We start from the raw sequence: 57,671 nt of genomic DNA on the forward strand, positions 1-57,671 counted from the left end.
CAATTTCTATCCCTGGGGGGACAAAAGGAATTGAACCGGGAGCGAGGATAATATCCTTGGCGGTAATCGTTTTTTCGCCTTTATCGGTTTCGATGGTGATTTTTTGAGAACCGGCGATTTTTCCCCAGCCTTGGATGATATCGACATTCAAACGTTTGAGGCTGTTGGTCAAGTCGCCACGCAGTTTGCTGACAATGGTGTTAGCATGATTGGCGATCGCCCCTCGATCGAAATCCACACTCCCCAACTGAATACCCAAAGTCTTCAAATGGTGAGCATTGCGCAAATCCCGCACCCGCCCCGCAGCCGCCAACAGCGCCTTAGAGGGAATACAGCCGCGGTTCACACAAGTTCCGCCCATGTCGCCCGCTTCGATAATTGCCACTTTCAGCCCGCAGCTAACGGCGTGGATGGCCGCGCCGTGTCCGCCGACGCCGGCGCCGATAATTGCTAAATCGTAATCAAATCCCTGAGTCACCTGATTCTCCTAGTGTTATTTCTATCTGAGGACTTAAGCAAAAATACAGTATTTTCGTGATTTAAAGCTGGTACATGGCGATCGCAATCCTGTAATAGCAGCGATCTTTGCATCAGTCCCGATCCTTATTTTCGACTAGACTAGGGTTAATTAGACAAATTTCTCCAGTAACTGAGATTTTTAGTCCTGGACGCCTAAATACCAAAGCACCCTCGCGTGGTGGAAGTGTTCACCAGTCTTAAAGGCTAAAATGCAGTATTTGCGTAAAAAACCCCGGTTTCTGCATCTTGGACTAATTTTTCACAGTTGATTGTTTTAAGTTGGGTATGTATTAATTGTCAAGTAAGCGGGGCTGAAGCTAAATAGGGTTGGAGAGTCGCATTGTCTGGTAGGACTTCTGGATTCGGTGATTGCCTTTTTTGGCTTCCCTTGTTGATTTTAATCTCGTTTTTGGGTCTAATTTTTGTAAGGCTTGGCATCTCGCAGAGTTTGTTTGCAATTTTACGGTCAAATGGAGTGGTTTATGATGGAAGACTATGACCAGAAAGATTCACGCCGGACCTCGGCTCAATCATTTTTTGAGTCTCTTGATGAATTGTTCGATTATATAGAAGCCAGCAGCAGTCCAGCCGTAGAACCTCAGTCTCCGGCTGTCGCTCCCAAGTCTTCTAGTCCGCCCAAGCAGCCTAAACCTGCGAAAATTAATTTGTCGGATTTTGAAGATGCGATCGCCGATTTAGAACAGTTTATCCAGAACAAGCGGCGATCGCGGCCGGAATCTAAGGAATAGCAGAATTTCCTAACCGCCGCGAAGAAGGCTATACTATTTAGTGGCTTTCTTTTTGAGCTTTGACTGCTGCTGGGGTAATCGACTCGATCGCACTTCTATGGCTCTATGGTCGATCGCACCGAAAGGCATTTCCACTTCCTCAATATCGTGGCGGATCTTCACCGCAATGTCAGCACCATTAATAATCGCCCCCAACAACCGCGGGGATTTACTCGACTCCTCGTCATCAGATTCGAGCAACTGATCTGCTGCTTCCGACAACATACTCGATAGAGTGTAACCAGGCCTCGCCACCAAAATCATACCGTCAGTGTAAGGTTCTAGGGTGAGGGCGTCATTGCACTCGCTCAAAGCCGGAGAGTCCACCACCACAAAATCGAAGCGATTGCGAACATCCTGGAACAATATCCGCATTTCGCTGGATTCGAGTACCCCCGCAGCCTGATGCAAAAACCCCGGACTCGGTATGACGTATAGGTTTTCCACATTTGGTACTAAACGGACACACTCGCTGATATTGCCGTAATAGTGTAAAGGTTCTACCGCCGCCAGAGGATCGATCGCGATTTTCAGACATTCAATGTGAGAAGCCTCGCGCAAATCTGCTTCAATTAACAAAGTCCGTTTGCCCGATCGAGCTGAGGCAATAGCCAAATTGTAAGCGCTAAAGGTTTTTCCCTCCTCGGCCGAGGCGGAAGTTAGCAACACCACCTTGACTGGTTTGTTACCAATCCGGCGTAAATTACTGCGCAACCGCTCGTAAAATTCTAAATAGGGCGAATTGGCATCCAGAGCGATCGGCATCTCCAAGCCGTAGGAATCAAGGATAGACACTTCCGGTAACACACCCAGTATTGCCACTTCCTTTTCCGCCAAAGCAGCCCGTACCTCTTCCCAACTATAAAACTTGCCGTTGAGCATCCCCAGCAAAAATATCAACCCGCCGCCCAACAGCAATCCCACAAAGCCTCCCACCGCCAGCATCACCGGCAAACCTCTCTTGGTGGACTCAACGTCATCAGTTTTTGGCAATTGAGCAATTGTCAAACTACCTGTAGTCTCGGCTACCGCCGCTTCAGCATCTACCAAAGCCGACTGCATTTTATCGTAGAGAGCTTTTTTGAACCCGACTTGCTGGGCTAAACGCGCTTGTTCTAATTGCTTATTAGGAATTGTGGCGTGTTGTCGGCGCAATTCTTGTTCTGTTTTCTCCACTCCCTTGATTTGCTGTTGCACAACTTCTTTTTGTGTTTGCAAAGCAATCAAATTTTGAGCTAACTGTTGTCTGGCGGGATCTAAGGCAGAATCTACTCGAATTCGATCGGCACTTTGGAGTGGAGCACTGACACCGTTACCGCCTAGCACCTCCGATTGTCGCTGCTGCAACTGTTGGTCAAAAGCTTGTTTTTGTTTGACCAATTCTACAATTTTTGGGTGTTCTTCCTGCAAGTCGCTCCGCAGAATTTTGAGCTGAGATTCGAGGGAAAAAATTTGCACTCGCAGTTGGCCAATAATCGGATCGGCAGAGAGTGCTTGAGAGACGTAAGCTTGATCCACATTTAATCCCAAGCGATTTTGCAAGCTGTTGATTTGAGCTTCAATTGCTCCCAACTGCACTCGCAGTTGTCGCTGCTGCTGTTCGCTATTAGTGATCGCTTGGGGCAAAGTACCGCTCTGAGCTGCTAAAATAGAGGTTTGTTCTCGTTTTTCATAGGCTTCGAGTTTTTCCTCTGTCTCTCTGAGTTCTTGAGTGACTTTTGGCAAACGCTTGTTAATTTGGACTATGGTTTCTCGCAGTCGGGAAGTATTAATGGTTTGGCTGCGATCTACCATTTCTTTCATCAATGTCTCTGCTACTATTTCGGCTTTTTTGCGATCGGCATTTTTGTATAAAACTTGAATCAAAGCGCTGGGGTCATTATTCTTAGTCGGCATCTTTACCTGCACGTTTTTTGCCAGCCTTTTAGTCACATCTTCTAGTTCTTTTGCCGCTTCTTCCTTATTTATTTTTGCTGCTGATTGTTTATTAGATTTTTTTTCGGCTGCTTGGATGAGTTTTTCGGCTGCTCCTTCAAGCACTTTTTTATCCAGCAACATATCTTTAGTTATTTCTTGTCCTTCCTGTTGAATTTTAGTAGTAGTCGCTGAAAAAATCACTGTTGGGCGGCGGTAGGCGAGCATACCTGATGCTATGTAAATTGGCCGCGGAGTTGGCTGCACGGCCACTACTCCCGACACGCCCACAGTCACAGCTAAAGTAGCCAATCCCACCCATTTGTATTGGTCGAAAGCAATTAAATAACGTTTAACAACTGATAAAGTCATAAGGATTGTTGACAGTTGACAGTTGACAGTTGACAGTTGACAGTTGATTTTTGACTGTTGACTGTTAGTTATGGTTTTTAATAACCAATAACTCATAACTCATAACTCATAACCAATGCCCAATTCCCTAGGCCCAATGCCCAATTCCCTAGGTCCAATTCCCTAGGCCCAATGCCCAATTCCCTAGGCCCAATTCCCAATAACTACTTACGAGAATCATTAGGTACGAACAAATTTGTCACCCCATTTCTTAACTGTTCAAAAAACAAAATAAAACCCAAAATATCGCGAAATGGTCGAGTAAAACTATTGATGGCAAAACCAACTCGCTCTACCAGATTCCTACCAATCACAATCACATCATTATCTTGCAACATTGGATTCTGAGAAAGATTTCCCTCCAAAGCAGCTTTAGCATCTATCTTGCGGTTGACAGCTCGACCTTGCTTTTGGTCAAACCGAATCAAGGCAATGTTCCGCATATCCGCAAGATTTACAGGCAAGTTGTTGAGAGCATCCAAAAAGGTACTACCATTTTCTATGTAGAAAGAGGTCAAACCACCACTAGCGTAACTCAAAACTCGAACATAGATCCGGGGTTTGATTAAGGTAGAGCGCGAAACCAAAGTCTTGTCGTAGTCCAGATTTTTCTGAGTAGCATCCAGTTCGGGAATAATAATCGCATCTCCAGAAGCTAGGGGGAAATCAAACAAGTCCCTAGCCCTTGCTAGGGGAGTGTAGAGGTCGATGGGTTCTTCCACAGATGTGCCGTTCACCAGTGTCCGTCGCACTCGTACCGCCCGCAAATCAGCTTTTGTGGTTGCTCCCCCCGCAGCGACTAAAGCGGCAGAAATTCGCCCACCACCGGCCGGAAGCGTGTAAAAACCTGGTTTGCTGACTTCTCCGGTGACAGTGACTTGGACAGGGGTACTGGCTGCTGCCAAGCTGTACCTGGATGCTAAATCTTGATCGGATTTGCGATCGGGCGTAGTCTGTTGATAAGGTATGACGATCGCATCTCCATCCTCTAAACGCAAATCTGGGGGAGAAACACCAGTTTGCAACGGTGTCAAAATGTCAACTATTTGCTCGGCAATAGCGCCCGAGGGCAGTGTCCGCCGCACCCGCACCGCCCGCAGTTGGGCCGTCGGAGTCGTACCGCTGGCTGCCGCTAGGGCTGCGGGAATTTGGGGGGTTTGCAGGGGATAAAAACCGGGTCTGGCAACTTCTCCTGTGACTGTCACGACTACAGGGCGCTGAACTAGCAGGGATGCGAAGACTTGGGGATTTTTCAGAAATTGGGCTAAACGTTCGCGCAGGCGCTGTTGTGTTTCTTCCACCGTCAGGCCGCGCACATTTACAGTGCCTATCAGTGGCATGATAATTATGCCTTCGGGGCTGATAGCACCTGTAAAATTGAGCTCTGGGAAGCGCTGAACTTGAATTGCAATCTGGTCTCCTGGGCCTAGTCGGTAGGGGCGATTGCGGAATGCTGGGTTGATGTCCGCGTTAGGTCTTGCTGGTGGCGGTGTGGGTACTGGTAGTGGCGGGCGATCGAGCAATTCGGAACTAGGAATCACAGGTTGTGCTAAAGTCTGTTGAGGAAAAACTTTGGCATTGAAACCCCAAAATATAGTTGTAAAAAATAGAGTCCAAGTAGTTGAATAAAGAGCTGTCAGGGAAAAAGCAACATAATTTTTATTCATTTTAAAATGTCTATAATTCATGGTCAATTAAATTATTTTTGATAAATTGTATTTTCCCCTGAACCATTCCCTTCTCCATCCCAAATCCCCCCTTGGGGGGGCAGGGGGGGTCGAGGTTGCCCGATTTTTTCAAAAAGTTTCTGCCATTAATTTAGCCTGCACAATTTCACCCAGAGATTTGAGGATGGGTTCAGCTATTTTAATGTCACTATCCGGTTCAATGGGAACAATGATGCACACAGCTACCCAGGAGGCACGACGATTTGACAGTCTAGCAATGCTGTCTTCCCAAAACCAGCTACTTGTTGCGGGAGAACCCCCGTTTTGCCAAGCGTACCATTGTAAGACCGCAAAGGTGTGTTGGGCAGTCCGGCTGCGGAAAAATCTGGCTTTGATGGTTGTAGTCTTGGCGTTTGGTACTGGGTTTAAATTAACTATAAACGGCAAAGTGCGATCGGCATCTGTTTGCCACCGATGAAACCCCTTGATATCCAGCCATTCCACCTGGGGCTGGTCTTTGGGACCATTTTGAGGCAACATTAATAAAATTGCCATTGTTTGAGGATTTTTAATTTCTTGAACTAACCACTTGTGACCGCCAATTAGTACGTTATTCTGCACCCGGATTACCTCCCAGCCGGGAAGTGTCAACCCATTTTGACGTAAAGTTTTTAATTGCTTGAGGTTGGTCACTTCGGGCGGGTTTGTCCAGGGCCACCTTCCCGTACCATAGCCCGGAATTGCTACTGCCCCAACCAGTACCAGTAAAAACATAATTACGATAATTTTAAATAACTGGTATCGCTTTAGTAGTTTGCGTGCTGAAATCATTTTTTTAATGGCCAGACTGGCTTGGGAAATATTTTTCCATACCGTCGATCAGAAGTACCAATAAACCTAGTATACAAGCCGAATATAAATCTCCACCCCATCCTGCGTGTAGCCAAGTAAACAGTCCTACTTTCTCGGTGCCGTGAAAGTAAGTGAGTAAAGTATTGCGGAGGATATTTGAACTGATACTAATGATAGATGTACTCGCTAGAAATAAAATGCTTTTTTTGCATGAAGTCCCAACTCCTGTCCAGTCCAGCAGCATTAAGCTAACATACAGACTGGTAAACAGCATTTTTAGACCCGCACAGTGGGGTGCAACCTCTACAATGCGATCGTTTACATACAGATAAACTTCTTCTACTCTGACATTAAGACCAGCTTTGATTAAAATTAAGCCCGATATTTCCGCAATTAAGTGCTGCAAAGGCAAGGCGTAGGGTTCGATTAAGTAAGGAATGTGATTTGGCGAACCGAGCAATATAAAAAAAAGTGGTATTCCCTGCAATTTCAAGCCTGGTATTCCTTTTAAACACAAGCAAATACTCCCTAGCATTAGGGACAGAGATAAATTTACCAAATCGCTTAATCTACTCACATAAAAAAGGGTCGCTAGTAGCAGTAACACTAATCCTAAAGGATGGGGGGAGTTGGGTAATTTACGCCAGCTATTTAGATTGGTCCAAGCTATGTAAGCTGCGTAGGGTAAACCAATAATTCCGTGGCTGAAGTATTCGTGTTCTATGCTGATGTTTTTGTTGAACCATCCGTCATACCAGTGTAATACCAGGGGAGCATACAGCAGCACTAGGAGTACCGTAATACCTTCTTCTAGGAGGTATCGCTTCAGGATGCGAATTGGGCGCTGGATTTGCATTATTTTAATTTTTTTGAGTTGTGATTCTTGAGTTCAACATTTTTTAATTTGACACTCAAAGGATTTGACAACGGAATTTATACTGATTGATACATCATCACTTTAACTTATGTTAACAATTAGCTATTAAAGGATGATGCGATCGCCTCAACAACCTGCTCAATCTGAGTATTACTCAATCCGGGATACATTGGCAATGACAATATCTGTTGACACAGGGTTTCTGTATGGGGAAAGTCCCCTGGATTGCCTAAGTTTTGGTAGGCTGGTTGCAAGTGACAAGGTACGGGATAGTGAATGCCTGTTTGAATGCCATTTTCGCCGAGTTTTGCTTGCAGGGTATTGCGGTTAATGGAGCTTTTCTCAGTAACTTGAATCACATAGAGGTGATAAATGTGACCGCTGCTACTGTGGTTGGCGATCGGTACAATGCCTTTGTGTTTGAGCGGTTCTAATAGGGTATTGTAGTATTGGGCGGCTAAAGTGCGTCCGCGATTCCATGTTTCTAAATAGGGTAATTTAACGTTGAGTACGGCCGCTTGCAAATTGTCGAGGCGGCTATTAGTGCCGATTTCTGTGTGTAAATATTTGCTTGGTGCGCCGTAATTACGTAAGGTTCGCATTTTTTGTGCTACCTCTGCATCGTTGGTAATTAACATTCCGCCATCCCCAAAAGAGCCAAGGTTTTTGCTAGGATAAAAGCTGAATGCTGCTGCTTTGCCACAGGAACCTGCACGGTATCCTTCTCTGGAAGCTAGATGGGCTTGGGCCGCATCTTCAAAGATGATTAAATTGTAGCTTTTGGCAAAGTCTAGCAGTTGTGTAGGCGACACCATTTGACCGTATAAATGCACCGGAATAATTGCTTTGGTTTTTGAGGTAATCGCTGTGGCGGCTGCTGTGAGGTCAATCAGGGCGGTTTCTGGGTCACAATCTACGATAATAGGTGTAGCCTTGGCTTGAATCACGCCAATTATGGTGGCGATAAAGGTGTTGGCGGGGATAATAATCTCGTCCCCTGGATGGATGCCACAAGCTTGCAATCCGAGGGCGATCGCATCTGTTCCACAAGCTACTCCTATACCATATTTTACACCACAAGCTGCGGCAAAGGCTGTTTCAAATTCTGCCAGTGCTTGACCTAAGATAAAGTCGCCTTGAGCGATGATTTCGGCAATTATTTGTTGTATTTGGGATTGAATTGGTTCGTGTTGCAGGGAGAGGTTGACTAGGGGAATTTTGGGCGGGCGACTACTCATACATCTGAGGGATACGAATTATTTATATTAACATTGAAGTGCGGATATCTGGGGAAATATTTTAACCGCAGAGAGCGCAGAGAGCGCAGAGGAAAAGAGGAATAGAGGAGAATAGCGATCGCGTTTTTCGTGAATTGTCAACGAGGTCATAATCTTCCGCTAAAATAGAATCAGATAATTTTTACGAAATCAAACTCATGGAATACAAGCAACTCGGCGACAGCGATTTATTAGTGTCTGAAATCTGTTTGGGTACGATGACTTATGGTCAGCAGAATACTGTGGAGGAAGCGGCGCAACAACTCGATTTTGCCAGAGATAGAGGTGTCAATTTTATTGATACAGCAGAAATGTATCCTGTGCCAGCTAAGCCAGAAACTCAGGGGAAAACTGAGGAATATATCGGTGAATGGTTGGTGAAGCAGCAGCGGGATAAAGTCATTTTAGCTACTAAAATAGCTGGGCGCAGTTCTCGATTAAAGTGGATTCGGGAAGGGAAAAATCAGATCGATCGCCAAAATGTCGAAACAGCACTGAATGACAGCCTGAAACGCTTGCAAACTGACTACATCGACCTCTATCAGATCCACTGGCCCGATCGCTATGTGCCACTATTTGGCGCGCCGGATTACGACATCGCCCAAGAACACGAAACTATACCTATTCTGGAACAGTTAGAGGTATTTGCTGATTTAATTAAAGCTGGGAAAATCCGCTATTTGGGTTTGAGCAATGAGACTCCTTGGGGAGTTTGCGAGTTTTGCAAGTTGGCTGAGAAACACGGTTTGCCGAAGGTTGTTTCTATTCAGAATGCTTTCAGTTTGAGCAATCGGACTTTTCACATGAATTTAGCGGAAACTTGCCGTTTTAAGCAGGTGGGATTGATGGCTTACAGTCCTTTGGGTTTTGGGCTATTGACTGGTAAATATTTGCAGGGAATTCCTGAAAATTCGCGACTGGCTTTGTTCGCTGGTTTCGGTCAGCGTTATGATAAAACTAATCTGAATGATGCGGTGCAAGCGTATGTTGAGATTGCTGCTAAATACAATTTAAGTCCTGCACAAATGGCTTTGGCTTATGTGCGATCGCGCTGGTTTGTTACGAGCACGATTATTGGTGCAACTAACCTCGAACAGTTGGAGGAAAATCTCAGTAGTTTGGAGGTGGAATTGGATAAAGAGATCGTAGCAGAAATCAATGCGGTGCACGCTAAGTATCCGAATCCGACACCGTAGGTTGGTTCGTTGTTCAATCGGCGGTTTAAACCGCTTCTACACAAACAATGTCCGCCTGCGCGGACTAAGAGTTTGAGGGAGGATTTAAGCAACCGCAAACGATAGGAGGGCGTGAGCCAGAGTGACCATCTGGCATGGGCTTTAGTCTACAGTTAAGGGGAAAAGTCAAGATTAGTTCAAATTACCCTGAGATGATCTTGACTTATCTCAGAGCCTTATGTTATAAAATGTTAAATAGAGCTCATTCAACACTTTAGACCAGATTCATCAAGTGCTTCGCTGCTTTGAGGACTTGAAAAGTTAAGTGGCTGTATTAGCATAGCCTGCATTTGGAAACCATGCTAATTTTCCGATAAAAGTTAGCTAAATTACTGTTGCAAGTTGTACGATAGCTGTTATTTCTCAAGATAACTCAAATAAATTTTGAATGCAATTAATTTTATCCAATAATCCAATAGGTTAACTCAAAATGACTAAATGGCAATCACTAACTGCTGCGGTGACATTGGGCGCGATCGCGATCGGCGCTGTCACCACATTCAATCAACCCAGTTATGCTCAAAGCGCCACCTTCTTTTGTGGCGTAAGCGACGGTATACCAACAACCTTTGCCAATACCAGCCGAGGAACGGTTCAAGTGGTGAAGTGGACTTCTGAATTTTTTACCGATTCAGGATACACCCCAGAGCGTCGTTGCCAAGAAGTATCCAGTCGCTTCCAAAGGCACCGTGAGAGAGGTCAACTGAACTTCCTCACGGCTGGATATCTTAACGGCCAGCCAGCTATTTGTGCAGGAAATAGCAGCCCTCCATGCACTTCGGAAAAATTGCTTTTCACCCTCAAACCAGGGTCTGATGCAGCCGCTCGCATCCAGCAAATATTTAATATTAGTGTTGGTGCATCTAACGCTCCCCTTCTAGAAAGTGCCGATCGCAATTCATCTGCTACCGTCGATATGAACCGATTTCTCGAACAAGCGCCTGTCGTTCAAACCGCTGGTTCGGCTCCTAATCCTGCTCTCAATTCTCCACCCGCCGCTGTTCCCACTCGCCCTCAGCCGAACGTTGAGCCGAGTAACGGTGGTGGGTGGTAGCCCGCCTTGGTACAAATAACTGAGGAATGAAGCATGAATTGGTCGAGCTTGCGGTTGAGACTCCGTTTGAGCTATTTTTTGATCGCCTGTATGGGCTGTTGGTATACTCAACAGCCAGTACAGTCCTTACCTGTCAGCAGATCGCGATTGATTGAGGTAAATGGCAGGCGAGAAAACGCTCAACAACTGACAGTAGCCCAAATCAAAAATGAGGCACGGGCGATCGCAGTTAAAGTGCTATCTGGATACGGTGCAGGTTCAGGAATATTGATTAAAAAGCAAGGCCAGACCTACACAATTCTGACCAACAATCATGTTTTAGCTATTGGTGAAAGCCACCGCATTCAAACTCCAGATGGGAAAATATATCAGGGTGAATTGCTCAAAAATCGCTCTTTTGACGGCAACGATCTCGCTTTATTACAGTTCAGAAGTACGAGGGAATATTCAGTAGCGCGGCTAGCTTCTTCGTCGATCGCAGTAGGAGATGAAGTCTTTGCTACCGGGTTTCCTGGTCAAGAAGGTTCGGAAAAAAGAGGGTTTGAATTTTTGTTAGGGACTGTTTCCTTTCTGTCTCCAAAAGCATTAGTTGGAGGTTATCAGATTGGCTATAGCAATCCAGTTGAAAAAGGAATGAGCGGCGGGCCGTTGCTCAATAGCAGGGCGGAAGTTGTGGGAATCAATGGAATGCACGCCTATCCTTTGTGGGGCGATCCTTATGTATTTAAAGATGGTTCTAAGCCGAATTTGCCAAAGGATTTAATGATCGAATCTAGTTGGGCAATTCCGATTGAGACATTTGTACAACTAGGCAATAAATCGGCAGGCGACACACCCAGAAGATCCCCTTATTCTCTCCCACATCCAGTAATTTCTTATCCTCAACCGCAAGGTGAGTATAGAGATAGCGCCCCGGAAAATGGACGGTTGTGGTGAAAGCTAATTATTGCTCAATTAGCAATTCATCTGTTGTATCTTAAATTGGCTAGAAAATTGGCAGCCTCTCTCGGCTTGGACTTTGATTTTGTAGTTTGACCTCTGGTTTGAATGAGTGGGTTCGCACATTCGACTCAGAGGTCAGATAGATATTTTTAAGCTATCGTTCAGTGAGTTGTAATCGACATAATATCAGTCGCCAAGACGCTTTGGTCATTGAGCGTAGTCGAAATGCACTCACAAAGCGGACATTTCGACCCTTCGGCTACGCTCAGGACGACGCTTCGCTCAATGACCGGAAGTATCCTAACCACCTTGGCGGTTGCTATAATATCAGTTGATTTTCTGTCGCAACTTTTGCCGCTCCTCGATCGCCGCTTGAAAGTCAGGCTTCAGCCGAATTGCTTCGTCATAGGATTTTAGTGCTTCGTCATTCCGTTTTAACTTCTCTAGAACAGCAGCTCGGTTCGCCCAAAGAAAGGGGTTATTCGGCTCGATTTCTTTGGCTTGTTCAAAAGCCGCTAACGCTTCCTCATTTCGGTTCAGCGCACTCAGCGAAATTCCCTTACCTACTAGCGCTTGAGCGTCTTTTGGTGCATAGCCGATCGCTTTGTCAAAAGATTCGATTGCTTCTTTTTGTTGGTTATTTTGACTGAAAGCTATGCCGCGATCGACCCAAGCTGGAGAAAAACTTGACCGAATTTCTAAGGCTTTATCAAAGGATTTAATCGCTTGTACAAAATCTCCTTTTTCTGCTAGTAACGTTCCTCGGTTGTGCAGCGTCAAATAATCTTCCGGGCGGATTTCCAGGGCTTTATTATAAGCTTGCAGCGCTTCATCTGCTTTCCCTGTCAGCCGCAGCGCATTGCCTTTGAGTAGCAGTGCCGGATAGAAATCCGGGTCAACTTTCAGTGCTTTTTCCGCAGAGTCAAGTGCATCGTTGAAACGCCCCAACTTGCTCAGCACAGAACCCCGTTCAACCCACCCTTTCAAATTATTCGGGTTCGCTTTAAGTTGTTCGTCATAAGTTCCCACGGCCTCCTCATAAATCTTGAGCGCTTCTGGTCGTCGATTCAAATATTCTAAGGCGATACCTTTGCTATACCAAACTGAGGGGGACTGGGGCTTGATTTCCCGCGCTTTGTCAAAGGCAGTAAGAGCATCTTCGTAGCGCTTCAAGCCAATGAAAGCTCTGCCTTTGCCATACCAGGCTTCGGGGTCGTTATCAGCAGCTTTGAGCGCTTGCTCGTGAGTGTCTAGCGCTTCTTGGTAGCGCTGCAATTCATAAAGCGTTTCGCCTTTTTTGTTTAATGTTTTGGCATCGTTCGGCTGGAGTTGCAGCGCTTTGTCATAGGCACTAATCGATCTTTCATACCGGGCTAGAGCTAGCAGCGCATCTCCCCTGCCCTTCCAAGCTTGGGCTTCATTGGGTTTGCTGTCAATGAGTTTCTGAAATGTATCTAAGGCTTTTTCTGGTTGGTACTTATCTAGCTGTTGTTTGGCTTGTTGCAAGTAGAAATTGGGTTCGTAGAGCTTCCATCCGCCAAATAATGCAGCAGTAACGATACCTGCGATCGCCACTAAGTGCCAGGGTTTAAAAGCAAACCGCTCTGTTGGGGCGATCGGTGCAGACGCTGGAGTCGGAGCGGGGCGGAGCGCTGTTTCCCGCACCTGGGTTTCCCGCACCTGGGTTTCGCGCGCCTCGGTTTCGCGCGCCTCGGTTTCCCGCACTTGCGTGGGCTGGTTGAATTCCGCTACCATCGCATCTAAGTCCCCCAGCACATCCTCAACCCTCTGGTAGCGCTGCTGAAAGTCCAAGCGCACCATTTTATCCAAAATCGCTGCCAGCTCGTCGCTCACCTGCACTTGCTCCCGCCAGTTGTGCAAATTAATCTGCAAATCCCTTATGTCTTTTCCCGTCAAAGCTTTAATCGCTGTGACACCCAAGGCGTAGATATCGCTGTTTAGGCGGGGATTGCCGTTTTGTTGTTCGGGAGGCGTATAGCCCAAGGTACTGACGGCAACAGTTTTAGCGTTTGTATCCAGCGCTGGCCGCTTGGAACTGTTAATTAGTTTGACAACACCAAAGTCAATCAGGGCTAGCTTCCCATCTCCCTTGCGCCGGATGATGTTCGAGGGTTTAATGTCTCGGTGGATGACGTTGTGGCTGTGGACGTACTGAAGGACTGACAGGATATCTTGCAACAGGGCGATCGCCTGCGGTTCCCTGAAGCGCTTCAAACGCTGGAGTTCTTCGCCTAACGTCTCCCCTTCATAAAACTCCTCTACTAGATAAAATTCTTCATTTTCTTCAAAGTGGGCAAACAGGCGCGGTATCTGGTCGTGGCCTTGTCCTAACTCGTGCAGAGTAGTCGCTTCTCGGTCAAATAGGCGTCGCGCTGTGGCTAAATCGGCAGTTTGAGGCTTGAGCTGCTTGACGACGCATTGGGGGGTTCCCGGTAACTGCGTGTCAACAGCCAGATAAGCCTGACCGAAGCCCCCGCCTCCCAACCGCCTGATAATTTTGTAGCGTCCACCTAGTATTTTCCCTTGCATGGTGTTTGACCTAAGCGAGTTTCTATTTGAGATTGAGCATTTAGTCCAAAGCGCCAGAGGTGTACTTTGGCAGCAAGGATCACTTTTGGCGATCGCCTTGCCATCTATTAACTAATAAAGGTATTCTATGAGATATAATGTGCCAAAAAACTAGAGTTGCCACTAATGGCAGAAATTAAAGCAATACAGTCAGGCAAGGCTTTATCAAAGTTTAATGTATTAAACGGAGAATATATTTATGAATAGGCTAAAGCGTACAGGCCAGCTTAAAAGGTTAGCAGTCATTGTCGGACTCGCAGGGGCGATCGCACTCGATAGTTTCTCGACCGCATTTGCCCAGCGGTTTTACCCTAATTATCGCTTTTACAACCGGGGCGCTCGCTACGAATCAGATGATACTCCCAGTTTAGTTGAGGGGCTAAGCAAAAACCGCAATCTAAAAACTTTTAGTGCCGTCTTGCAGAAAGCGAACTTAATCCCCCTGCTGTCAGGAAATAATCCGCTTACCATTCTCGCACCGACAGAGGAAGCGTTTGCTGCCTTGCCGCCAGGGATGTTGGAAAAATTATTGCGGCCAGAAAACCGAGAACTGCTGGAAAAAATAGTCAGGTATCACGTCATTCCTGGCGAAATCAGCGAGAGCGACCTCCTAAGTGGAGAACTGAAAACCCTAGACGGCAGGACAGTCAAAGTTAGTCCTAGCTCTAGCGCCACTCAACTAATTCTCAACGACGCTACTGCTAGAGAATTGCCACTGCTAGCAAAAAATGGGGTGATTGTCAGGATTGACAGGGTACTCCTGCCGCCGGGTCTGATTCCCCTGGGCGCTACTTCCAGCAGCCCGCCGATCGACCCAGAACAAACTCTTGCCGCGCAGCCCGCCCCAGTACAACGGACAAGCTTTATTTGCGCTTCTGGCGCTAACGGTTTGCCCACAACTTATGCTGTCACGAATCGAGGTCGAGTTCCAGTGATCCGCTGGTTCTCTGACTATTTCAGCTCAGGAGGATTCACCCCGGAAAGACGTTGCCAGGAGGTTTCTTCCCGCTTCCAGAATTTCTACAACTCCGGGCAACTCAACTTCATCACCAGCGGTTACGTGAACGGGCAAGCGGTGGTGTGCGCGGCACAGGCTAGCGGGCGTCCCTGTAGTGGCGCTAATGTACTATTTACCCTCAAACCGGGGTCGAATGCTGGGGAAACGGTACAGCGCTTGTTCAACATCCGCGCTGGCGCGAGCGGCCCCCTCTATGAAAGCCAAGACGAACCCAGCGCTGTTTACATTGACTTCAAGCAATTCCTGAATAACACGGTGGTTGAAGGTGCAGTGGCTTCCCCGGCCAATCCCTCGCCGGCTGGCGGTTTGGTTTGGTAGCAGGCAAGGGATTGGCCCAGAAGCTTAGAGGTAAGGGAGAGAGCAGAAGGTTCACGTTTCCTTCTGCTACCTTGCTCAAGGACACGGTTCTCCTAGCAAAATAGTGCCACACCCGCCTCCGGGGTCGTCTTTTATGCGGCTTCCCAGTCCAGAAAAGGAGGAATATTCCTTGTAAATGTCGGGGATAACATCGCTGGGATCGTCAAATGCGCCTGAAGTGCGATCGGCGGCAATGTCAAATTCGAGGCGGCCGCTGCTGCCAGAAGTCGCTTGAACCGATTGACCGGCCAACCCTCTCCTAATCAAGTCAGCAGAAGGCATCTGCAAGTTGAAGGGTAAACGCAGTCGGCTCTGCTGGATCAAGTCGATCGCCTGATTGACTTGCTGCGAAGCGCTAAACCTTTCGCTCAAGTTGTTGGTATTCGCCGCCTGTCCGGGCGCATCCGGGCGATCGCTCGATTGCAAGAAGCTGTTAGGGCTGCCCTCCTTACCACAGGATTGCTTGTTGGGGGTGCCCCGGCCATGATTGCCGACAAGACGGCCATCTTTGTCAAAGACAGGGCCACCACTCATCCCAGGGCTCGTGCAGTCGGTGTAAAAGATGCTGTAGCCTTGGTTGCTGGCATCAGGCGAGAGTTTCGCCCCCACAGAACCCCACGCTAAACGCCTCTGCCTGCGGGAAACCGGGCGGACGCTTTGGCCAGCTTGAGCTTGAGCTTGTTCGGGATCTGGCCAGCCGGAAATGTAAACCCGATCGCCGATTTTGACTGTGCTGGAATCTCCTATAGAAGCAACGGCGTAATCTTTGGAGCTGGTAAAACTGATGATGGCTAAGTCGATGCCTTTGACGGCATCTCCGTCGCTATTGCGATCGACGGTTTCTGTACCTGGGATGAAGCGATCGCGGCAACCGAATCGGATTAGCGATCGCGCCTCAGCAATGCCCCTAAGCGGGCAACCCCTGCCGTCATTGACACCTTCGATTTTGTGCACTTCCCCGTCCCAAGTGCGGATGCCGTAGAAAGGAGTCCCACCAGAGCTTTGCCAAAACCCTGGAGTATCTAAGTACCTCTGGTAAAAGTTATGAGCCACTGTTAAAACGTAGTATTTATTGCCTTCACGAGCTACTATTGCCCCTGAACCTGGGTTCCAGACTTGTCTATTTTCTAACGGGTTATTGCGGTTTTCCTCCAAGTCCCGACGCAACTCCGGGGTGAGACCGGGCGCGATCAGTACCGTTGTCTGTCGAGCGATGGAATTGATTTCCGGTGGGGAAAGTTCCGCCATAGCAGGCATTGCTTGGACTCCTATGGCGATGCCAGCAAAAAGTTGTCCTACCATCAGTTTGAACGAAAACATATTCACATTTCCTGATTAAGTTAGCTAATTTAAAACTTACGCAACTGGCACATAAAGCAGGGTGCGTCAGAACCATCCATCCTCGATAGTCGTTGTATAACCTCGTCTGACGCACCCTACAAACTACAAACTAAATGTTTTTTAACTTACTAGCCTGGAATCATGCCGATGCCACTGCAAAGGCATTTTCCCGGCTCTATTTTCTCGCTCCGCTTAGCGGTCAATGGGGCGGCCGATTGACAGGTTAGCAGGGCCCCTTACAGTATTTCGATCGCCTGAATTTCGACTCGCTGGCACTTGGATAAAAATCGCTTGCGACGGGTTATTTGGATCGACCAACTGCACGGTGGCGCTAACAAAACCATTATTTTCGTTACCGCTGGCGCTGTATTCCCTCACACCGATGACAGGATTTGGCACGCCATTAATCAAGATCGTACCATTTACGTTCAAAGTTCCTCTTTGGGGACTAGAACCAGAAATGACATTAGAAAATTGCAGGTTAGTGCCGTCAGTCGCACTAAAATTGCCTTGCAAGAAATCAGAGCGATTATCATTAATACCCACTGTCAGGGTGCCGTTAATGCCGGTTGTGAAAACTCCAGACAGAGGCTCCAGGGTAATGGGAGAATTCTGCACTGAATCGCCAGAGAAAGCATTGTCTGCCCCATCCAAGGCAGAGTTCAGGAAGTCGCCAAATCCAAACCTCGGCCTCCTCTCTTCTTCAAAAAAAGCAGTTCTTGGTCGAGGGCGAGGTGCCGCAGGTTGAGTTTCGGTTGCTTGTGCAATTAAAGTATTTTGCTGTGCAGTTTCGACCGCATTTGTTGGTGCTACCCAACTTAAACTGAGAAAGCTAAAAGCAGCAGGCAACACCCAGAGGCGGCTACCAGCTAAAATGCGCGTAATTTTTTGTCGAGTTGCCATCAAATTTTCCTCTTTTGTGAGTTAGCAGCTAACTACTACTACAGTAACAGTTAGAAGCGGAAAGTCGTGCGGATTGTGCCGATATAGATCGTGTTGTTGCTGGCAAAATTACCAGGGTTTGTCACTAAGAAGAAACCGGGCGTGACCGAAACAGAATCACTGAGGTTGAAGCGGTAGAAAGCTTCAACGTGTAGTGAAAAATCTTTGCCTCCCGGCAACCCAGTGGATGCCGAAAAATCCTCGTACTGCACCAAACTGGGCGGCTGGCCGACTATGACTCCCAGTAAGTCTCCCTGCTGGATCAGGTCAGGAAATCCTAAAGCAGTGGCAAAAGTCGTGCTGACAGCGCCGGATTGAGTTTTGGAGGCATAAGCGCCCATAACACCGCCCCAAGTGGCGAAGGTGAAGCGAGGGGTAACGCGCCATTGAAAACTGCCGCCGACAGCGCCGATATTTGAGCGCTGGTTGATGAATCCAGAAGCGTCAGCCGCGCCACTACCTGTAAAGGTGTTTAATCTGCCGTCGGGAGATGAGCCGTAAAGGACAGTCAAACCAGTTTGAGCGCTATTGCCTAATAGGAATAAAAATTGTCCGCCGGCAACCCAGTTGTCTTTACCTACAGCAAATCCCTGACCGGGATCGCTGCCATTTCTCGCGCCGTAAGCTAACTGCAAGCGGAAGCGGCGGCCGATCAGCCAGTCCATCCCTACGCCTGTATCTAAGTCGCCGATTTTTAAGATGGGGTTGGCTTCTCCGAAGCGGGAAATGGCTCCTCGACCATTGTCATAGAAGGGCGAGTTAGCGGTGAGTACGCTGCTGAGGTTAAAACCTGCGGGGCGGAGGGTGACAACAATGCGATCGTTTAAGACTGGGAAGCGGTACTCTACCGCTGAAAGCTGGATTTTGTTGTCGGTATCTGACTGAAAGGATAGCAGCGAAGTAAAGGTGTTGAGGGCGCTAGGTTCGGCAAAGCCTCGGCCTTTAAAATTCCCTGATTGCAGTTCGATTCGCAGCCTGTCTTTTCCTGTAAAGGTAGTGACAGTTTGCAGTCGCACTGAGTTTGTGAAGGCGAGGTTGGATTTGCCTTCGCCCGGAGGGTTCCCACCCCACGCTTGAGACAGCGCGAAGATCGCTTCTCCGCCAAAAATTGTCGTGCTGCGGGTAAAACGATTGGCTTCTAATTCTGTTGTCCGCGCTTCTAGCAAGTCAACTCGACCCCGCAGGGTTGCTAGTTCCGCTGCAAATTCTTCTTGCAGCCGTTGCACGATGCTTAAGTCTTCTTTGGTAATTTTATCGGCACTCTTGGCTCCAATTTGGCTTCTAATTTGGTCTAAGCAAGCATTCAAGCCAGCAGCAAATTCGTAGCGAGTTAGTGCTCGATTGCCTCGGAAAGTACCGTCGGGGTAGCCAGCAATGCAGCCGTAACGCTCAACCAGTGATTGCAGGGCGCCAAAAGCCCAGTCTGTTGGCTTGACGTCTGAGAGTTGGGAAACAGATGTGACTTGCGTCATTAAGTTGGATGCTGAGTTGTTTTCTGTTTCTTGAACTACCTGATTGACCGGTGTCGGCGTGCCGAGGGTCGGGGTCGTATTTAAGGATTGAGCGATGGCTCTTGCTGGTGCATTTTTTTGAAATTTTGGTTGTTTATTTGTTCGGGTTTCAGAAGGTGTTGCTGTGGGCGTATTGGATGAATTGTTTGGTATTGTTGGAGCCAATTCTGATTGGTTATTGTCGGTAATAGCGATCGGATTGGATGAATTGTTTGGTATTATTGGAGACAATTCTGATTGGCTCTTGCCAGTAACAGCGATTTTGGGCTCTGATGTTACTGATTCTAGGTCTGGATTTCTTTCGGTTGGTTCGATCGGCTGATCGCCAACGGCGGGTTCTGGGTCGATCGGCAAACCCGATCGCGCCAAGACGACACCCCCACCGGCGAATTTATAGGAACCGATCGATTTTTGCTTCCTGACTGCCCGATCGCCCCTAAGCAGCTCTAAACTGCTTGGAGCAGCGCCCGCAAGCTGCTCTTGGCTGGCATTAATAATCTGTGGCGCTGGTTCGGCAACGTTTCCTTGCGACTCTACCGAAGGTAGATCCTCAGAAGTTTCGGCAATTGCCGCAGGCGATGCCAACAGGATTCCCCAGATGCTGTACAGTAATAAATATTTTGCTTTCATGCTCGCTCCTCACACTGACAAGTTATAGCTACCGTAGCTAAGCTGTATGTTACATTTTTTACCACTTTTTAGATTAAAAATATTAATTTTTCTTAAACAACGCCCGATAGTTAAGAAGATAAACATCTTTGACAAAAGTCAGTGGCAGTGTGAGATAAAAGACATAAGATTAATGGAAATAGCTCTCTATGCCTGTATCGCCAGCAATTTTAAAAATTCACAAGGGTAGCGAGCCTGTCTGGGAATACTCAGTTAATACTGAAGTCGTAACTATCGGGCGCGCTACCAACAGTGATTTAGTCATTAATGACCCCCTTGTGTCGCGTCAACACGCTCAAATCAGTAGAAAAGGCGATCGCTATCAAATTACAGACTTCGGCAGCACTGACGGCACTCGCGTCAACAACATCCGGCTCAAACCGAACATTCCTCACTTCCTAGCAAACGGGGACACGATCGGCATTGGCAATAGCGAATTGGGCTTGATCGTTCAGGGAGACGATCGAGATCCCACTGTTATTGAAGTTCAAAAACCTGTAGATGAACACGTAACAGTTGCAGCTTTGGTTGGGGATGAAACAGTCTTCGTCAGCCAGATAGATATGCGCGGCCGCGATCGCCTGACAATTGGGCGGGATTCACAAAACGACACGGCGATCGAACACCCATCCGTTTCTCGCTTCCACGCTCGCTTGGAACGGCAAAGCGGCTCCGTCATTATCAAAGATTTGGACTCGACGAACGGTACCTATGTCAACGGCATAGCCGTTAAAGAACAAAGGGTACTGAAAGTCAATGACAGCATCCGTATCGGCCCGTGCCGTTTTGTCTTAAATGTCGATGAAACCTTTGCCACTTATAACGAACAAGGCAACTTACGGCTTGATGCTATCGGCCTGACTAAGGTTGTGGGGAAAGGCACGAAACTGCTGAATGATATTTCCTTGAGCATTAAGGCGCGGGAATTTGTGGCGATCGCCGGTGTCAGTGGCGGCGGCAAGTCCACCCTTCTTGATGCCCTCAACGGCTTCCGGCCCGCTACCAGCGGTTCCGTTCTCGTCAACGGAGTTGACCTATACAAGAACTTCAACGCCTACCGCAACGAACTCGGCTACGTTCCCCAGAAAGATATCATCCACCTGGAATTGACTGTCGAGCAAGCCCTCGACTACGCCGCCCAACTGCGGATGCCTGCGGACACCCGGAAGGTGGAACGCAAACAGCGCGTCAAAGAAGTGTTGCAAGATTTGGGGCTGACTCACCGCAAAGACGTGCAAGTCAAGGCGCTCAGCGGAGGCCAGCTTAAGCGGGTATCGATTGGCGTGGAACTGCTCACCAAACCCAGCTTGTTTTTCCTTGATGAAGCCACGTCTGGACTAGACCCCGGCACTGAGGTGGAAATCATGCAGCTCTTGCGAGAACTAGCAGACCAAGGCCGTACCATATTGTTGATCACCCATGCCACCGAAAATGTCACCCTCTGCGACTTGGTAATCTTCATGGCAGCAGGTGGCAGAGTAGCTTACTGCGGGCCGCCACAAGAAGCTCCGGCTTACTTTGGGGTGCAGAAATTCAATGAAATTTACCGCAAGGTAGAGCGGGAAGAGTCGCCGGACTACTGGCAACAGCGCTACCTCCTGTCTTCTCAGTATCAAAAATATGTGGTAGAGCGACAGCTATCACGACCACCAGCCGTGGGTGGTGAATTGCAACAACCCCGTGCTAAAAAACGGTTAGCTCATCGAGCTAAGCGAGTTTCGGCGTTCAGAGAGTTTGCCATTTTGTCCCAAAGAAATCTAGCAATCTTAATACAGGACAAAGCCAGTTTATTTTTAATGCTTGCCGTTGCTCCAACTCTAGGGCTGCTGGATTTTGTTACTTGGAAGCGCAACTTATTTAGCCTCGAAACAGGAGATGCAGGTCAGGCAATTACTATGCTCTTCGTCACAGCTTTGATTGCTGTGATGGTCGGCAGCCTCGCCACTATGCGGGAAATTGTCAAAGAAAACGATATCTATCGGCGGGAACGGGCGATCGGGCTGCAAATCATCCCTTACATTTTGTCGAAAGTTTGGGTAGGTATTCTCTTGGCTTTGTATCAAGCTGCTGTCTTTTTGCTGTTTAAAAAGTTGGCGATCGACTTGCCAGGGGGTACGGAAGCGTTAACAGGGATGTACGTCACCCTATTCCTAGCCTCGATCGCAGGCATGATGATGGGGCTATTTGTATCAGCTCTTTCACCGAACCAAAATATCGCACCGCTGCTGACCATCATCTTTCTCGTCCCGCAAATTACCTTTGGTGGCGGGATGCTACCCATCGACGCTCTTGGGGTAACAGGTCGCCTCGTCAACCAAATTACCATTACTAAATGGTCCTTTGAGTCGCTGTTGACCCAGAGTAATCTGGGGAGTAACATTGTTGACGATCCCTGCTGGCAGTTAAGTAAGGACGATCGCAACAATTTGTCGCCAACCGACAAGACAAACCGCTGTGAGTGTCTGGGAGAAAAACTATTCAAGACTTGCCAGTTTCCCGGAATCAAGGGTAAATACGATCCTGTAATCGACCAAACGGAACCCGCGAAGCCGCAAGATCCTGGCAAAGCGCCGGACAATCCCGCTGAGTTTGGTACTTACCAGAAAAAAGTTGATAGTTACAAAGCGGAGATTGATACTTGGCAAAAAGACTACAGCGAGTGGAAAGGGAAATATGAGGGAACGATTAAAGGCGGAGAAGCTCTGTTAGAGAACTTTTATGACAAATACGGTTCAATGTTCAAGGTGAATGTTAGGCAATATTGGGGTATCCTTTGTTTGCAAATTTTGGTTTTGTTGGGTCTCACTTTAGTGGTTCAGAAGCGTAAGGATATCGTCTAATTCTGTGTAGTTAATTATCCCCTTTATGAAGGAGGCGGTTGAAACCGCTTTTACACAAACAAATTCCTAGCAGAGGGGACTAAGAAATCGGAAAAGTGTTTCAGCCGGATTTGTCATTAGTAGGTTGGGTTGAGGTAACGAAACCCAACTTACAAGTTTTAATATTATGTATCTTGTAAGCTGCTACGCATTTAAATTGAATCCATTAAAAAGAAATCCTGATGGCACACTTAAGTATGGTTATCCTGTAGTAAATATTTCAAATTTTTCATAATTAAATAGGAGGAGCGAGTATGAATAACAGTCAAAACTTTCATTTTAAATTAGGAGAACGTTTTTTAGAAAATTACGCCGCTCCTCCTGAAGATCCATTGGGAGAACTTAGTCATTTTGAAATGGCTATCCGGCGTTTTTGTTTTGAATACGACCATAAAGTATCAATAGAAATAGGTGATGAGAAAATACAGGTATTTTTAGACCCTGATATTTGTATGATTTTGGACGATACTCTGCCTGAACAAATTAGAAAACTGTCACAAGGTAAGCCAATAGAAATAGATTTTGCTGAAAGTTGTACGCTAAGTATCAAGTTAGTACCCACGGACGATCGCATTAGCTGTACTTTGAGCAAGTTTGGAGTTTCTGGCTGGGAAAAGGTTTTTGAGTTCGATCGCACTCACGTATTAGATGTGCTGAGAGGTTTTCTTCAGGAAGTGATGCAGCTAGCTGTAGATAAGGGTTACATCACGTTGGAAGAGAAGGAGGAGTTTATTCGTCCGGCTTTTGCTAGCAGTACCGATGCTGCGGTATTGAGTAAGTAGTTGGTTTGGGTGGTGTTTTGGGCGATCAGCCTTTTTTAATATAATGACGGACAAGTTTCAATCCCTAATAAATATTTAGGTTAATTGCATTTTTAAAAGTTCCGTCCCACATCTTGCTAAATGTATCGGTTTCAATCCCTAATAGAGATTTAGGTTAATTGCCACTCAAAAACGCAACCAGTTGCGCTTTTGACAGAGAATAAAGCTGTTTCAATCCCTAATCGGGATTTAGGTTAATTGTGGCTATGCAGGATTTAACGCTAAATACCGCTTTGCAGTTTCAATTCTTAATTAAGTTAATTAATACCTCACATTCAATTACTATCTCATTTCCTATCCTGTTTCGTTTTTCTATATCCCGTTTTGCTGTACTGGTAACACAGGATAAAGAAAAAAGAAAGGGTAATTTATCCACAAATTTTTGATTGACTACTAGCCAGCTAATGTGCTAATAATAAATAAAGAACGTCCTTACTACTTGGAGGTGTTAGGGACGCTCTATTCAAACCACGAATTCTAGAACGGTAGCATTGAACTGCATTAAGCCGTTCTCAGGATTCTGGATGTTATTTAATTTATGCAAAACAATGATACCACAAAATCACGCGCGATCGCTACTCGAAAAGCTGCTCGCTCATCCTCATGGTTTCGAGATAGCCCGTATGGTTTATGGGTCGCACCAAAACAGTCAAGAGCATACATCATCGGACATTCAGCGCGATCTGCAAAAACTCAAAGACAGAGTGACTACCTTAGAACGCTTACACTCTGAGGATGAGGATCGGAAAGATAAAAACCGTGGATGGGAGTATGAGTCAGATTCCTGGGATAACAATGGTTTATCAAAAGCCGACTCCTTGGAACGGGAATATTCACCCGAAAGACTAGGAATCTCATAGAAAGTACGATCGCCCTTTCCATCCATCCCTAAAAATAGGATAATGGAAAAAGGCGATCGCACTTTAGCCTAAAAATTTTTACTCAGAAAAACTATGAGTACAATTCGTTTGCAACTAGCTGAATACCTTAAGAGTCGAGGTTTCACCCCTGACAGCTTGGTAGAAGTAATCCCCGAAACAGTCAATCCTGAAACCATCTACCAACTGATCCAAAAAGCCGAAAATCTGCACCAGATAGACTTATCCCTTCTAGCTACCGTAATCGATGGCTTGAGCAAACTCAATGGTTTTCCTGTCGGTATTGGAGAAGTGCTCATACTTTTCCCTTATATTTCTGACGAAGAGTTGGAAAACTCAACTTGGCGCGAACTTTACCTAGAAGGTGAAATTCCACCCTATGATTGGGGAGATGTAGACCCCATGACACTTGGTAAAGCCGTGCGCTATCTACCTGGGGTAGGCTGCGTTATTGTTGAAGAAGAAGGGGTCGAAAAATCCAGTGTCTAATATAACCCTCCGGGATATTGTACTGGTTGATTTCGCCCCTCAAATACCTCCATTTCACGAACAGCAAGGAAAACGTCCTGCTTTAGTAGTCGGGATACCCAGTCAAACAGGTGCGATACGTTTTCCGCTGGTAATTGTTGTGCCGATAACCAGACAATCAGGAAATTGGGCTGCACAAAATCCCATCTTATACCCAAGTCTTCCGGCAGGAGTGGGAAATCTCATTTCCGACTCGACAGTATTGCTGGATCAAATACGTGCTGTAGATATGCGACGAGTATCGCGCTATCTTGGCACTTTAACCCATGAAGAGTATCAGCCGATCGCAGATGGACTGAAAGCTCTATTCAATTTTTCAATTATTCCTTAATGACCTAACAGTTTATCGCGCAGATGCTTAATGCGATCGCACAATCTCCGCCCAATCTTCAACCCGCGCAGGCGGGTTTTGTTAGTGTAGACGCGGTTTCAACCGCCGGGTTTAATGTCCCAATAACTTATCCCGCAAATGCTTAATTCGATCGCGCAATTTACCAGCCTCCTCAAACTCCAACTTCTTCGCCGCCTCCTTCATCTGCCCTTCCAACCGCCCAATCAACTGAGGAATCTCATCCAAAGATAAGTCATTCACCTGTTCGTAAACCTCCTCCAACTGCTGAGAATTCAGCTTCCGCGACACATCCAAAAACGCCAAAATCGCATTACTCGATCGCTTTTTGGCGATCGGCTGCGGCGTAATCCCGTGCATCTTATTATACGCCAACTGGATGCCCCGACGGCGATCGGTTTCATCGATCGCCCTAACCATACTATCCGTCAAATTATCCGCATACAAAATCGCCTGTCCCTGAATATGGCGCGCCGCCCGCCCAATAGTTTGAATCAAAGAACGTCCCGATCGCAAAAACCCCTCCTTATCCGCATCCAAAATCACCACCAGAGACACCTCCGGCAAATCCAAACCTTCCCGCAACAAGTTCACCCCAATCAATACATCAAACTTTCCATCCTGCAAATCTTGGATAATTTCAATGCGTTGAATCGACTGGATTTCTGAGTGTAAATACCGGACTCGAATCGCCCTCTCCTGCAAATATTCCGTTAAATCTTCCGCCATCCGCTTCGTCAGAGTCGTCACCAAAACTCGCTCATTCAGACGAACTCTCTCATTGATTTCACCCAACAAATCATCAATTTGTCCAGCAGTCGGACGCACAAATATCGTCGGATCGACCACTGCCGTCGGTCTGATTACCTGTTCAGCAACTCTGCCGCCAGAAATCTCGATTTCCCAATCCCCAGGCGTTGCAGATACAAAAATGCACTGATTGGCTTTTTCCCAGAATTCCTCTGCTTTCAAAGGGCGATTGTCCGCAGCACTCGGCAAACGAAAACCATGTTCGATTAATGTTTTTTTGCGCGCTTGATCGCCGTTGTACATTCCCCGAATTTGCGGTACTGTAACGTGGGATTCATCGATAACTAACATCCAATCTTTAGGGAAATAATTAATCAAACATTCTGGCGGTTCCCCGGCATTTCTGCCTGCTAAATGGCGAGAATAATTCTCGACTCCGTTACAGTATCCTACCTCGCGTAGCATTTCCAAATCATAGCGAGTGCGCTGTTCTTGTCGCTGTGCTTCTAATAGTTTACCATTTTTTTCTAATTCTTCCAGCCGCGCTTCTAGTTCTTGTTCAATTGCGGTACAAGCTGATTCTAATCTCTCTTTTGGGGTAACAAAGTGGCGCGCTGGATAAATATTTAAAGCTTCGACATTTTGAATTATTTTACCTGTCACCGGGTCAACGTAGCGAATGGCATCGATTTCGTCGCCGAATAATTCAACGCGAATAATTCGATCTTCGTAGGCGGGGCCAATTTCCAAAACATCGCCTTTGACGCGAAATTTGCCTCTACCTAAGTCGATGTCATTTCGGCTGTATTGGACATTAACCAAATCTCGCAAGATTTGCCGCTGATCGACTTCCATTCCTACTCGCAAGGGGATGGCTGCTTTCAGGTATTCGGCGGGCATTCCCAAACCGTAGATGCAGCTAATGGAGGCTACAACTATGACATCGCGGCGTTCAAAGAGCGATCGCGTGGCAGAGTGTCGCAGCATATCAATTTCTTCATTAATTGCCGCCGTTTTCTCAATGTAAGTATCGCTGACGGCGATGTATGCTTCCGGTTGATAATAGTCGTAATAACTAACAAAATATTCGACTGCATTGTTGGGGAAAAAATTACGCAGTTCGTTGCACAGTTGGGCTGCAAGGGTTTTGTTGTGGGCGAGCACTAATGTGGGTCTGCCGATCTTTTCAATAACCGCCGCAATTGAAAAGGTTTTGCCCGTACCTGTGGCGCCGAGTAAGGTTTGAAATCGATCGCCTGCTTGGATGCTTTTGACCAGTTGGGCGATCGCTACCGGTTGGTCGCCTGTAGGCTCAAAGGGCGCTTGTAATTCAAAAGATGCTGCCGCAGTTACCATAGGAAAATGTAGCTATTACTAATAAATATTAACAAAAATGCAATTAATTTGCAATTTAGTTGAGAAACTTGTTAGAGTTTATAATACTATTTTAACATTGACCAAAATAGAAAGCAGAAAGCCTAGAAAAGCAGTTGTCCCAGTCCGACGCTTTCCGAACCCAGCAATCAAAAGCCCAATAATTCAACAGGAAAAAATTATGACTCTCAGCCCCAAAGGTAAAGGTAATGCGATCGCCCGTCGTGGTAAAGCAGCTTCCAAAAGCGAAGCGACAGTAGCCAGCGATGCCAACGCAACAGGAATTCAACTCTATCTCCCTGCTGGCTTGCCCAATCGCCCGATCGGTCCAAATGATTTTACGGTAAGCGAGATCGTCTCGATATCGGGACATCGCCCGATCGGCACTAGCACCCTACACATCAGCGAAACCTACGGCATAGTCGGCAACCGCCCGGTAGAAGCCAGTGACTTGGAAGTAGTCGCTACCTTGGGGAGACGCCCGATCGGCTCTAGCACGATGCAAGTCAGTGAAATGTTCAGTATGTCCGGTGCGCGGCCTGTGGGTGTCAGCACTCTTCACATTGATGAAGTTTACTCCACCATGGGTGGAAATCGCCCCATTGCCTCCAATGACATTGACGATAGCTCTACTTTAATGGGATTTTTAGATTAAGTTATTAGTTGACAGTTGACTGTTGTCCGTTGACTGTTGACAGTGCTTATGAGTTATATCAAATCCGGTATCATCGGAATTATTAATATTACTCACAGCCAGGAGACGGCAGTGCCGTTTCCCTACAGTTGATCTGGGTAGGGACACTCCAAAAGCCGTCTCCTCTATATTATTTCGGTGTAACCGGATTTAATATAACAATTGCCAACAGTCAACAGTCAACAGTCAACTAACTTGCTGGTTGCTGATATTTATTCAACAAAGCTGCAAAACGTTTGTAATCAAAAGGCTTCCTCAAATACTCCGCAGCCCCCAACTTAAAACCCTGATTTTTGTCGTCCAAAAAAGTCATCATAATCACCGGAATATCAGCCAAATCAGGGTCTGCTTTCAAAGCAGAAAGTACCGTCCAGCCATCCATGCTTGGCATCATTACGTCCAGAGTAATCGCATCGGGCCGCAACTCCTTAGCTAACAGCAGCCCCCCTTCACCGCTAGCGGAGGAATGCACTTGAAAACCCTGTTTGGACAAGCAGCGAGTCATTAAATCCCGTGTGTCTGGATCGTCGTCAATTACCAGCACTGTAGAATTTGGTTCTAGGGAAATAGCCGCTCTCACTTCTTCCGTGTTTTCGTCTTCTACTACATCTATTTCCGAATATAAATCAGACTCATTTTCTAATTCTCGATCGCCCCCAGCTTCTGTTTCGATTTTAACTACCACCGGCAACCGGATAGTAAAAGTAGAACCGCTTTGAAACTCGCTCTCAACAGTAATATCACCGCCCATCATCTGGCAAAACTTCTTGCTAATGATTAGCCCCAAACCAGTACCGCCGTACTTGCGAGTAGTAGAGTCATCCGCTTGGGAAAAAGCCCCGAACAGATTCATCATCTGATCCTCAGTCATACCAATGCCTGTATCCCTGACTTGAAACACGATCGACTGCGGGTGAAACCTAGACTCAACATTGAGTTTTTCCTCGGAATTTTGACAAGGAAAAACCGCCATTTCTTCCTTCCAAACACTAATCGTAATTTGACCACGATTAGTAAACTTAGCAGCATTACTAGCCAAATTCAGCAGCGCTTGCCGCACTTTGGCAGAATCAGCCCGCATCGTACCCAGATTGGGCGGGCAATCCACCACCAGAGTATTACTATTTTTCAGCGCCAGGGGTTTAACAGTAGTTACCACTTCTTCCACCACATTTGACACCAAGAAAGTCTCCAAAAACAGAGTCATCTTTCCCGCCTCAATTTTAGAAATATCCAGGATGTCGCTAATAATACCTAGCAACTGCTTGCCTGCTATATTAATGCTGGCTAAATCCATCACAAAATCTTCTTCGCCTAGTTCCTGAGCCTCTTCTTGCAGCAACTCACTATAGCCGAGAATCGCATTTAAAGGTGTTCGCAATTCGTGGGTCATATTTGCCAAAAATGTACTTTTAGCCCGGTTGGCGGCTTCGGCAGCGTCCTTAGCGATTTCTAATTCCCGGCTACGTTCCTCTAGCTGTTGGCTACGGACTTCCAAGCCGTTGAGCAAACTGCTAATTTGCTGTGCCATTGTATTGAGAGTAGAAGATAGCACGCCGATCGCGTCATTAGAAATAATCGGCGATCGAGCCGTCAAATCACCGCTGGCAATCATGGACGCAGTTTTTCGCAGCCAGCCAATCTTCCTAATCAGTGCCGAAACCGACACCAAAGCAACTACGCCGGCGATCGAACTCAAAATCCAAGCCCCGATCAGCCAACGCTGAGTGCGGCTCACCACCCCCAAAGTCTGCTGCACTAGCACCGTCATTACTTCGTCAGAAACTCCCCCTGCCACTGAAACTGATTTAATCGCCAGCACATTGTTTTGCATCTCCGTAATACCGCTCCACCCGATGCCCACAGCCATCCAAGTTATCAATACCAAGATCGTAAACAGCCCGATCAAAGAAGCGCGAGTTCCCACCGATATCTGCTTGGAAACCAGTGCTGCCGCCCAAGGATAATTTTTGAGGAAAGGATCGGGACTCACCGATGCGCCAGAATTCCAGATCTCATCAATTTGACCATCTAACCTCACCTTCCCAATGCGCACTGTTTTCCAGGTATGCTGCGTTTTGGCATCTATTTTCACCATGCCGGAGGGTGCGGCAAACTCAATATTTTTAGCAGCATCCCTCACTTTTGTTACTTCTATCGAACCCGCTTTTTCTACTGCTTTTTTCCACAGATAAACGCTCAAATAAGCAGCTTCGATGGGGTCATCTGTCACTCGATCTTGCCCATATTTTTCTTTATAGGCTTTCACAAATTCACGATTTTCTGGTGTATCGACTGTTTGAAAATAGTTCCAAACTACCAAATGGCCCGCAATGTTTTCAGGTCCGATCGCCCGTACTTCTTCCTCTGCTACACTTACCGACATCACCGGCAACTGATCCGCCGTCACTCCCGCTTCCCGCAGCTTTTGGAAAAAAGCCACATTGCTATCGCCGTTGAGAGTGTTCAGAATGGCATCGGGTTTTACTGCTAGAATATGGGCGATCGCCTCATCAACATTCCTCGAACCCAGTGGCAGATAAACTTCCCCCACCAACACCCCGGAGAGTGCCGCCAGTTGAGCTTTCACAATCTGATTTGCCGTGCGCGGAAAAATATAATCCGAACCCAGGAGAAAAATTTTCCGCTTCGACAGTCCCAGCAAGTAATCCACCCCAGGTACAATCTGTTGATTGGGAGCAGCACCAGTGTAGAAAATGTGCCGAGACTGTTCGAGTCCTTCGTACTGTAACGGATAAAACAGCAACCCATTGAACTCCTCGAACACTGGAAGTACCGCTTTGCGACTGGCAGAAGTCCAGCATCCAAATACTACCGCCACCCGTTCTTCTAGGAGTAATTGCTTAGCTTTTTGAGCAAAAGTTTGCAAATCGCTTGCGCCATCTGCGATAACTGCTTCCACTGGGTGTCCGAGCACTCCTCCGCTGGCATTAATTTCCTCAACAGCTAGCAGCGTCGCATCTTTAACTGAAATTCCGCTGACAGACATGGTGCCCGTCAGCGAATGCAACACGCCTATTTTTATTGGCTGGCGATCGGTGGCGGCTGCTTTCAAGGGATTACTGCTCCTTGCTCCCATAGGGTTTTACATACTTTTTACTAACTTATAAATTTTAGTTCTATCTGGGACCGTCGATCGGGGAATGCTAACTGTTCTTTTCTAAATTGTTTAACCCTAGCTTAACAAAACTTTGCAATTGGTACAGCATCTCGATCTGTAACTAGCTGGTATTTTGCCCCAGGGACGGTCAAGTGCCACTCGCCCTCAAACCTTTGCCGCAATCTCCCTTCAGACAGATAGACATAACCCTTACTTCTCTTAGTATTAATCTATGCTTAGATTGCATCTAAACACATTTAAAATATTTGTGTCAAACAAAAGGATGAAGGCTAATGAATATTGAAGAAAATGCAACCGTGACAGCCACCAGTAACAAAGTCAGTTTACCTAAATCCAAACAGGAATTACTCGCCGAGCAAAGCGAAAAAGCCCTTGGGCAACAGAAACAAGACAATGCTAACACGATGCGTGCTGTGGAACAGTTGAAAGAAGAAATGCAGCACAAAATCGATGAAGAATGTCCTCACCATACATAGCATGAGGCAGGCAGCAGGCAGAAGGTGCAAGGAGTGGGTTTATCCTGTCACGAAGTCGAAGCGATCGGCAACCGCGTTAGCAAGCAGGAATAAGCCAGAAGGTGTGGGCAAGAGAGTATCTTGCTCGCACCTATTTTTGAGTGCAAAATTTAGAAGGAGAATTTTCAGGAAATTCATCCTCCCTCAATTTTCCCATCAAACATCAAAAAAAATCGATGGACTTCTTTCTACCTACAGAGGGAGTGCAAATAAGAGAGTCAATCAATATTATTAATTTAAGTAGAAACTGTAAAGCTAAATACAGACAAGGAGAAACCAATGAGTATTGAAGATAGAGCCAAGGCAACTGCCAAAAACATCGAAGGTGCAGCTCAAGAAACTATTGGCAATGTTACTGGCGATCCCAAGGATAAAGCTGAAGGCAAAGCCAAGCAAAAACAAGCTGAAACCAGCCATGCAGTCGAAGACGCAAAAGATGCCGTCAAAGACGTAATAGACAAAGCGTAACATTTGGTTTGGTGAAAGGGTCTCAATCTCAGACCCTTTCAACTCTTCAAAATTGTTTTAAATAGGAGGAAAAAAAAGTGAGTTTATTTGAGCAAAGTCGCAAAATAATTGTTGGACTACTCTTGGTTTTAGTGCTCAGTTTTACCACAGCTTGCACCCCAAGCGTTTCAGCTCAAAAACCGATGAATACACCTGTAGCCATTGGTGGCAGTCAGGGTAATTACGCGCAGCTAGAACAGGGGAATACCGCAGCAGGTCAAGATTTTGGTCAATGGGTAACAAAGACGGCTAAGGGACTGGTTCAAGATGCTTATGTGCGCGACAACAACAAGCTGGGAGTTGTGATTACCCCCCAAGTCCGCCCTACAGAAGTCAAGGATTTGGCGAAATCTTTAGCACAAGGTTTTCACAAGAATTTTCCTAATCAAGATGTAAGTGTCTTGGTGTATGCGCCAGATAAAAAACTGATTTTGACTGCCAAGTATGACCAGCAATCAAATCAAATAGAATACAAGTCTTGACCGAATTAGTCAGTTACAAATCTCGCCAATCTGTAGTTTAATCTACCGCTAATTATTGGCAAAAAAGTCTCTACGTGAGACACAGATGTTGTCTAGATGGGAAAAAAACACGATGAGTACCAGCGATAATTACAAACGTCAAATCATGAGCGATTTGGCAAGTGGCGATCGAGAAATGATGCCAGAAACATCCGGGGAAGAATACGAAAATTTTGACGATTTTGCTCAACGAACTTCGCCGGCTGAGCGGAAACAATTATTTGGTAATTCTCTGAATCACGACTCGTTGCCGCCGGCGCAATTGGAACCGGAATTGCAAAAAGCGATCGCCCAAATTAAACCAAACGAACGGGATGACGTGGCGCGGGAATTTTTCAAGCAATTGAGCAAGAGAGGATTGAACGATCGCACCTTGGAACAACAGCTAGGGCTTTCTACTCACCACGCTAGCCGGATGAATGCTGACGATGTTACCAAATTAGCCTCGTTTACCTATCACAATCACCCGGATATTTTCCGAGAAGTGTTAGCCGAACAACCTAGTTTGATGAAGTTTTTAGGAAATCCAGTGGTGGCTGGTATTTTGGGAATAGTTGCTGCTAAGTGGCTCAACAACCGCAAATAGTCTGGTTTTCAAACAAGCCTAAAAGTTAAAGCCAATAAAGGGCGATCGTCAGTGCGATCGCCCTTTAATATTTTATACCAAAATCACCAAATTCTACCCCTTAATTCGTGTTACTAAAAGCAATGCTTTGAGCCGAAGATGCCCAATTCCCCATGCCCAATTCCCAATCCCCAATTCCCAATCCCCAATGCCCAATTCCCGATGCCCCCTGCTCAATTCCCAATTCGCAATGTAGGATTAAGTCTTGCCGTGAATTAGCAAAAAAAAAGATGAAGATATCCTCTATTTGGCGAAAACTCCGCCACCAGCAAGCCCTGGGCTTTAGTGTACTGTTAGCAGTTTGCCTCGTATTCATCGGTTGTTCCCCCGCCCAGTCAGCCGGTGGTAATCCAGTCGATCCCAAGTTAAAAGAGCAAGTCTTGCAAATCATCCGCGAAAACCCGCAAGCAATTTTGGAATCGGTACAAGCATATCAGCAACAACAGCAAGAGACTCTCAAAGCAGCGCAGCAGTCATTTTTGCAGGAGATGAAAACTACTCCTAAATCTGCCATCGGCGATTCTCCCAGTACCGGTGCCACCTCGCAACAGATTGTACTGTTAGAATTTTCCGATTTTCAATGTCCGTTTTGCGCCCGCGCTCACGATACTGTCAAGCAGTTTATGGCAAAACACCAGGACAAAGTTACTTTAGCCTACAAACATTTTCCCTTGACTTCCATTCACCCTCAAGCCCTACCAGCAGCTAAAGCAGCCTGGGCTGCCCAACAGCAGGGTAAATTCTGGGAATATTACAATGCTTTGTTTGAGGGACAAAAACAGTTAGGTGAGGAATTGTACGGATCTATCGCCCAAAAACTCAATCTGAAATTAGATAAATTCAACAGCGATCGCAACAGTCCCGCCGCCGAAGCCGCCATTGGGAAAGACGTGCAACTAGCTCAAAAGTTGGGTATAGAAGGCACTCCATTCTTTATCATGAACGGCAAAACCTTCTCAGGGGCGATCGAGCTTGCTGAAATGGAAAGCATTCTCGCTAGTATCTCCAAATAGTCAGACAAGGGGAAGGGGTAAACTTTCGGGTGCCAATCTCACAGCAGAGCCTTTCAAGATGCGTTCCCAGGCTCCAACCTGGGAACAATAAACAAACGAGTCCATATTTCATCTCAACCATAGACAATAACAGCTTATAGCGAAATCAAACGGGACTTTTAGCGACTTCATGTATTATAAGATACAGATTTATACATTTTTAACCTTAAATATAGGGTTTATATGCAAACTATGACCGATGTAACAGCTCGAAATGACCGAAAGTAATTTGGTCACAAGCCCCGTTACAGGCGGGATCAATACTAAAATCAAAATTCCATGACAGACTCCAATGGACAACTCAAGCCTACTCTTGGACTGATAGGAATTACGATTAACGCGATGGCGTTGATTGCACCGGGCGCTTTTCTGTGGACGACTTATCAATTGCAAGCCCCGCCGGATTCGGCTAAAAATATGTGGGCCGCGATCGCCCTAGCAACTGCGATCGCCCTACTAACCGCAAGTTGTTATGCAACTCTTTCTAAAGCTTACCCAGAAGCTGGTGCGGGCAGTTCCTACTACTATGCCGAAGCAGCAATCTTAGCAAAAGAAGAACACAAACACTTTCGTTTGGCGCGTTTGGCAAAGTTTGTCACAGGCTGGGCAGCACACTTGTATTACTGGGTGTATCCCGGAATTATGATTAGCTTCATGGGAACCCTGGTCGTTTACATCGGCCAGTTGTTTAACCCGGATTTTGCAGGGGATTGGTTCAGCAAAGCCTTAATTTGCTTTATCTTCACGGGGCTGGTGGGCAGTGTTGCGCTCATGGGCGTTACCGGTTCGACGCTGATTAATATCATCATCAACATTGTCCAAATTAGCTCTCTCACCTTCCTGGGATTGTTGATGATTGTTTACCGATTGGGTCATCCAAATGTGAATTACGAACACGCAAATGCCTTGAGCGTTGTGGTTCCTCACGATTTATCGGGATTGATTTATCAGGCGACGATCGCTATTCTTTTACTGGTGGGATTTGAATCGGCAACAGCGATGGCCGGTGAAGCTATTAATCCTCAGCGTGATATTCCTCGTGGTGTAATTCTCTCTTTATTTATTCAGGCTTGTATATGCTATTTTTTTGAGTATTTCGCTGCTAATTTTTTTATCGGCGACCAATACACTGCAACTGTTGACGGCAAAACTGTGACAGGATTTGCAGCAGCATTATCCTCCGGTGCGCCGATCGGCGATATAGCGAAAATTTTGGGGGATACGCTGCTGTTTGGCAACGGATTTCTGCTGCAAGTGACGATCGCCAGCACAGTCGTCATGGCATTGATCGGGACGGCGCTATCGTCGCTGTCAACGGGTGTTCGGATTAGTTATGCCATGGGGAGCGATCGCGAATTGCCGTCCGTATTCGGCTTTTTACACGGGCGCTACAACACGCCTCATATCGGGATTTACTTTCTGAGTGGACTCTCGGCTTTGATTGGTGCTTATGCAGTGCAGAGTGTGGATAACGTCACGATTGTTACCTTAGTTTCTAACATCGGCACGTTTATGCTCTACGGAATTACCTGCGGAGTGACGCTAGTTGCTACTCTAGAGCATTTGCTAGATGAGGAACACAACCCAATCAAAACTGTGGTGATTCCTATTTTGGGTTTAGTCATGAATTTACTCATGGTTTGTGGCATTTTCTACTACGGTTTGACTGGAGTGGGTAGTGCCAAAACAAATTCTCTGACTGCGATCGGGATTTCGATCGCCTTCTTTGTTGGAGGATTTGCTTACCTGATTGGAGACAGCTTAATCAAAGGCAAACCCCTGTTTTTGCCATCGGATCTGAATCATCCTATGCGCGATGGTGTCCCTTCTTCTAAATCTAGATAGGTACTTAAAATCTATGCAATTAGTTCTTGCCATTATCCAGCCTGGTAAATTGGATTCCGTCAAGGAAGCTTTAGTCAAACTGGGCATTCAGGGAATGACTGTCACCGGTGCGAAAGGATTTGGGCGACAAAAAGGCAGACCCCTGGCTTTTTTGGGGTTGCTAGATATGGAAGGCAAACCTTTTACGGTTGACTTTCTTCCTAAAGTCAGAATTGAAATTGTCGTGAACGATGATATAGTCGATGCGGTTGTCGATACAATTGTGGCAGCGGCGAAAACAGGAACGGTTGGAGATGGTAAATTGTTTGTCATTCCGGTAAGCCGAGCAATTCGCATTCGCACCGGCGAAGAAAATGAAGCTGCTTTGACAATCGAAGAACCTGCAACGCTGAGCGATTCGCGCAAAAATAAATGATTCAATCTTTGTTGCTTTTTGTAGTAGCTGGAGTTTGCGAAATTGGCGGTGGCTATTTGTTTTGGCTGTGGTTGCGGGAAGGTAAAAGCCCTTGGTTAGCTGTAATTGGGGTGGTTATTTTGGGAGTTTACGGGGTGGTTCCAACGCTACAACCGGCTACTTTTGGGCGGGCGTATGCAGCTTACGGTGGTGTTTTTATTGTGCTGTCGATTCTGTGGGGCTGGATTGTCGATCGCGTTGCTCCTGATAAATACGATTTACTCGGAGGATGGATTGCTTTACTTGGTGTTTTGGTGATTATGTACGCACCTCGCCGTTAGTTACTTAGCATCATTCGGCGGTTGAAACCGCTTCTTGTCCTAGGAAGTCTGCCTCCGCAGACTAAGAGCCCGCTGGTAACTTAAGCCTGCGGACTCTTTTTTGTCAATTTTTGCTAACAATCAGATTTTTTCATGGTTGCTTTTTTCCAAAAATATGTAAAATAGTAGTGAAAGATACAGAAAAAACTAAATTATTAGCATCTAGCCATGTTTAATACGATATTGAGCCAGCAGCGACAAGTCCTGGGAACGTTTTCTAGCCGTGAAGACGCCGGACAAGCCCTCGATTGTCTTGTTTTTTCAGGCTTTCCATTGGCGCAGGTGTTCTTGCTGGGGCCTAGCTGCGAGGAAGGACAAAATTCTTTAAATCTTCCCTGTGACTCGTTGGGGGCGATCGCAGGGACTGCAACTGGACTCAAGAAAGGAATGTTTCTGGGCAATTGGCTTGGCGGTGCTACCGGGCTGATGTTGGGAATGGGACTCCTGGCGCTTCCAGGGGTGGGTCAAGTCATGTTGTCTGGGGCGATCGGCTTTACGCTGTTGAGCGGTGGCATTGGCACGGCTGCGGGCGGATTGATGGGGGCTTTAATTGGATTGGGGCTGACTTCAGAGCAAGCTAAAGCCTATCAGCAGCAGATTTCTCAGGGCAGCATTTTACTAATCGTCGAAGGAAGCGGACAAGAGGTCGATCGGGCTAAATACTTACTCGCAAAATCGATCGTCTAAACTTTATCCCTGCGTACCTTTAACGGCAATCGAGCTACACAAAATGCTGGTGCGATCAGGAACGATGGTGTGGCAACCATTACTAACAGTACGTTTTCTGCCAACACCGCAGCCAACTTTGGCGCAATCAGAAATGGTGGCACTCTCAATCTCAGCAGCAGCACTCTGACTCTCAATACTGCCACGAATCAAGGCGGCGGTATTTTCAACACTAATGTGGCAAATGTCCGCAACACCATCATTGCTGGCAACACGGCCCCTTTAAACCCCGATGTAGACGGTACATTTACCAGTCAGGGCAATAACTTAATTGGAAATAGTGGTGCTGGTACTGGTTTCACGAATGGTGTTAATGGCGACCAAGTAGGCACTGCTGGCACTCCCATTAATCCGAATCTCGGAGCACTGGCAAATAACGGTGGCCCCACGCAAACTCACGCACCGAATCTAGGTAGTCCCGCGATCGACAGGGGTAACAGCGCGATCGCACTTACCACGGATCAGCGTAACTTAACCAGGGTTTCTGGTAGCAATGTTGACATCGGCGCTGTGGAACTACAGCAGACTGTCAGCATCACCGCACTAGATAATTCTGCCTCGGAAACTCCTATTGATGCAGGCACTTTCCGCATCAGTCGCAGTGCTAGCACAGTCGGTAATTTGACGGTGAATCTTGCCATTGATGCCAGCAGCACCGCCATTGCCGCTGACTACAATCTGAGTAGTACCTTTCCCGTCACTATTCCCAACGGACAGAGCTTTGTGGATGTGATTCTCACCCCGGTGGATGACGCAATACCGGAGTTGGCAGAGACGCTGCGACTGAATTTGGTAAATGGGAATTATACGATCGCACCAGCCAGCGGCAATGCTACGGTGACAATTACAGCCAATGACTCGATTAACGGCGGTAAGGATGAAGACAGTTTACTGGGCGGTGCTGGGGACAATTGGCTGTTTGGAGATGAGGGGAATGATACTTTAATTGGAGGTACTGGGAGCGATCGATTTATCTTAGGTATCGACAACGGCCGCGAGACTATTTTAGACTTTCAAAGTGGCAGGGATGCGATCGGCTTAATTGGCGGTTTAAGTTTTTCGCAATTGAGCATTAATGTAGAAAATAATTCTACTTTAATCCGAGTTACCAGTTCCGGTCAATTGTTAGCTACTCTCACCAATGTGTCCACAGGACTGATTAATGCTACGGATTTTGCAATCCTGTAAGTAGTTGAATCAAGGGATCTCCATTTCGGTTGTATCGGAATTATTAAACCACAGAGGACACAGAGGACACAGATAGATTCAGGGCTGGTCGATAATCCCAAACACGCGGCGATCGGGCAAAATATCCTGCAATGTGTTGTTAAAAATTAACGATTTTATTGATAAATGTTAAATATTGTAAAATAACATCAACAAAGTAGTATTATGAGGTAATATTCGGTCAAAATTAGTACCATCCTTGACTCGAACGAGAGTATTTGTAACTATGCCTATTTCTCGTCGAACTTTTCTCACAGGAGCGATCGCCACCTCTTTCGCTCTACCTATCACCGGCAATTTATGGGCACAAACTGCTCGACCCATGATGCCCCGCAATACTGGCATCTATCGATTTAAGTTGGGAAACTTCAACCTGATTTCGATTAGCGATGGAACATTGAGCGTTCCCGCAGCAATCTTTGCTAGCAATGCCGCACCAGAAGAGTTTAATCGGGTGTTGCAGCAAGGTTTTCAAGGGGAAAAGCTCACCCTAGATTGTAATGTTCTGTTGGTGGATACCGGACAGAACAAAGTTTTAATCGATACAGGCAGTGGCTTGTTGAATGGAGCAACAGTGGGCAAGTTAATCGACAACTTGCAGCAGGCACTGATTAAACCGAGCGATATTACTGCGGTGATTTTGACCCACGCCCATGGCGATCATGTGGGTGGTTTGAATGGCAAAAGTGGGTTAACATTTCCTAATGCCCGGTATTTTATCGGCAAACAAGAGTGGAATTTTTGGACTGGGAGTTCGGTGGATTTACCCAAGTTTGGGGGGCCGGCCGAGATGAAAAAGCAGATGATTGAGATTGCTAAAACTCAGTTAGGTTTGATTCGCGATCGCGTTACTCAATTTGATGTTAACCAAGAGTTTTTGCCGGGATTTACAGCCATTCCTGCCTACGGTCATACACCCGGTCACGTTGCGATTAGAATTGCATCGGGGAATGCGGTGATGGTACATACGGCCGATACGGTTCATACTAATACAATTAACCTGTGGAATCCAAGCTGGAAACCGATTTTTGATGCCGATCGCGAGATGGCGGTCACAACTCGCCAAGCGGTACTGGAAAAAATTGCGCGCGATCGCACGTTAATGTTTGCCTATCATTTTCCTTATCCCGGCATTGGATATTTGCGCGATCGCGATCGGGGTGGATTTGATTGGCAACCTGTCAACTGGCAATTTGAAAGTTAATTCTGCTGTTAACAATTCAGGTTTTTTAAACAGTTTTCCAAAATCCTCAATTGTTGGTTGTCGCTCCACCTCAAAATGCTCTACACGATCCTTTTTCGTAACAACTAAAGTAAGCCCCTTAGCGTAATTGTCGCTACATCATGGCTCTGCAAAATGCGCCCTTAATTGGTTGCCCACTCCAGGAACGTCATTAAAGATAGGCAAAAAGATCGGCAAAAAGTTAGCTTAATAAAAGCTGTAACCTATAATATAAAAACATTTTTTCAGAATGGCGGGATTAGTCCAGTTTTGCGAGTTTTTTCTAGAAACTTGCATTGATCAGATTGATTTCATGACAGAGCTTTTGGAACCCACGCAACTCTTAAATCGAATTGAAGCGAATGTGGCGATCGCGATAAAGCAGCGATCGCTCTTGCCAGGAAGTTTTGCGTTATTGAAAGCAGCTTTTTTGGAGGGAGAAATTGCGCGAGGGCGTGCGGCAGCTATCGCGGGGTATCAGGAAAGACAGGCGCGATCGGGGTGGATTTGATTGGCAACCTATCAACTGGCAATTTGAAAGTTAATTCTGCTTGCGGGAATAATACAGAGGTTATCTGCTACGATCGCCCCTTCGATGGCACAGAACCACACCTGATTGAAATCGCAAAAAATAGGACAAAAAATAGAAAATAATGTTGATATCGTTGACCGTTGCATCAGAATGATTTAACCTTACTAGAACGCAGAGAAGACAGAGGGAGATAAGAGAGATGAATAATTACGATGCTACCGGATTTCATATAATTCCCTTAATCCAACCGTCAAGTGTCCACTGTCAACTGTTATTCACCTAGGGAGGACTACCTGTTGGGAAATGCAGATACAATTCCCAACAAAGATTTGATTGTTCGCTATCAAATTGCGGGTTTAAAAACTCAATCGACGGTATTAACTCAAGCGGACGATCGCGGTGGACATTTTGCAGTTTATTTGATGCCGCAGATCGAGTACAAAACTGATGAAATTGTGCCAAAAGATGTCGTATTTTTAGTCGATACTTCTGGTTCGCAATCGGGAGCGCCTTTGCAGCAATGTCAGGCATTGTTGCGGCAATTTATTAACGGGCTGAATCCAGGAGATACTTTCTCGATTCTGGATTTTTCCGACAAAGTGCGGCAACTGTCAAAACAACGCCGGAAGCGGTGGAATATGAGGGCGTATTTGCAAGCCTAGTTGTTAAACCCGTGAATCGAACTTTCCTAAAAGGTGGTGGAAATTTTGGCTCATTTCTTGCCCCCCTAGGAGGAGCGGCAGTATTTGAACGTGGCATCTCATATCAAATCCGGTAGCATCTGAATGATTCAGATCTCTATTCTCTCCCTCTGTGTCCTCTGTGTTCTCTGCGGTTAAATCATTCCGATGCAGCCGGAAACGATATCATTGAGCAGCGAAGCGGAGATGGTTTGTGAAGAGATCGAAGAGATCGCACCGTCCAAGGCGCGCCGTACATCACCCGTAGAAGTGGTTAGCGCTACGGGATTGGATGAAGAGGCGATCGATAGTTTAAACGAACACTTGGCAACTCTGACTGTGCCGCCCGGTACAAACGGCGAATTGGTGTTAGAAATTGTCTTCGATAAAATGCGCGCCAGCCGAATAGTTGTGGATGCTGATGCTTCGACTTTGGCGGATGTGGAGTTGCTCAAAACAATTAAAAAATGGCTCTTTAGCTGGCGTATTCCTCACTCTATTGGGGATACAGTACGCCTGACATTGCGGGTGCGATCGTAAAACAGCATAATTTTATATCAATTCCTCTCTTCATCGGAATTATTCATTTCTCTCTGTGTTCTCTGTGTTCTAGTAAGGTTAAATCATTCCGATGCAACGGTCAACGATATTAATCGATCGCCCACAAAAAAAATGGAAGAATTTGCTCTTCCATTTTTTAATCATGACTATTAGTCCTGATTGCAAACCACTTTTTTTATGGGTAACTTCACGGACACGATCGCATTTTGGAATTAAACAGCGGCCAACTCAGGAGTCGGGCGCTTACTGTTGCGGATACCCTCGATCGCCCCTGCATAATCCTTCGCCTTAAACACAGCAGAACCGGCGACAACAGCATTTGCGCCCGCTTCCAAAACCTGCCAAGTATTGTCCACCTTCAAACCGCCATCCACCTCAATCCAAGGATCGAGACCTCTTTCATCGCACATTTGGCGCAACTGGCGAATTTTTGGCAACACAGTCGGAATAAAACTTTGGCCGCCAAAACCCGGATTGACGCTCATAATCAGCACCAAATCGCAAAGTTCCAGCACGTACTCAATCAACTCCAAAGGAGTCGAAGGATTCAGAACCACACCAGCCATTTTGCCCAATTCCCGAATTTGACCGAGAGTGCGGTGCAAGTGAGGCGAAGCATTGTGTTCGGCGTGAACGGAAATAATGTCAGCACCAGCCTTAGCAAAGTCCTCAACATACTTTTCTGGTTCCACAATCATCAAGTGGACATCCAGAGGTTTCTTAGTCACGGGGCGAATTGCTTCTACAATCAGCGGTCCGATCGTAATATTAGGAACAAAGCGACCATCCATCACATCTACGTGAATCCAGTCAGCCCCAGCTTTGTCGATCGCCTGAATCTCATCTCCAAGACGGCTAAAATCTGCTGATAATATGGATGGAGCAATAACTATCGGTTTTTGGGATTTGGTCATGGCTTTCGTCTGTTCTCCTGTCTCCTTGGCTGTATCCAGTTTATCAAAATGTGGGTCTGGGGGCTGAGGAATTTTGAGTTGGCTGTTTTGAGTTTTAAGTTGCGAATGTTGCTAAAAATATGAAAAACAGAGATCCCTTAGAAAATCCTGAACTCGATCGAGTAAGTCTGTTTGTACTACTCATCCCCGTCATCGGCTTTTTTCCTGCCCTGTGGAAACTTTACCGCCACCAGGGCAGCCCCGAACACAAAGCCGTCAGCCGTTTAGCCATTGCCCTGGCTTTAAGTTGGCTGTTAGGGCATATTTTTTTAGAAGCAGGAGCCATTTCTGCGGAATCTTGGACACTTCCCATGTTATTAATGAGTAGCCTGTTGACAACCAGCTATTTCATCATCAGCCTCAGTCTGATGTTTCGCCTTTGGAGACGCCAACCACTCTGGCTCCCCGGCATTAGCCACGTAGCCGAAAAATTGGTCGGCAAACATCTATCATAATTTAGGGTTATTTTCCGCCCTTACCGTATTGATTGATTGCCTCTTCAGGTTGATACTACAAATTGCCATTATCTTTTTTTATTCTTATTGTGTGTGAGGAAGCCAGTGCCAGCTCAAAAAACTCCTAATCAAGACCCTACCAAACAACCAGCCACCAATCCCTCAACCAGAAAATCTGCCCCGCCTCATCGAGGCCGTTGGCTGGGATTTGGTTTTGGTTTAGCTGGAGTCGCCATGCTCTCAGCCACAGCCGGAGCACTGCTAGCCGTTTCTCTGTCCACAACCCCGCTTCAGCAACAGAAGTTGACCCCAGAAGAAGCGGCGGTGTTTTCTCAAGGGGATATGGCCAAGCTGAGCATGAAAATGCCAGAGCTCACTCGCCCAGTAAATATTTTAGTTTTAGGACTTAAGGTTCTGAGTTCCGACCTTGACGGCCATCCCGACAAGGAACAGGGATACGATGTGTGGCAAAACTCTTTTAAAGGGTTAACTGACACCATGTTGCTGGTTAGGTTCGACCCTCAAAATCAAAAGTTAAGCGTACTTTCTATTCCGCGAGATACCCGCACCTATGTTGAAGGTAGAGGGGAGGTGAAAATCAACGAAGCTAATTACTATGGCGGTCCGGCTTCCTCAGCCAAATCGGTTAGTGGACTCCTGGGCGGTGTGGGAATTGACCGCTATGTCACCGTCAATATTCAAGGCATCAAAAGCTTAGTCGATGCCCTTGGTGGCCTGACAATTAATGTCCCTAAAGACATGAAATATACCGATGAAAGCCAGCATTTATATATAGATTTAAAGGCTGGTAAGCAGAAGCTAAACGGCGAACAAATCGTCCACTATTTGCTTTATCGCCACGACAATTTGGGGGATATCGGTAGAGTGCAGCGCCAACAATTGTTGATGCGCGCTTTTGTGGAACAGGAAGTTAATGTCGGTCTGCTTTCTCGATTGCCCAAAATTTTGTCAGTAATTCAATCTCATATTGACACAAATTTGAGTGTTGAGGAATTAGTGGCTTTGGCTGGTTTTGCGACAAAAACCGATCGCTCTAGCGTGCAAATGTTGATGGTTCCCGGTAAGTTCAGCGATGCCAAGGATTACAAGGCTAGTTACTGGTTGCCCGATCAAAATGCGATCGAAACTATGGTGGCCGAACATTTTGACTTCGGTCAAAATACTTGGAAAATCGAGAATGCTGATCCGACTTTTCTGAAAGTGGCGATTCAAGATAGTACCGGCGATGATGCTGCTGTTGCAGATTTTGTCAAGACTTTGACTCGCGCCGGCTATCGGAATGTTCAGGTTTATAAAGATTGGCCAGAACCCTTGGATGTCACTACTTTTGTGGCTCAAGATGGGGATGTTAAAGGTGCGGAAGCGATTCGCCAGTCTGTGGGTTTTGGGGATGTTTTGGTTGAGAGTACCGGTTCTTTGCAATCGGATGTGACTATCAGATTGGGCAAGGATTGGTTGAGTAAAAAGTCTCACTCAAGCCGATAGTTTTAAACATGGTATTTGTAGGGACACAGCAGTGCTGTGTCCTTTTTACTACATCCGGCCTAGATAGGAACGGCCAAGGGTATTAATCACGATCGCCCACAGGTAAACTAAGGGTGAATCCTGTTTGACCAACTATGGCAGCATCTAGCTTAATATCGCCACCGTGGGCCCTGGCTATTTCCCGTGCTAAGCTTAGTCCCAATCCCGAACCTGCAATTTTTTGGGTTTGACTAGAGTCGCCACGATGGAAGCGATCGAAAATCCGATCGCCCTCACTCAAAGAAATATCTTGAGAACTATTGACAATTTTCACAATTACTGTTTTTCCCAGACAGTTAGCCTGTAACCTGAGCCAACCCTCTGGCAAATTATATTTAATCGCATTACCAACCAGATTTTGCAAAACCTGCACCAGCAAATCGCGATCGCCCTTGATATATAAATTAGGAGCAATTGCCATTTGTACTTCTAAATCTGGTGCTAAAAGTTCCATATCTTCAGCAATTTCAGCTAACAAAATAGACAGATTCACCTCAACCCAATTTAAACTCATCCGTCCGGCATCGGCTAGGGAAAGTAGTAAAAGTTTACGGGTAATTTCACTCAGTCGGCGCACTTCATCCAATAACTTACTGAGAGTTTGTTGCATCTCTGACTCCTCTTGGGCTTGATGCAAAGCCAGTTCTAGTTGACCTTGCAAAATTGCCAGCGGTGTCTTTAATTCATGAGCAGCATCTCCACTAAATCGAGAAGCTTGCTGAAAACTCCGTTCCAGACGTTCCAGCATTTGATTGAACACAGAAATTAACTCTACAAACTCTATATCCGTTGAACCGAGGGGCACGCGACGATCTAGTCCTTGTACAGTAACATTTCGGATTGCCGTAGTTAGTCGCCCAATGGGATACAAAATACTCCGCGATATCACCCAAGCTCCACCGGCTACGAGTAAAAGAACTACAGGAATTGATATCAGAAAGATATTACCAATCGATGTCATTTCTAGATCGATCGCCTGTAAGTTAACGGCGATCGCTATTTGAGTCTGAGGAGAATGAATTGCGCCTACACGCCAAATAGTCTTGCTAGTACGGCTTGTTGCTAGCTTCGCCTCCAAAACTTGAGGAAAATCAGGTCTATCTAATTCAGGAGGCCCATCGCGCGGAGGTCTTCTTTCTCTGGGAGAGAATGAAGCGGGGCGATCGAATTCAGGAGGTCGATCGCGCGGAGGCCTTCTTTCTCTCGGTAACAATGAATCAATTCCATTGAGAGGTGGAGGGGGAGGTGCTAATTCAAAAGGTATTCTAACAGGATCGGGAGGAGGTTGGGGAAGCGATCGCCAGAGTGAATCAGCATCAATTCCATCTTGCCACTGAGTCGATTTGTAGAGCAAATTACCATCTCTGTCATTCACGAGCAAAGCCACAGTTGTTTTGCCATTCATCCCCAAAAATAATGGCAAAGAATTAGCATAATTATCCCATTGGGTTGATGCGGGACGGGTAGATTGGATTAACTGATTCTTGATTTCAGCATCAAGACGTTTCACCTTAGCATCATAAATCAACCACCACGAAACAATACTAAAGCCAATCAGAGCCACACTAGCCAGAACAGCCGAGAATAGAGTAATCCGAAAGCGAAAAGATTGCAGTTTCATGATGGGGAAGTTGGTTTGCGAAACCGATAGCCAACGCCCCGCACGCTCTCAACCCATCCCGTACCGCCGATAGGTTCAATTTTCTTGCGAATGCGTTGAATACAGACATCTACCACATTCGTATTCGGATTAAAATCATAGCCCCAGATATGTTCGAGGATTTGCGTGCGAGTGAGTACCCTACCGGGCGATCGCATCAGATATTCCAACAGATTAAACTCACGGGTAGTAAGTTCTACCGCATGAGAATCGCAGGTAACTTCTCGGAGAATGCGATCGAGCTTAACTGGGCCGACACTGAGAATATTTTGGCGATCGCCAGAAGCCCGTCGCACCACAGCATAAATCCGAGCAACTAACTCTTCTACAAAAAAAGGTTTCGCCAAATAGTCATCAGCACCGAGATGTAACCCTTCAATGCGATCGTCTAGTTCATTGCGAGCCGTTAATAAAATCACAGGTACATTGCGTCCAGCCTTTCGCAGAAGTTTCAGAATAGATAATCCATCTTTTCCCGGTAAAACAATATCCAGGACGATCGCATCGTACTGATTATCCATCGCGCGATCGTAGCCATCATTACCATTATCGCAATAATCCACGACAAAGCCTTGTTCTTTCAAACCAATACAAACAAAATTGGCGATTTTTGCTTCATCTTCAACATATAAAACATTCATAGATTTACCGATCAGGTTGCGATTATAGCGCGATTATTTATTTAATTAAATTACAAAATTGTAATCTATCCGCAGAGTTGCAGGTAATGTTTCAGGAGTTTAATGTTGCTGTCAATATTTTCGTAAATATCATGAAAATTGCTTCACTACTCGCATTACCTGCTACAGCCTTGGTGCTGGGATTTAGCAGCTTGACTTTCCCCTGGACTACAGCTAGTTCTTCTAATACTCTACTAGCCCAGAGCGCACCAGAACCAAGTCAAGAGCGCAGACATCCGCCCCGTATAGATTTTGCTGCTGCGGCCAAACAATTAGGAGTCACCGAAGCCAAGTTAATCGAAGCATTGGGGCTACCCCCCAAACCGCCCGAACCACCAAGTGACCAAAATCGGCCGCCCTGTCCACAGCCCCCTCCTCCTTTAGATATTCCCGGTGCAGCGAAAAAATTGGGAGTCAGCGAAGCACAGTTGATTCAAATTTTGGGCATTCCACCGCGTCCACTCCCGCGATCGTAATTTATCCCAAAATTCAGAAAAACGCTAATTTCTCCAGATTACAAAACTGTAATCCTAGCACAGGGATAAATGTCATCTTCAACCAGCTTAATGATTGTATCGACTAAAGCAAAGGGCGATCGAGAATCAATTTCTGTAGCCTTACAACTGCTTGAAACTTAGAAAAACAATCGAGGAAATTACACCATGCCACCACTATTTCCTAATCCTAATTCAATTAATACACCAGGCAATCCACCAGAGCCAAATCAAGACGGATCAGGCAATCCACCACCTCAAAATCAAGGGAGACCAGGCAATCCACCACCTCAAAATCAAGGGGGACCGGGCAATCCACCACCTCCAAATCAAGGCACACAACTTACCAGTTCTGCTCTACCTCCCCAAAACCAAACTCCACCCGCACCGCCAGCCAACAGTATCAATACCACAGCAGGAAACGACAATATTACCGGAGATAGTTTAAACAACTTCATCCTAGGTAGTAGCGGCACTGATAGCATAATTGGAGGATTAGGCACAGATACAATTAGCTATCTTTCCCTAGGAAGTGGCATTACCCTGAAGGCTCAAGGCCTTGTCAGCAAAGGCACAGCCGGTAATGATACCCTGCAAAGCATAGAAGACATAATTGCTCCTTTAGGACAGATTAATACCATCGATGCTTCAACAGGTAGCGGCACAGCTTCTATTAACGTGGACTTGTCCCAGAATCGGTTAGCCGTTAACAATATACCCACTATCGGCACTCTGAATTTTACGGTAGAGAATTTCGTTAATGTCACAGGTACTCCCAATGTAGATGTCCTTACCGGAAACATCGAAAACAATACTTTAGTAGGAGGAGAAGGTAACGATACACTCTCAGGTTTGCGTGGAAATGATACGCTAATTGGAGTAAATCCCTTGAGTGCCACACCAGGAAGTAATGAAACAGATGTGCTGATTGGGGGTCGAGGTAGAGACATTTTTGTGCTAGGAGATGCCACCAAGACCTACTATAGTGGCACCGGATTTGCATCGATTCAAGATTTTCAGCCAGGAATAGATCGCATCCAATTACGTGGGAATATTTCCAACTACAATATTGTTGGTAACTCCATCAATTTAGCAGGTACATCAGACCAAATAGCTGTAATTCAAGGCAACTTTACACCTGATAGTTTCCTGTTTGTTTGAACTATAACTGGTTCCCAGGCTCCAGCCTGGGAACCCATATCACTCTTGCTCTGCCTCGAAAAAGGAAAATAGAAAGTCAGCCTTCCTCGCGATCGGCATTACCAGGCTCCAAAATGGAGGCAGAGCCTCCCGATCGGCATTACCAGGCCAGAGCCTGGTAACGAGTAGAATTTCTTCTTCCCACTTCTTCCTTCGTGTCCTTCGCGTCTTCGCGGTTCAATCATACTAATTTGCTGGCAATGCCGATCGCCCTTTAATCCAATCAAGTAAAATAGGATTCACCAATTCCGGCGCTTCATCCTGGGGACAATGGCCAACCCCCTCCAAAGGAATAAACTGTTCAACCGCTGGGTATTTGGCTAATTCTCGTCCAAGGGCGATCGGCTCCCAAGGGTCATCCGTACCCCACAAAATCAAAGCAGGACAGCTCAAACGAGGCAACAAATCCTCCGGTAACGGACCTTGAGAATAACTAATAAATGCTACAAAAACTTCCACAGCACCAGGATCTCGCGCTGGTTTCAACAACATTTCTATCAGTTCATCAGTAACAGCTTCAGGACGGTGATAAGCTTGCAAAAGCACTTTTCGCACTGTATTCGGCGTGGCCAATTGTTTGAAAAATAATTGACTAATCCATTTGACATTTAAAACTTTTTGTGCTATGGGCGCTCCTAAACTGCGATACCAAGGCATTTGGGCCCGTTTGCGATCGTGCAACAAGCGCAAAGAACAATTAAGTAAAACGACACCAGAAGCAATCTCAGGAAAATCCACAGCAGCTTGCATAATCGCCACACAGCCGATCGAATTTCCCACCAAAAAAGCAGGCCCCCCCGCAACTTCCCGACAAAAATCAGCAATTAGCTGACCCCAAGTCTCAAAAGAATAGTCAATTTCCAGTTTCGGCACAGGTTTAGCAGAAGCGCCAAAACCGATCAGATCGATCGCAAAACAGCGACAATCAACAGCCAATGCCGGCAAATTCTTGCGCCAATGGCCCCAAGACGCACCGAAACCGTGGACAAACACCACCGCAGGCCCCTGGGTTCCCGCAGTCTGGTAACAAATCGGAAAGCCTTTCCACACCCAAGTTTGAGGCGCGACAGCAGTTAACGTAGAAGATGTCATGGGATTTGAGATTTGAGATTTGAGATAGGGCATAGGGCATAGGGCATGGGGCATTGTTAGCTGTTGACTGTTGACTGTTGACTGTTGACTACTGCCAACGGCCCAACTGACAACGGCCCAACTGCCAACTGCCAACTGCCAACTGCCAATTGACAACTGCCAACTGACAACTGTCAACTGTCAACTGTCAACTGTCAACTGACTACTTTGCACTACGAGCCAATATTATGCCACCATTAAAGATGCTGAATTTTTTGCCTTATTGAAAATTCCCCTATGCCAACCATCGTTTCCACTGCTGTCGTACCATTTCTAGGCTCAGAAATTGTACCCGACTACAACACCGCCAAAGTAGTTATCTTACCAATTCCCTACGAAGCTACCACCACTTACCGTCGCGGCTGCGAAAACGGGCCAGCGAAACTTCTAGAAGCTTCTCATCAACTCGAATGTTACGACGAAGAACTCGATTCTGAAGTTTGCTACGATGTCGGAATTTATACAAAAGATCCGATCGCCGATACCCGCAACAGCCAACCAGTTTCATCCCTAGAAATGCTGCGAGTCACCCAAGAAGCAGTGTATCAGTTAGTTACAGAAAATAAATTTGTGATCTCCCTCGGAGGCGAACACAGCATCACCGCCGGCGTTGTCGAAGGTTATCGCCAAGCATACCCAGACGAACCTTTCACAGTTATACAAGTTGATGCCCACGGCGACTTGCGACACGAGTATGAAGGTTCGATTCATAACCACGCCTGTGTGATGCGGCGGGTGGTTGATATGGGTTTACCCACACTGCAAATCGGCATTCGTGCTATCTGTAAGGAAGAAGCTGATTTGATTAAAGCAAAACAGCTTAATGTGATTAAAGCTAGGGAAATTGCTACTCAACCAGATTGGGCCGATCGGGCAATTGCCAGTATCACAACTAAGCGGGTATTTTTGACTATAGACTTAGATGGCATCGATCCGACTTTAATTCCAGGGGTTGGCACTCCAGAACCGGGCGGGTTAAATTGGTATTCGCTGACTGGATTTTTGCGCCGTGTCTTCGAGTCCTACGAAGTGATCGGCTGTGACATTATGGAATTAGCACCTGTTGTAGATTCTGTAGTCTCAGAATTTACAGCCGCTAAATTAGCATACAAAATGATTGGATATCAAGCTGTGGCTCAAGGTTGGCTAAAGCAAGACGAGGGTTGATTAACTTTAGAACATCAGCAAAAAGGATGAAAAGATTTGTCCCACCAGCAAGCTATTTAGTCCTTGACACAACCACCGGGTTTTTGACAAAATATCCGATGGTTGTGATTGATATGGATTGAAAAATAGGGTTAAGATGGATTCAGGTTGCACTTTATATGATTCTTGACTGTTGACTGTTGACTGTGAAAAAAAATTACTAAGGGAAACAATGGGTACTCCGATTAATGGCTACGCTCCAGATTTTGAACTGCCGGGAGTTGATGAAGAAGTTCACCATTTAGCTCGATATTTAGAAAAATTTCGGGCGATCGGGGTAGTATTTATGTGCAATCACTGCCCTTATGTAAAGTTGTATCTCGATCGCCTAAAAGAACTGCAAGCAGATTTTCAAGACGAGGATTTTACTTTAATCGGGATTAATGCTAATGATGCTAATCAATATCCCGAAGACAGTTTTGAAAACATGAAAGTATTTGCGGCTAACAATCAACTCAATTTTCCTTACATCCGAGATGTGGCTCAAGATGTCGCTGAAAGTTTTGGGGCTTCTAAAACACCGGAAGTATTTTTGCTAGATCGAGATGGCAGATTGCGTTACAAAGGTTTGATTGATGACAATGCTGATGATGCCGCAGCGGTGCAGGTGGCTTATCTACGAAGTGCGATCGCCCAATTGCTGAAGGATGAATCGGTAGAGCCTTCGAGTACAGAGGCGATCGGCTGTTCTGTCAAGTGGCGATCGTAGTTGTTAATTGTTAGTTGTTATTGGTTATTAATTATTTGTTTTGTTTGTTTTGAGTCTTCCAGACTCTGCCTCCAATAACTAATAACTAATAACTAATGCGTGGCAATTGCAAATTCGCAACTTCCACACCAATTAATAATGGTAAAAAATCAGCCACTTTTTCCGAACCAGCTTGTTGCAAAGCATTCAATAGTTGAGTGCTTTGTTGCAGCAAATCTGCCACAGCAATTCCCGCATAACTAGGCTGATAATAACTGAGCCGATTTATCCCTTCTCCCAACAAAATCACAGCGCCGCGCCAGTTTTGATTTCCTAAGTGATAAAGTCCCACAGAAATTTGTAAAAGTCCTTGATAAAATCTTTTTTCTGGCTCGCCTGCTTCCATCCACAAGGCCTCTAAAGTATCGTGACAAGCGTAAAATTGTTTACTATTAAACTCTTCGATGCCTTGCCAAAACTCCGTCGGCATTTCCTGTTCCATTGGGTTTTAAATTTAAGATTTGAAATTGTTGATTCTAGAAATTAATGAGACATATTGAATAATGCTTGTGCGGTGTCCTCCCGCCAGTGACGTTTTTTTTGGGAGCAACCTATTGTAGTAGGCGGATTTGATTAAAAGTTTTGATAGCTAAGTTTTAAAAATATCTATACATAAAAACTTGTTTTCAAAACTGCGGCTAGTTAACGCCCGCCTACTTAACTGATTACATAGTCTCTCTGACTGCTTGAAGCTGATCCATTCCAATTTCCTGACTCGTTCCAGCAAAATCATTGTCTGGTGTCAAAAATAACATACAATGACATTCTTTGCGCTCGCGCATGGGAATGCAGGGACAATTCCAGTAGGCTGCTTTTACCTCGGCCTCTTTGTCTTCGTAGTGCCGACAAGGGCATAGGGGAGCACCTAGTTCGTCTTTGTTTTTTGCTAGTCCTTCAATTACGACTGCGGTGACAGAAAGCTCGGAACAAAAGTAAGTCCCGGTGCGCTTGGCGTAAGTTTCGGAGAAATTCTTCATAGCCTCCAAGGTTTTTTCGTTGGAGAGTTTGGATTTTTCTGTTGTGTTCTCTGTTGTATTCATAGTTTAGGATCGGAGTTGAGGATGTCACGAGCTTTTCATAATTGTACCGCAGAAGGTGATTTTAAACACTTGATATTTATTTGACACTCCGGGCGCGTGAACGCGCGGGGATTCTTGGATCAATCAGTCAACTTGCCCGTTGATGTCACCACCAGCGAATAGAGGTCGGTCTGTCCCCAAGCGTTAATTCCGGTGTGCCCCACCGTATTTAAATTAATTCCTGCACGGGCTTTCAATCCCTTTGCCAGAATATTCAAAGCTGCATTATGGTCGCGGTCTAACACTGTACCACACAGGCAAACATGAGTTCTGATTGAGAGCGACTTCTGAACGCGATTGCCACAACTTGAACAATCTTGGGAAGTGTACTGAGGAGCAACAGCAACTACTGTTTTACCGTACACTTTTCCCAAATATTGCAACCATTGAGCAAACTGCGACCATGCTGCATCGCTAATTGATTTAGCGAGCTTATGGTTTTTCACCATGTTCCGCACTTGAAGGTTTTCATAAGCTACAAAATCGCTAGATTTCACTGCGCACAACGCCGTCTTAATGGCGAAGTCTTTACGTTGCCTACTAACCTTTAAATGTTTTCTTCCTACCTTAGATGATTCTATCATGCTTACAAGCAATTGTAGCTATAAACTTGTAGCTTGCAAGACATCTTTACACTTGAATTAAAGCCGTCCTAGAAGGCGATGTGCTGAGCGTAGTCGAAGTAACGGGGCTTTAGACCCAGTTTTTTGGTAATTTAAAATCTACTTGACTGGGTAACGCAGACTTAGGGGGAAGTGGTGTCAGAGTTAAGGGCACCGACGGCTAGCTATGTTTACGCACTGCTGGCTGGTGGTAAAGCATTTGAAATTGTGGGCGATCGCATTTAGGGCTGTTTGGTAAATAAATAAATGTCATCCCGTTGATATTTCAGTTGAAATTTGGGATTGTTGGTGAGTTGAGTTACTAAGTTTTGCACAAAACCTCGATCGCTCATCCAGCCTGGATAGCGCCAATTCAGCAACACATAGTCAAATTTTGTCAGATTTGCAGGCGGCGTGTGAGCCAAAGTTAATTTTACCACAGGACGGTGACTTAAGTGCGGAGCAATATTTGATGTCGTTAAAACATTGCCTTTAGTTTGAACCAGAGAAATTGCCTCTTTCGTTGCCGGCAGAGTGTCAATGCCTTCTAAATAAATACTCCAAAAATAGCCGTATTTCGCCAAGCACAAAAAACTTATTAATGACCAAATTACGATATTCCGCTCCCAAGATAAACTAGAAATTCTGAGGCGATCGAATATTTTAGGTATTTTGAATTCCGGCTGATTATACTCAGACAAATTGGCAATCACTGCCACCAATAAAAACGGGAATATGGGAATAGAATATTGATGAATTAAATCTCTTTGAGCCGGAATATCCGAAAGAATGTTCATAGCTAACATCGGCACTGCACTAATCAAAGGTGTCAGATGCCGTGGAGAAATCCACCAAATTACCGGAAATAGCAATAAGGCTAAATACCCAAAAGTCTCCCCAGAAAACAAACGTGTTAAAATTAGATGGGGCTTCAATATCAAATTAGCAGCTATTTCTAAAACCGACTTACCTAAATATTGATATCTGCCAATTCCCGCGTGTTCTTTCCCTTGATTAAAATAGGGTACAATGGCCTGAGTTGCTATCAAAAACCAACCCACACCTAGAAATAAAGCGATTAGTCCGCAATTCCGCTGTTTGTCAAAAAATAACAGCCAAAAACCCATGGCTGCCACAGTTAAAGATAACACGGCTTTGCAACTCAAAACTAAGACAATGGCTGCACAAAACCATAGTATTTTGTTCAGCCGCGCCGCCAAGATTGCTGCTAAAAGCGCGGGGAAAGCAATTACTTCTGGATGAAAGTCAAAAAGATTGACATTAAATACTGCGGGATAAAGCAGATAGACTGCTGCCACTGCCATTGATTTTTTTTCATCTAAGCCTGCTTGACGTGCTAAACTCCAACTAGGCCAAGCACCCAAAGCTAAGGAAATTGCTTGTACGAATAACAGCCAATGAACGTCTGGATATATTTTGTAAAGTAAAGCCAGGGGATAAAAAATAAAGGCCGCGTGATCGCCTAAAATATTAACTGCCATTAAAGAAGAAAATGGCGTTTGATTTTGAGAGATTAAATAAATGGCTTGGTCAAAAATGGCTAAGTCGTAGGCAGTGGAATGAAACAAAGCGTGTCGCACGCTACTGCAAGCAAATAAGACGATTGTTGTGGCGACAATCATTAAAAATACTGGATGGGGTTTTAGGGATTTTAAGGTTAGCATTTTATGGGTTTAATCAGCGATGCGTTTGAATAACAGAACTTGTTTTTTTTGATAGGTTAATTGAAATTGGGGAGTGCTTTGCAGTTGAGTGGCTAAGTTATTACCAATTTTTTCGGTATCTGGCCAGGGATGGCGTTGGTTTAATAATATGTATTTAAATTCAGCTAAATCTGTTTGGGGTGAAATCTGGGAAAGCAATTTGACAATGGGGCGGTGGGCAAAGTGAGGGGCCAGTCTATTGTCTGTTAAGATACTGCTTTGGGGTTGAATTTGTGCGATCGCTTCCCGTGTTGCTTGCCAAGTATCTAGTCTATTTAGATACAGAAAAAAATCTTTGTACTCGCCGAGAAATAGGAAAATGATTAACGACCAAATTATCATGGCTTTTGGTAATTCCATTCCCAGCCAAAATTGAGGGAGTTGGGAAATTTTCAAGGGGAAAAAAGAATTAATTGGTTGCCACAATTCAACATTTTCATCTCCCAATTTCCCCCCTTGGGGGGGGTAGGGGGGGGTAGACTCAGAATTAATTTGTTGCGAGAATTCAACATTTTTATCTCCTAATTTCCCCCCTTGGGGGGGGTAGGGGGGGGTAGACTGTGCGGAGTAGGGGGGGGTAGACTGTGCGGGGTTGACGGGCGTTGACTTCGAGATAACCGCTAATAATAAAAATGGAATTATAGGCACTGAATATTGATAGGCTAAACTGCGTTGAAATGGCAAGTCTGAGAGAATATTGATGGCGAGAGTTGGGAGGGCTGGAATCAGTGGAAGCAAATATCGCATTCCTATTTTGCTGGAGAATGGCAACAATCCCCAAAATAGTGGTAAGCTGAGTAGAAATATATATTTAAAAGTATCAATTGAAAAGAATTTACCTAAGATTAATTGTGGCTTTAAGATGATGTTTATAATAATTTCTAGTACCGATTTTCCTAGATAACTGTAGCGCCCTACTCCGGCGACTTCGCTACCACTAAAGAAGGGAATGATTTTTTGGGAAGCAATCACAAACCAGGCGATGCCGAACACAAGTGCGATCGCGCCGCATCGTTGTTTTTTTTCGCATAACAATAGCCATAAACCAATGGCTGCGACAGTTAGGGACAAAACTGCTTTGCAACTTAAGACTAATAAAATAGCGGCACTAAACCACATAATTTTGTTTAAACGGGCTGCTAAAATTGCTGATAAAAGTGCGGGTAAGGCGATTACTTCTGGGTGAAAATCAAATAAGTTGATGTTAAATACTACGGGATATAGTAAGTAAATAAATGCGATCGCGCGGGATTGTTCTGGATTCAAACTTGCCAAGCGTGCTAAACTCCAGCTAGGCCAAGCCCCCAGGGATAAAGCCACTGCTTGTACTAAAAACAGCCAATGCACATCGGGGTAAATTTTGTACAACCAAGCTAGGGGATAATATATTACCGCTGCGTGGTCGCCTAAAATGTGCATCTGCATCAAAGAGGAAAAAGGCGTTTGGTTTTGGCTGATTAAGTAAATCGCTTGGTCAAAAATGCCTAAATCGAAAGCAGTGGATTGAAACAAGGCGTGTCGCAAACTGCTAGACAAAAATAAAATTGTCGCTGTAGTGGTGATCGCAATTAGCAAACTCGACGGTGGCTGCGATCGACTTTCTTCCATATTTTCCGTGATGGAGACGCCGCTGTCCTCACTGGAATCATCAAAATTCGACTCATTCCGCATAAAATCTGCCACTACCTGACTCCTGACAAATCCTCCAATTCATGAGACATCTCCCGAAAACTAAGGTGGGAACAGTCTGAATAGCTGTTCCACAAAAATTATTGGAGAGGTCTATTAGTCGATCGCCAAATTTCATCCCCGCAATCGTAATATTAGAATGATCCACAAAACCTTAAAAAATTGTGAAAGCTATAACTCTTCTCGGCTCTACAGGCTCCATCGGCACTCAAACTCTAGATATTGTAGCTCAATACCCCGAACAATTTCGGATTGTCGGCTTAACCTGCGGACGAAATGTGACATTGCTGGCGCAACAAATCAGACAATTTCGGCCATCCATTGTCGCGATTGGGGACGA

Annotated in this window: 51 protein-coding genes and 2 pseudogenes (2 of these 53 only partly in view); 32 read left to right on the forward strand and 21 right to left on the reverse strand. The window is 45.8% G+C overall.

Annotated features, from left to right (window positions below; genetic code table 11):
- A protein-coding gene (gene lpdA, locus AAFP11_RS02180) for a dihydrolipoyl dehydrogenase (RefSeq protein WP_341735538.1) crosses the window boundary here: on the reverse strand, positions 1–478 show its 5' portion. The gene continues 962 nt to the left of window position 1, outside the view; only the first 478 of its 1,440 coding nucleotides appear in the window; its start codon is at positions 476–478; the stop codon falls past the left edge of the window.
- A gap of 523 nt (positions 479–1,001) precedes the next feature.
- Here lpdA and AAFP11_RS02185 point away from each other — a divergent pair.
- Positions 1,002–1,268, forward strand: a complete 267-nt coding sequence (locus tag AAFP11_RS02185; protein WP_341735539.1) for a hypothetical protein — start codon at positions 1,002–1,004, stop codon at positions 1,266–1,268.
- Between the two features lie 33 nt (positions 1,269–1,301).
- Here AAFP11_RS02185 and AAFP11_RS02190 read toward each other — a convergent pair whose 3' ends face one another.
- The 5 genes from AAFP11_RS02190 to AAFP11_RS02210 all read right to left on the reverse strand — a co-directional run bounded on the left by AAFP11_RS02190 (position 1,302) and on the right by AAFP11_RS02210 (position 8,266).
- Positions 1,302–3,593 carry an AAA family ATPase gene (locus AAFP11_RS02190; protein ID WP_341735540.1) on the reverse strand — a complete coding sequence of 764 codons (2,292 nt, stop codon included), beginning with the start codon at positions 3,591–3,593 and terminating at the stop codon, positions 1,302–1,304.
- A 203-nt stretch (positions 3,594–3,796) separates the two neighbouring features.
- The gene (locus AAFP11_RS02195) at positions 3,797–5,299 is read right to left on the reverse strand and encodes a polysaccharide biosynthesis/export family protein (protein WP_341735541.1); all 1,503 of its coding nucleotides are present in this window, start codon (positions 5,297–5,299) and stop codon (positions 3,797–3,799) included.
- Between the two features lie 129 nt (positions 5,300–5,428).
- Positions 5,429–6,130 (reverse strand): cyanoexosortase B system-associated protein, encoded by a 702-nt coding sequence (locus tag AAFP11_RS02200; protein WP_341735542.1) that lies wholly within the window; start codon positions 6,128–6,130, stop codon positions 5,429–5,431.
- A gap of 4 nt (positions 6,131–6,134) precedes the next feature.
- Positions 6,135–7,007 carry a cyanoexosortase B gene (crtB, locus tag AAFP11_RS02205; RefSeq protein ID WP_341735543.1) on the reverse strand — a complete coding sequence of 291 codons (873 nt, stop codon included), beginning with the start codon at positions 7,005–7,007 and terminating at the stop codon, positions 6,135–6,137.
- 119 nt (positions 7,008–7,126) lie between these two features.
- Positions 7,127–8,266 carry a DegT/DnrJ/EryC1/StrS family aminotransferase gene (locus AAFP11_RS02210; protein WP_341735544.1) on the reverse strand — a complete coding sequence of 380 codons (1,140 nt, stop codon included), beginning with the start codon at positions 8,264–8,266 and terminating at the stop codon, positions 7,127–7,129.
- Between the two features lie 197 nt (positions 8,267–8,463).
- Between AAFP11_RS02210 and AAFP11_RS02215 the strand changes: the two genes are divergently transcribed.
- The 3 genes from AAFP11_RS02215 to AAFP11_RS02225 all read left to right on the forward strand — a co-directional run bounded on the left by AAFP11_RS02215 (position 8,464) and on the right by AAFP11_RS02225 (position 11,530).
- Positions 8,464–9,501, forward strand: a complete 1,038-nt coding sequence (locus tag AAFP11_RS02215) for an aldo/keto reductase (protein ID WP_341735545.1) — start codon at positions 8,464–8,466, stop codon at positions 9,499–9,501.
- Between the two features lie 469 nt (positions 9,502–9,970).
- On the forward strand, positions 9,971–10,594 hold the full coding sequence (locus AAFP11_RS02220) for a COP23 domain-containing protein (RefSeq protein WP_341735546.1): 624 nt from the start codon (positions 9,971–9,973) through the stop codon (positions 10,592–10,594).
- 33 nt (positions 10,595–10,627) lie between these two features.
- The gene (locus AAFP11_RS02225) at positions 10,628–11,530 is read left to right on the forward strand and encodes a serine protease (protein ID WP_341735547.1); all 903 of its coding nucleotides are present in this window, start codon (positions 10,628–10,630) and stop codon (positions 11,528–11,530) included.
- Between the two features lie 333 nt (positions 11,531–11,863).
- Here the strand turns inward: AAFP11_RS02225 and AAFP11_RS02230 are convergent, their stop codons facing one another.
- Entirely contained in the window at positions 11,864–14,086 is a 2,223-nt protein-coding gene (locus AAFP11_RS02230) for a tetratricopeptide repeat protein (protein ID WP_341735548.1), read from the reverse strand.
- Positions 14,087–14,324: 238 nt separating this feature from the next.
- Between AAFP11_RS02230 and AAFP11_RS02235 the strand changes: the two genes are divergently transcribed.
- Positions 14,325–15,461, forward strand: a complete 1,137-nt coding sequence (locus AAFP11_RS02235) for a COP23 domain-containing protein (RefSeq protein WP_341735549.1) — start codon at positions 14,325–14,327, stop codon at positions 15,459–15,461.
- A gap of 75 nt (positions 15,462–15,536) precedes the next feature.
- On the opposite strand, the gene AAFP11_RS02240 is transcribed toward AAFP11_RS02235, so the two are convergent.
- The 3 genes from AAFP11_RS02240 to AAFP11_RS02250 form a co-directional block, all read right to left on the reverse strand.
- Positions 15,537–16,820, reverse strand: a complete 1,284-nt coding sequence (locus tag AAFP11_RS02240; RefSeq protein ID WP_341735550.1) for a serine protease — start codon at positions 16,818–16,820, stop codon at positions 15,537–15,539.
- 213 nt (positions 16,821–17,033) lie between these two features.
- The gene (locus tag AAFP11_RS02245; RefSeq protein ID WP_341735551.1) at positions 17,034–17,744 is read right to left on the reverse strand and encodes a hypothetical protein; all 711 of its coding nucleotides are present in this window, start codon (positions 17,742–17,744) and stop codon (positions 17,034–17,036) included.
- A 50-nt stretch (positions 17,745–17,794) separates the two neighbouring features.
- Entirely contained in the window at positions 17,795–19,924 is a 2,130-nt protein-coding gene (locus AAFP11_RS02250; RefSeq protein ID WP_341735552.1) for an iron uptake porin, read from the reverse strand.
- Between the two features lie 188 nt (positions 19,925–20,112).
- On the opposite strand from AAFP11_RS02250, the gene AAFP11_RS02255 reads away from it, so the two are divergent.
- The 5 genes from AAFP11_RS02255 (at position 20,113) to AAFP11_RS02275 (ending at position 25,400) form a co-directional block, all read left to right on the forward strand.
- Complete coding sequence (locus tag AAFP11_RS02255) at positions 20,113–22,803, forward strand: FHA domain-containing protein (RefSeq protein WP_341735553.1); 2,691 nt, start codon at positions 20,113–20,115, stop codon at positions 22,801–22,803.
- Between the two features lie 293 nt (positions 22,804–23,096).
- Positions 23,097–23,624: a hypothetical protein gene (locus AAFP11_RS02260; RefSeq protein WP_341735554.1), complete on the forward strand. Its 528-nt coding sequence runs from the start codon at positions 23,097–23,099 to the stop codon at positions 23,622–23,624.
- A 587-nt stretch (positions 23,625–24,211) separates the two neighbouring features.
- Positions 24,212–24,523 (forward strand): hypothetical protein, encoded by a 312-nt coding sequence (locus tag AAFP11_RS02265; RefSeq protein WP_341735555.1) that lies wholly within the window; start codon positions 24,212–24,214, stop codon positions 24,521–24,523.
- A gap of 93 nt (positions 24,524–24,616) precedes the next feature.
- Complete coding sequence (locus AAFP11_RS02270; RefSeq protein ID WP_341735556.1) at positions 24,617–25,030, forward strand: hypothetical protein; 414 nt, start codon at positions 24,617–24,619, stop codon at positions 25,028–25,030.
- Positions 25,023–25,400 (forward strand): type II toxin-antitoxin system PemK/MazF family toxin, encoded by a 378-nt coding sequence (locus AAFP11_RS02275; RefSeq protein WP_341735557.1) that lies wholly within the window; start codon positions 25,023–25,025, stop codon positions 25,398–25,400. The genes AAFP11_RS02270 and AAFP11_RS02275 overlap by 8 nt, the downstream gene beginning before the upstream one ends.
- Before the next feature lie 111 nt (positions 25,401–25,511).
- Here AAFP11_RS02275 and uvrB read toward each other — a convergent pair whose 3' ends face one another.
- The gene (uvrB, locus tag AAFP11_RS02280) at positions 25,512–27,524 is read right to left on the reverse strand and encodes an excinuclease ABC subunit UvrB (RefSeq protein WP_341735558.1); all 2,013 of its coding nucleotides are present in this window, start codon (positions 27,522–27,524) and stop codon (positions 25,512–25,514) included.
- 199 nt (positions 27,525–27,723) lie between these two features.
- Here uvrB and AAFP11_RS02285 point away from each other — a divergent pair, with 199 nt between their 5' ends.
- The gene (locus AAFP11_RS02285; RefSeq protein WP_341735559.1) at positions 27,724–28,197 is read left to right on the forward strand and encodes a hypothetical protein; all 474 of its coding nucleotides are present in this window, start codon (positions 27,724–27,726) and stop codon (positions 28,195–28,197) included.
- Between the two features lie 229 nt (positions 28,198–28,426).
- On the opposite strand, the gene urtA is transcribed toward AAFP11_RS02285, so the two are convergent.
- Positions 28,427–31,336 (reverse strand): urea ABC transporter substrate-binding protein, encoded by a 2,910-nt coding sequence (urtA, locus tag AAFP11_RS02290; protein WP_341735560.1) that lies wholly within the window; start codon positions 31,334–31,336, stop codon positions 28,427–28,429.
- A gap of 314 nt (positions 31,337–31,650) precedes the next feature.
- On the opposite strand from urtA, the gene AAFP11_RS02295 reads away from it, so the two are divergent.
- The 14 genes and pseudogenes from AAFP11_RS02295 (at position 31,651) to AAFP11_RS02360 (ending at position 42,144) form a co-directional block, all read left to right on the forward strand.
- On the forward strand, positions 31,651–31,854 hold the full coding sequence (locus AAFP11_RS02295; protein WP_341735561.1) for a hypothetical protein: 204 nt from the start codon (positions 31,651–31,653) through the stop codon (positions 31,852–31,854).
- Between the two features lie 318 nt (positions 31,855–32,172).
- Positions 32,173–32,361 (forward strand): CsbD family protein, encoded by a 189-nt coding sequence (locus AAFP11_RS02300; protein ID WP_341735562.1) that lies wholly within the window; start codon positions 32,173–32,175, stop codon positions 32,359–32,361.
- Between the two features lie 77 nt (positions 32,362–32,438).
- Positions 32,439–32,882 carry a hypothetical protein gene (locus tag AAFP11_RS02305; RefSeq protein ID WP_341735563.1) on the forward strand — a complete coding sequence of 148 codons (444 nt, stop codon included), beginning with the start codon at positions 32,439–32,441 and terminating at the stop codon, positions 32,880–32,882.
- Positions 32,883–32,994: 112 nt separating this feature from the next.
- Positions 32,995–33,507 carry a hypothetical protein gene (locus tag AAFP11_RS02310; RefSeq protein WP_341735564.1) on the forward strand — a complete coding sequence of 171 codons (513 nt, stop codon included), beginning with the start codon at positions 32,995–32,997 and terminating at the stop codon, positions 33,505–33,507.
- Positions 33,508–33,776: 269 nt separating this feature from the next.
- A complete protein-coding gene (locus AAFP11_RS02315) occupies positions 33,777–34,559 on the forward strand; it encodes a DsbA family protein (RefSeq protein WP_341735565.1) in 783 nt (260 codons plus the stop codon).
- Between the two features lie 318 nt (positions 34,560–34,877).
- Positions 34,878–36,443 (forward strand): APC family permease, encoded by a 1,566-nt coding sequence (locus tag AAFP11_RS02320; RefSeq protein WP_341735566.1) that lies wholly within the window; start codon positions 34,878–34,880, stop codon positions 36,441–36,443.
- A 13-nt stretch (positions 36,444–36,456) separates the two neighbouring features.
- On the forward strand, positions 36,457–36,858 hold the full coding sequence (locus AAFP11_RS02325) for a P-II family nitrogen regulator (protein ID WP_341735567.1): 402 nt from the start codon (positions 36,457–36,459) through the stop codon (positions 36,856–36,858).
- Positions 36,855–37,178: a YnfA family protein gene (locus tag AAFP11_RS02330; RefSeq protein WP_341735568.1), complete on the forward strand. Its 324-nt coding sequence runs from the start codon at positions 36,855–36,857 to the stop codon at positions 37,176–37,178. Before AAFP11_RS02325 ends, AAFP11_RS02330 begins: the two co-directional genes overlap by 4 nt.
- Before the next feature lie 207 nt (positions 37,179–37,385).
- Positions 37,386–37,904 (forward strand): hypothetical protein, encoded by a 519-nt coding sequence (locus AAFP11_RS02335; RefSeq protein WP_341735569.1) that lies wholly within the window; start codon positions 37,386–37,388, stop codon positions 37,902–37,904.
- A 69-nt stretch (positions 37,905–37,973) separates the two neighbouring features.
- A complete protein-coding gene (locus tag AAFP11_RS02340) occupies positions 37,974–39,131 on the forward strand; it encodes a choice-of-anchor Q domain-containing protein (RefSeq protein ID WP_341735570.1) in 1,158 nt (385 codons plus the stop codon).
- Between the two features lie 265 nt (positions 39,132–39,396).
- Positions 39,397–40,374: an MBL fold metallo-hydrolase gene (locus AAFP11_RS02345; RefSeq protein ID WP_341735571.1), complete on the forward strand. Its 978-nt coding sequence runs from the start codon at positions 39,397–39,399 to the stop codon at positions 40,372–40,374.
- Between the two features lie 331 nt (positions 40,375–40,705).
- Entirely contained in the window at positions 40,706–40,903 is a 198-nt protein-coding gene (locus AAFP11_RS02350) for a hypothetical protein (RefSeq protein ID WP_340523377.1), read from the forward strand.
- 326 nt (positions 40,904–41,229) lie between these two features.
- Positions 41,230–41,544: pseudogene (locus tag AAFP11_RS02355) on the forward strand (VWA domain-containing protein); the annotation flags it as partial.
- Between the two features lie 249 nt (positions 41,545–41,793).
- Entirely contained in the window at positions 41,794–42,144 is a 351-nt protein-coding gene (locus AAFP11_RS02360) for an after-VIT domain-containing protein (protein ID WP_341735572.1), read from the forward strand.
- A 233-nt stretch (positions 42,145–42,377) separates the two neighbouring features.
- Here the strand turns inward: AAFP11_RS02360 and rpe are convergent, their stop codons facing one another.
- Complete coding sequence (rpe, locus tag AAFP11_RS02365) at positions 42,378–43,079, reverse strand: ribulose-phosphate 3-epimerase (RefSeq protein WP_340523381.1); 702 nt, start codon at positions 43,077–43,079, stop codon at positions 42,378–42,380.
- Positions 43,080–43,198: 119 nt separating this feature from the next.
- Between rpe and AAFP11_RS02370 the strand changes: the two genes are divergently transcribed.
- On the forward strand, positions 43,199–43,573 hold the full coding sequence (locus AAFP11_RS02370) for a hypothetical protein (protein WP_341735573.1): 375 nt from the start codon (positions 43,199–43,201) through the stop codon (positions 43,571–43,573).
- Between the two features lie 105 nt (positions 43,574–43,678).
- A complete protein-coding gene (locus tag AAFP11_RS02375; RefSeq protein WP_341735574.1) occupies positions 43,679–45,079 on the forward strand; it encodes an LCP family protein in 1,401 nt (466 codons plus the stop codon).
- A gap of 82 nt (positions 45,080–45,161) precedes the next feature.
- Here the strand turns inward: AAFP11_RS02375 and AAFP11_RS02380 are convergent, their stop codons facing one another.
- Together AAFP11_RS02380 and AAFP11_RS02385 are read right to left on the reverse strand one after the other, a co-directional pair.
- Positions 45,162–46,739 carry an ATP-binding protein gene (locus AAFP11_RS02380; protein ID WP_341735575.1) on the reverse strand — a complete coding sequence of 526 codons (1,578 nt, stop codon included), beginning with the start codon at positions 46,737–46,739 and terminating at the stop codon, positions 45,162–45,164.
- On the reverse strand, positions 46,736–47,419 hold the full coding sequence (locus AAFP11_RS02385; RefSeq protein WP_340523388.1) for a response regulator transcription factor: 684 nt from the start codon (positions 47,417–47,419) through the stop codon (positions 46,736–46,738). Before AAFP11_RS02385 ends, AAFP11_RS02380 begins: the two co-directional genes overlap by 4 nt.
- A 131-nt stretch (positions 47,420–47,550) precedes the next feature.
- On the opposite strand from AAFP11_RS02385, the gene AAFP11_RS02390 reads away from it, so the two are divergent.
- Positions 47,551–47,934: a hypothetical protein gene (locus AAFP11_RS02390; protein ID WP_341735576.1), complete on the forward strand. Its 384-nt coding sequence runs from the start codon at positions 47,551–47,553 to the stop codon at positions 47,932–47,934.
- Positions 47,935–48,120: 186 nt separating this feature from the next.
- Positions 48,121–49,113, forward strand: a complete 993-nt coding sequence (locus AAFP11_RS02395) for a calcium-binding protein (RefSeq protein WP_341735577.1) — start codon at positions 48,121–48,123, stop codon at positions 49,111–49,113.
- Positions 49,114–49,338: 225 nt separating this feature from the next.
- Here the strand turns inward: AAFP11_RS02395 and AAFP11_RS02400 are convergent, their stop codons facing one another.
- The gene (locus AAFP11_RS02400) at positions 49,339–50,244 is read right to left on the reverse strand and encodes an alpha/beta fold hydrolase (protein WP_341735591.1); all 906 of its coding nucleotides are present in this window, start codon (positions 50,242–50,244) and stop codon (positions 49,339–49,341) included.
- Between the two features lie 276 nt (positions 50,245–50,520).
- Here AAFP11_RS02400 and speB point away from each other — a divergent pair, with 276 nt between their 5' ends.
- Positions 50,521–51,450, forward strand: coding sequence for an agmatinase (gene speB, locus AAFP11_RS02405; protein ID WP_341735578.1), 930 nt, complete (start codon positions 50,521–50,523; stop codon positions 51,448–51,450).
- 211 nt (positions 51,451–51,661) lie between these two features.
- The gene (locus tag AAFP11_RS02410) at positions 51,662–52,198 is read left to right on the forward strand and encodes a thioredoxin family protein (protein ID WP_341735579.1); all 537 of its coding nucleotides are present in this window, start codon (positions 51,662–51,664) and stop codon (positions 52,196–52,198) included.
- An 85-nt stretch (positions 52,199–52,283) separates the two neighbouring features.
- Here AAFP11_RS02410 and AAFP11_RS02415 read toward each other — a convergent pair whose 3' ends face one another.
- From AAFP11_RS02415 to AAFP11_RS02435, 5 genes and pseudogenes are all read right to left on the reverse strand, one after another.
- Positions 52,284–52,679, reverse strand: coding sequence for a DUF309 domain-containing protein (locus AAFP11_RS02415; RefSeq protein ID WP_341735580.1), 396 nt, complete (start codon positions 52,677–52,679; stop codon positions 52,284–52,286).
- 223 nt (positions 52,680–52,902) lie between these two features.
- Positions 52,903–53,277, reverse strand: a complete 375-nt coding sequence (locus AAFP11_RS02420; RefSeq protein WP_340523405.1) for a ferredoxin-thioredoxin reductase catalytic domain-containing protein — start codon at positions 53,275–53,277, stop codon at positions 52,903–52,905.
- 119 nt (positions 53,278–53,396) lie between these two features.
- A pseudogene (locus AAFP11_RS02425) lies at positions 53,397–53,888 on the reverse strand (transposase); the annotation flags it as partial.
- A 272-nt stretch (positions 53,889–54,160) separates the two neighbouring features.
- Positions 54,161–55,603: a DUF2079 domain-containing protein gene (locus tag AAFP11_RS02430; RefSeq protein WP_341735581.1), complete on the reverse strand. Its 1,443-nt coding sequence runs from the start codon at positions 55,601–55,603 to the stop codon at positions 54,161–54,163.
- A gap of 9 nt (positions 55,604–55,612) precedes the next feature.
- Complete coding sequence (locus tag AAFP11_RS02435; protein WP_341735592.1) at positions 55,613–57,313, reverse strand: DUF2079 domain-containing protein; 1,701 nt, start codon at positions 57,311–57,313, stop codon at positions 55,613–55,615.
- A 182-nt stretch (positions 57,314–57,495) separates the two neighbouring features.
- Between AAFP11_RS02435 and dxr the strand changes: the two genes are divergently transcribed.
- Positions 57,496–57,671, forward strand: partial view of a 1-deoxy-D-xylulose-5-phosphate reductoisomerase gene (gene dxr, locus AAFP11_RS02440; protein ID WP_341735582.1) — the 5' end (the start) only. It continues 1,015 nt past the right edge of the window; the window shows 176 of its 1,191 coding nt (coding positions 1–176); its start codon is at positions 57,496–57,498; its stop codon lies beyond the right edge, outside the window.

It is taken from the genome of Microcoleus sp. CAWBG640, from assembly GCF_020883015.1.
Taxonomy (GTDB): domain Bacteria; phylum Cyanobacteriota; class Cyanobacteriia; order Cyanobacteriales; family Microcoleaceae; genus Microcoleus; species Microcoleus anatoxicus.

What these genes read in the sequence shown, in the direction of transcription:
- AAFP11_RS02430 (WP_341735581.1), bottom strand. Translation starts at nt 55,603, where the DNA reads ATGCTAACCTTAAAATCCCTAAAACCCCATCCAGTATTTTTAATGATT.
- AAFP11_RS02235 (WP_341735549.1), top strand. Translation starts at nt 14,325, where the DNA reads ATGAATAGGCTAAAGCGTACAGGCCAGCTTAAAAGGTTAGCAGTCATT.
- AAFP11_RS02260 (WP_341735554.1), top strand. Translation starts at nt 23,097, where the DNA reads ATGAATAACAGTCAAAACTTTCATTTTAAATTAGGAGAACGTTTTTTA.
- AAFP11_RS02335 (WP_341735569.1), top strand. Translation starts at nt 37,386, where the DNA reads ATGTTTAATACGATATTGAGCCAGCAGCGACAAGTCCTGGGAACGTTT.
- AAFP11_RS02230 (WP_341735548.1), bottom strand. Translation starts at nt 14,086, where the DNA reads ATGCAAGGGAAAATACTAGGTGGACGCTACAAAATTATCAGGCGGTTG.
- AAFP11_RS02350 (WP_340523377.1), top strand. Translation starts at nt 40,706, where the DNA reads ATGACAGAGCTTTTGGAACCCACGCAACTCTTAAATCGAATTGAAGCG.
- AAFP11_RS02270 (WP_341735556.1), top strand. Translation starts at nt 24,617, where the DNA reads ATGAGTACAATTCGTTTGCAACTAGCTGAATACCTTAAGAGTCGAGGT.
- AAFP11_RS02295 (WP_341735561.1), top strand. Translation starts at nt 31,651, where the DNA reads ATGAATATTGAAGAAAATGCAACCGTGACAGCCACCAGTAACAAAGTC.
- AAFP11_RS02240 (WP_341735550.1), bottom strand. Translation starts at nt 16,820, where the DNA reads ATGTTTTCGTTCAAACTGATGGTAGGACAACTTTTTGCTGGCATCGCC.
- AAFP11_RS02410 (WP_341735579.1), top strand. Translation starts at nt 51,662, where the DNA reads ATGGGTACTCCGATTAATGGCTACGCTCCAGATTTTGAACTGCCGGGA.
- AAFP11_RS02285 (WP_341735559.1), top strand. Translation starts at nt 27,724, where the DNA reads ATGACTCTCAGCCCCAAAGGTAAAGGTAATGCGATCGCCCGTCGTGGT.
- AAFP11_RS02380 (WP_341735575.1), bottom strand. Translation starts at nt 46,739, where the DNA reads ATGAAACTGCAATCTTTTCGCTTTCGGATTACTCTATTCTCGGCTGTT.
- AAFP11_RS02325 (WP_341735567.1), top strand. Translation starts at nt 36,457, where the DNA reads ATGCAATTAGTTCTTGCCATTATCCAGCCTGGTAAATTGGATTCCGTC.
- crtB (WP_341735543.1), bottom strand. Translation starts at nt 7,007, where the DNA reads ATGCAAATCCAGCGCCCAATTCGCATCCTGAAGCGATACCTCCTAGAA.
- AAFP11_RS02250 (WP_341735552.1), bottom strand. Translation starts at nt 19,924, where the DNA reads ATGAAAGCAAAATATTTATTACTGTACAGCATCTGGGGAATCCTGTTG.
- AAFP11_RS02315 (WP_341735565.1), top strand. Translation starts at nt 33,777, where the DNA reads ATGAAGATATCCTCTATTTGGCGAAAACTCCGCCACCAGCAAGCCCTG.
- AAFP11_RS02200 (WP_341735542.1), bottom strand. Translation starts at nt 6,130, where the DNA reads ATGATTTCAGCACGCAAACTACTAAAGCGATACCAGTTATTTAAAATT.
- AAFP11_RS02300 (WP_341735562.1), top strand. Translation starts at nt 32,173, where the DNA reads ATGAGTATTGAAGATAGAGCCAAGGCAACTGCCAAAAACATCGAAGGT.
- AAFP11_RS02210 (WP_341735544.1), bottom strand. Translation starts at nt 8,266, where the DNA reads ATGAGTAGTCGCCCGCCCAAAATTCCCCTAGTCAACCTCTCCCTGCAA.
- AAFP11_RS02215 (WP_341735545.1), top strand. Translation starts at nt 8,464, where the DNA reads ATGGAATACAAGCAACTCGGCGACAGCGATTTATTAGTGTCTGAAATC.
- AAFP11_RS02190 (WP_341735540.1), bottom strand. Translation starts at nt 3,593, where the DNA reads ATGACTTTATCAGTTGTTAAACGTTATTTAATTGCTTTCGACCAATAC.
- AAFP11_RS02435 (WP_341735592.1), bottom strand. Translation starts at nt 57,313, where the DNA reads ATGCGGAATGAGTCGAATTTTGATGATTCCAGTGAGGACAGCGGCGTC.
- AAFP11_RS02225 (WP_341735547.1), top strand. Translation starts at nt 10,628, where the DNA reads ATGAATTGGTCGAGCTTGCGGTTGAGACTCCGTTTGAGCTATTTTTTG.
- AAFP11_RS02220 (WP_341735546.1), top strand. Translation starts at nt 9,971, where the DNA reads ATGACTAAATGGCAATCACTAACTGCTGCGGTGACATTGGGCGCGATC.
- AAFP11_RS02255 (WP_341735553.1), top strand. Translation starts at nt 20,113, where the DNA reads ATGCCTGTATCGCCAGCAATTTTAAAAATTCACAAGGGTAGCGAGCCT.
- uvrB (WP_341735558.1), bottom strand. Translation starts at nt 27,524, where the DNA reads ATGGTAACTGCGGCAGCATCTTTTGAATTACAAGCGCCCTTTGAGCCT.
- AAFP11_RS02330 (WP_341735568.1), top strand. Translation starts at nt 36,855, where the DNA reads ATGATTCAATCTTTGTTGCTTTTTGTAGTAGCTGGAGTTTGCGAAATT.
- speB (WP_341735578.1), top strand. Translation starts at nt 50,521, where the DNA reads ATGCCAACCATCGTTTCCACTGCTGTCGTACCATTTCTAGGCTCAGAA.
- AAFP11_RS02415 (WP_341735580.1), bottom strand. Translation starts at nt 52,679, where the DNA reads ATGGAACAGGAAATGCCGACGGAGTTTTGGCAAGGCATCGAAGAGTTT.
- AAFP11_RS02395 (WP_341735577.1), top strand. Translation starts at nt 48,121, where the DNA reads ATGCCACCACTATTTCCTAATCCTAATTCAATTAATACACCAGGCAAT.
- AAFP11_RS02390 (WP_341735576.1), top strand. Translation starts at nt 47,551, where the DNA reads ATGAAAATTGCTTCACTACTCGCATTACCTGCTACAGCCTTGGTGCTG.
- AAFP11_RS02370 (WP_341735573.1), top strand. Translation starts at nt 43,199, where the DNA reads ATGAAAAACAGAGATCCCTTAGAAAATCCTGAACTCGATCGAGTAAGT.
- AAFP11_RS02420 (WP_340523405.1), bottom strand. Translation starts at nt 53,277, where the DNA reads ATGAATACAACAGAGAACACAACAGAAAAATCCAAACTCTCCAACGAA.
- AAFP11_RS02345 (WP_341735571.1), top strand. Translation starts at nt 39,397, where the DNA reads ATGCCTATTTCTCGTCGAACTTTTCTCACAGGAGCGATCGCCACCTCT.
- AAFP11_RS02385 (WP_340523388.1), bottom strand. Translation starts at nt 47,419, where the DNA reads ATGAATGTTTTATATGTTGAAGATGAAGCAAAAATCGCCAATTTTGTT.
- AAFP11_RS02185 (WP_341735539.1), top strand. Translation starts at nt 1,002, where the DNA reads ATGATGGAAGACTATGACCAGAAAGATTCACGCCGGACCTCGGCTCAA.
- AAFP11_RS02310 (WP_341735564.1), top strand. Translation starts at nt 32,995, where the DNA reads ATGAGTACCAGCGATAATTACAAACGTCAAATCATGAGCGATTTGGCA.
- rpe (WP_340523381.1), bottom strand. Translation starts at nt 43,079, where the DNA reads ATGACCAAATCCCAAAAACCGATAGTTATTGCTCCATCCATATTATCA.
- AAFP11_RS02265 (WP_341735555.1), top strand. Translation starts at nt 24,212, where the DNA reads ATGATACCACAAAATCACGCGCGATCGCTACTCGAAAAGCTGCTCGCT.
- urtA (WP_341735560.1), bottom strand. Translation starts at nt 31,336, where the DNA reads ATGGGAGCAAGGAGCAGTAATCCCTTGAAAGCAGCCGCCACCGATCGC.
- AAFP11_RS02320 (WP_341735566.1), top strand. Translation starts at nt 34,878, where the DNA reads ATGACAGACTCCAATGGACAACTCAAGCCTACTCTTGGACTGATAGGA.
- AAFP11_RS02400 (WP_341735591.1), bottom strand. Translation starts at nt 50,244, where the DNA reads ATGACATCTTCTACGTTAACTGCTGTCGCGCCTCAAACTTGGGTGTGG.
- AAFP11_RS02245 (WP_341735551.1), bottom strand. Translation starts at nt 17,744, where the DNA reads ATGGCAACTCGACAAAAAATTACGCGCATTTTAGCTGGTAGCCGCCTC.
- AAFP11_RS02195 (WP_341735541.1), bottom strand. Translation starts at nt 5,299, where the DNA reads ATGAATAAAAATTATGTTGCTTTTTCCCTGACAGCTCTTTATTCAACT.